This is a genomic window from Oryzomicrobium sp. (assembly GCF_021287045.1).
Taxonomy (GTDB): Bacteria; Pseudomonadota; Gammaproteobacteria; order Burkholderiales; family Rhodocyclaceae; genus Oryzomicrobium.
Window position 1 is genome coordinate 226983 of record NZ_JAJTBG010000004.1, and the last position, 55199, is coordinate 282181.

55 protein-coding genes and 2 riboswitches (2 of these 57 cut by a window edge) are annotated in these 55199 nt (G+C 67.3%); of the genes, 30 read left to right on the forward strand and 25 right to left on the reverse strand.

The window, feature by feature from the left end:
• On the forward strand, positions 1–1265 hold the 3' portion of the coding sequence (guaA, locus tag LWW89_RS06170) for a glutamine-hydrolyzing GMP synthase (protein ID WP_293262772.1). Its footprint begins 301 nt before the window's first position; only the last 1265 of its 1566 coding nucleotides appear in the window; its start codon lies off the left edge, out of view; it ends in the stop codon at positions 1263–1265.
• A gap of 94 nt (positions 1266–1359) precedes the next feature.
• On the opposite strand, the gene LWW89_RS06175 is transcribed toward guaA, so the two are convergent.
• The 8 genes from LWW89_RS06175 to LWW89_RS06210 form a co-directional block, all read right to left on the reverse strand.
• Positions 1360–2961: an ATP-binding protein gene (locus tag LWW89_RS06175; protein WP_293262775.1), complete on the reverse strand. Its 1602-nt coding sequence runs from the start codon at positions 2959–2961 to the stop codon at positions 1360–1362.
• Positions 2962–3008: 47 nt separating this feature from the next.
• Positions 3009–5087: an EAL domain-containing protein gene (locus tag LWW89_RS06180; protein ID WP_293262778.1), complete on the reverse strand. Its 2079-nt coding sequence runs from the start codon at positions 5085–5087 to the stop codon at positions 3009–3011.
• A gap of 298 nt (positions 5088–5385) precedes the next feature.
• Positions 5386–6039 (reverse strand): Clp protease ClpP, encoded by a 654-nt coding sequence (locus LWW89_RS06185; protein WP_293262781.1) that lies wholly within the window; start codon positions 6037–6039, stop codon positions 5386–5388.
• Positions 6040–6294: 255 nt separating this feature from the next.
• Positions 6295–6603, reverse strand: coding sequence for a hypothetical protein (locus LWW89_RS06190; protein ID WP_293262784.1), 309 nt, complete (start codon positions 6601–6603; stop codon positions 6295–6297).
• A 198-nt stretch (positions 6604–6801) separates the two neighbouring features.
• The gene (locus LWW89_RS06195; RefSeq protein WP_293262787.1) at positions 6802–7674 is read right to left on the reverse strand and encodes a CoA ester lyase; all 873 of its coding nucleotides are present in this window, start codon (positions 7672–7674) and stop codon (positions 6802–6804) included.
• A gap of 35 nt (positions 7675–7709) precedes the next feature.
• A complete protein-coding gene (locus LWW89_RS06200; protein ID WP_293262790.1) occupies positions 7710–8690 on the reverse strand; it encodes a CoA ester lyase in 981 nt (326 codons plus the stop codon).
• Between the two features lie 89 nt (positions 8691–8779).
• Positions 8780–9787 (reverse strand): TRAP transporter substrate-binding protein, encoded by a 1008-nt coding sequence (locus LWW89_RS06205; protein ID WP_293262793.1) that lies wholly within the window; start codon positions 9785–9787, stop codon positions 8780–8782.
• Between the two features lie 72 nt (positions 9788–9859).
• Positions 9860–11086: a CoA transferase gene (locus LWW89_RS06210; protein WP_293262796.1), complete on the reverse strand. Its 1227-nt coding sequence runs from the start codon at positions 11084–11086 to the stop codon at positions 9860–9862.
• A gap of 216 nt (positions 11087–11302) precedes the next feature.
• On the opposite strand from LWW89_RS06210, the gene LWW89_RS06215 reads away from it, so the two are divergent.
• The 5 genes from LWW89_RS06215 (at position 11303) to LWW89_RS06235 (ending at position 16716) form a co-directional block, all read left to right on the forward strand.
• Entirely contained in the window at positions 11303–12220 is a 918-nt protein-coding gene (locus LWW89_RS06215; protein ID WP_293262799.1) for a LysR family transcriptional regulator, read from the forward strand.
• Between the two features lie 158 nt (positions 12221–12378).
• On the forward strand, positions 12379–12900 hold the full coding sequence (locus tag LWW89_RS06220) for a rhodanese-like domain-containing protein (RefSeq protein ID WP_293262802.1): 522 nt from the start codon (positions 12379–12381) through the stop codon (positions 12898–12900).
• Positions 12901–12903: 3 nt separating this feature from the next.
• Positions 12904–13887 carry a serine O-acetyltransferase EpsC gene (gene epsC / locus LWW89_RS06225; protein WP_293262805.1) on the forward strand — a complete coding sequence of 328 codons (984 nt, stop codon included), beginning with the start codon at positions 12904–12906 and terminating at the stop codon, positions 13885–13887.
• Positions 13888–13967: 80 nt separating this feature from the next.
• Positions 13968–14900 carry a family 2A encapsulin nanocompartment shell protein gene (locus tag LWW89_RS06230; RefSeq protein ID WP_293262808.1) on the forward strand — a complete coding sequence of 311 codons (933 nt, stop codon included), beginning with the start codon at positions 13968–13970 and terminating at the stop codon, positions 14898–14900.
• On the forward strand, positions 14875–16716 hold the full coding sequence (locus LWW89_RS06235; RefSeq protein WP_293262811.1) for a family 2A encapsulin nanocompartment cargo protein cysteine desulfurase: 1842 nt from the start codon (positions 14875–14877) through the stop codon (positions 16714–16716). The genes LWW89_RS06230 and LWW89_RS06235 overlap by 26 nt, the downstream gene beginning before the upstream one ends.
• Before the next feature lie 97 nt (positions 16717–16813).
• Here the strand turns inward: LWW89_RS06235 and LWW89_RS06240 are convergent, their stop codons facing one another.
• From LWW89_RS06240 to mltG, 6 genes are all read right to left on the reverse strand, one after another.
• A complete protein-coding gene (locus LWW89_RS06240) occupies positions 16814–17464 on the reverse strand; it encodes an ankyrin repeat domain-containing protein (RefSeq protein WP_293262814.1) in 651 nt (216 codons plus the stop codon).
• 14 nt (positions 17465–17478) lie between these two features.
• Entirely contained in the window at positions 17479–18297 is an 819-nt protein-coding gene (locus LWW89_RS06245; RefSeq protein ID WP_293262817.1) for a TatD family hydrolase, read from the reverse strand.
• A gap of 74 nt (positions 18298–18371) precedes the next feature.
• Entirely contained in the window at positions 18372–18755 is a 384-nt protein-coding gene (locus LWW89_RS06250; protein WP_293262820.1) for a PilZ domain-containing protein, read from the reverse strand.
• Positions 18756–18787: 32 nt separating this feature from the next.
• The gene (gene holB, locus LWW89_RS06255; protein ID WP_293262823.1) at positions 18788–19903 is read right to left on the reverse strand and encodes a DNA polymerase III subunit delta'; all 1116 of its coding nucleotides are present in this window, start codon (positions 19901–19903) and stop codon (positions 18788–18790) included.
• Positions 19900–20529 carry a dTMP kinase gene (gene tmk, locus LWW89_RS06260; protein ID WP_293262826.1) on the reverse strand — a complete coding sequence of 210 codons (630 nt, stop codon included), beginning with the start codon at positions 20527–20529 and terminating at the stop codon, positions 19900–19902. Before tmk ends, holB begins: the two co-directional genes overlap by 4 nt.
• Positions 20526–21527, reverse strand: coding sequence for an endolytic transglycosylase MltG (gene mltG, locus LWW89_RS06265; RefSeq protein WP_293262966.1), 1002 nt, complete (start codon positions 21525–21527; stop codon positions 20526–20528). Before mltG ends, tmk begins: the two co-directional genes overlap by 4 nt.
• Before the next feature lie 286 nt (positions 21528–21813).
• On the opposite strand from mltG, the gene LWW89_RS06270 reads away from it, so the two are divergent.
• Genes LWW89_RS06270 through LWW89_RS06280 form a run of 3 tightly spaced genes read left to right on the forward strand, consistent with a single transcriptional unit; the run spans position 21814 to position 24843 of the window.
• The gene (locus LWW89_RS06270; protein ID WP_293262830.1) at positions 21814–22893 is read left to right on the forward strand and encodes a folate-binding protein; all 1080 of its coding nucleotides are present in this window, start codon (positions 21814–21816) and stop codon (positions 22891–22893) included.
• A gap of 4 nt (positions 22894–22897) precedes the next feature.
• Positions 22898–23698 (forward strand): NRDE family protein, encoded by an 801-nt coding sequence (locus LWW89_RS06275; RefSeq protein ID WP_293262833.1) that lies wholly within the window; start codon positions 22898–22900, stop codon positions 23696–23698.
• A 35-nt stretch (positions 23699–23733) separates the two neighbouring features.
• The gene (locus LWW89_RS06280) at positions 23734–24843 is read left to right on the forward strand and encodes a copper resistance protein NlpE N-terminal domain-containing protein (protein ID WP_293262836.1); all 1110 of its coding nucleotides are present in this window, start codon (positions 23734–23736) and stop codon (positions 24841–24843) included.
• Here LWW89_RS06280 and LWW89_RS06285 read toward each other — a convergent pair.
• The 3 genes from LWW89_RS06285 to LWW89_RS06295 are packed head-to-tail and all read right to left on the reverse strand — an operon-like array spanning position 24840 to position 26450.
• Positions 24840–25343 carry a L,D-transpeptidase gene (locus LWW89_RS06285; protein WP_293262839.1) on the reverse strand — a complete coding sequence of 168 codons (504 nt, stop codon included), beginning with the start codon at positions 25341–25343 and terminating at the stop codon, positions 24840–24842. The genes LWW89_RS06280 and LWW89_RS06285 overlap by 4 nt on opposite strands.
• Positions 25340–26002: a tRNA adenosine(34) deaminase TadA gene (gene tadA, locus LWW89_RS06290; protein WP_293262842.1), complete on the reverse strand. Its 663-nt coding sequence runs from the start codon at positions 26000–26002 to the stop codon at positions 25340–25342. The genes LWW89_RS06285 and tadA overlap by 4 nt, the downstream gene beginning before the upstream one ends.
• Before the next feature lie 25 nt (positions 26003–26027).
• On the reverse strand, positions 26028–26450 hold the full coding sequence (locus LWW89_RS06295) for a hypothetical protein (protein ID WP_293262845.1): 423 nt from the start codon (positions 26448–26450) through the stop codon (positions 26028–26030).
• 104 nt (positions 26451–26554) lie between these two features.
• On the opposite strand from LWW89_RS06295, the gene LWW89_RS06300 reads away from it, so the two are divergent.
• A complete protein-coding gene (locus LWW89_RS06300; protein WP_293262848.1) occupies positions 26555–27139 on the forward strand; it encodes a GNAT family N-acetyltransferase in 585 nt (194 codons plus the stop codon).
• Here the strand turns inward: LWW89_RS06300 and LWW89_RS06305 are convergent.
• The 3 genes from LWW89_RS06305 to LWW89_RS06315 form a co-directional block, all read right to left on the reverse strand.
• On the reverse strand, positions 27113–27502 hold the full coding sequence (locus LWW89_RS06305) for a hypothetical protein (protein ID WP_293262851.1): 390 nt from the start codon (positions 27500–27502) through the stop codon (positions 27113–27115). The genes LWW89_RS06300 and LWW89_RS06305 overlap by 27 nt on opposite strands.
• A 185-nt stretch (positions 27503–27687) precedes the next feature.
• Complete coding sequence (locus LWW89_RS06310; protein WP_293262854.1) at positions 27688–28071, reverse strand: cupredoxin domain-containing protein; 384 nt, start codon at positions 28069–28071, stop codon at positions 27688–27690.
• A 2-nt stretch (positions 28072–28073) separates the two neighbouring features.
• Positions 28074–28976, reverse strand: a complete 903-nt coding sequence (locus tag LWW89_RS06315; protein WP_293262857.1) for a metallophosphoesterase — start codon at positions 28974–28976, stop codon at positions 28074–28076.
• 160 nt (positions 28977–29136) lie between these two features.
• Between LWW89_RS06315 and LWW89_RS06320 the strand changes: the two genes are divergently transcribed.
• From LWW89_RS06320 to LWW89_RS06330, 3 genes are all read left to right on the forward strand, one after another.
• Entirely contained in the window at positions 29137–29685 is a 549-nt protein-coding gene (locus tag LWW89_RS06320; RefSeq protein ID WP_293262860.1) for a sigma-70 family RNA polymerase sigma factor, read from the forward strand.
• On the forward strand, positions 29676–30398 hold the full coding sequence (locus LWW89_RS06325) for a hypothetical protein (protein ID WP_293262863.1): 723 nt from the start codon (positions 29676–29678) through the stop codon (positions 30396–30398). Before LWW89_RS06320 ends, LWW89_RS06325 begins: the two co-directional genes overlap by 10 nt.
• Before the next feature lie 210 nt (positions 30399–30608).
• The gene (locus tag LWW89_RS06330; protein WP_293262866.1) at positions 30609–32777 is read left to right on the forward strand and encodes a TonB-dependent receptor plug domain-containing protein; all 2169 of its coding nucleotides are present in this window, start codon (positions 30609–30611) and stop codon (positions 32775–32777) included.
• A 97-nt stretch (positions 32778–32874) separates the two neighbouring features.
• On the opposite strand, the gene LWW89_RS06335 is transcribed toward LWW89_RS06330, so the two are convergent.
• Positions 32875–34839, reverse strand: coding sequence for a PhoX family phosphatase (locus LWW89_RS06335; protein ID WP_293262869.1), 1965 nt, complete (start codon positions 34837–34839; stop codon positions 32875–32877).
• A gap of 132 nt (positions 34840–34971) precedes the next feature.
• A riboswitch (cobalamin riboswitch) is annotated at positions 34972–35193 on the forward strand.
• 160 nt (positions 35194–35353) lie between these two features.
• Here LWW89_RS06335 and LWW89_RS06340 point away from each other — a divergent pair.
• The 16 genes from LWW89_RS06340 (at position 35354) to LWW89_RS06415 (ending at position 49412) form a co-directional block, all read left to right on the forward strand.
• Complete coding sequence (locus tag LWW89_RS06340; RefSeq protein WP_293262968.1) at positions 35354–36022, forward strand: energy-coupling factor ABC transporter permease; 669 nt, start codon at positions 35354–35356, stop codon at positions 36020–36022.
• Positions 36019–36393, forward strand: coding sequence for an energy-coupling factor ABC transporter substrate-binding protein (locus LWW89_RS06345; protein ID WP_293262872.1), 375 nt, complete (start codon positions 36019–36021; stop codon positions 36391–36393). The genes LWW89_RS06340 and LWW89_RS06345 overlap by 4 nt, the downstream gene beginning before the upstream one ends.
• Positions 36383–37144 (forward strand): cobalt ECF transporter T component CbiQ, encoded by a 762-nt coding sequence (gene cbiQ / locus LWW89_RS06350; protein ID WP_293262875.1) that lies wholly within the window; start codon positions 36383–36385, stop codon positions 37142–37144. Before LWW89_RS06345 ends, cbiQ begins: the two co-directional genes overlap by 11 nt.
• Positions 37141–37980 carry an ABC transporter ATP-binding protein gene (locus LWW89_RS06355; protein WP_293262878.1) on the forward strand — a complete coding sequence of 280 codons (840 nt, stop codon included), beginning with the start codon at positions 37141–37143 and terminating at the stop codon, positions 37978–37980. The genes cbiQ and LWW89_RS06355 overlap by 4 nt, the downstream gene beginning before the upstream one ends.
• Before the next feature lie 25 nt (positions 37981–38005).
• The gene (cobM, locus tag LWW89_RS06360; protein WP_293262881.1) at positions 38006–38809 is read left to right on the forward strand and encodes a precorrin-4 C(11)-methyltransferase; all 804 of its coding nucleotides are present in this window, start codon (positions 38006–38008) and stop codon (positions 38807–38809) included.
• A 9-nt stretch (positions 38810–38818) separates the two neighbouring features.
• Entirely contained in the window at positions 38819–39778 is a 960-nt protein-coding gene (locus tag LWW89_RS06365; RefSeq protein WP_293262884.1) for a sirohydrochlorin chelatase, read from the forward strand.
• A 3-nt stretch (positions 39779–39781) separates the two neighbouring features.
• Positions 39782–40462: a precorrin-8X methylmutase gene (locus LWW89_RS06370; protein WP_293262887.1), complete on the forward strand. Its 681-nt coding sequence runs from the start codon at positions 39782–39784 to the stop codon at positions 40460–40462.
• A 28-nt stretch (positions 40463–40490) separates the two neighbouring features.
• On the forward strand, positions 40491–41657 hold the full coding sequence (locus tag LWW89_RS06375; RefSeq protein ID WP_293262970.1) for a cobalt-precorrin-5B (C(1))-methyltransferase: 1167 nt from the start codon (positions 40491–40493) through the stop codon (positions 41655–41657).
• Positions 41650–42939, forward strand: coding sequence for a precorrin-6y C5,15-methyltransferase (decarboxylating) subunit CbiE (cbiE, locus tag LWW89_RS06380; protein WP_293262890.1), 1290 nt, complete (start codon positions 41650–41652; stop codon positions 42937–42939). The genes LWW89_RS06375 and cbiE overlap by 8 nt, the downstream gene beginning before the upstream one ends.
• Positions 42940–42942: 3 nt before the next feature.
• A complete protein-coding gene (gene cobI, locus LWW89_RS06385; protein ID WP_293262893.1) occupies positions 42943–43722 on the forward strand; it encodes a precorrin-2 C(20)-methyltransferase in 780 nt (259 codons plus the stop codon).
• Positions 43715–44206, forward strand: a complete 492-nt coding sequence (locus tag LWW89_RS06390) for a GNAT family N-acetyltransferase (RefSeq protein WP_293262896.1) — start codon at positions 43715–43717, stop codon at positions 44204–44206. Before cobI ends, LWW89_RS06390 begins: the two co-directional genes overlap by 8 nt.
• Before the next feature lie 2 nt (positions 44207–44208).
• Entirely contained in the window at positions 44209–44985 is a 777-nt protein-coding gene (locus LWW89_RS06395) for a cobalamin biosynthesis central domain-containing protein (protein WP_293262899.1), read from the forward strand.
• Positions 44982–45398, forward strand: coding sequence for a cobalamin biosynthesis protein (locus LWW89_RS06400; RefSeq protein ID WP_293262902.1), 417 nt, complete (start codon positions 44982–44984; stop codon positions 45396–45398). Before LWW89_RS06395 ends, LWW89_RS06400 begins: the two co-directional genes overlap by 4 nt.
• 41 nt (positions 45399–45439) lie before the next feature.
• Positions 45440–46447, forward strand: a complete 1008-nt coding sequence (cobJ, locus tag LWW89_RS06405) for a precorrin-3B C(17)-methyltransferase (protein ID WP_293262905.1) — start codon at positions 45440–45442, stop codon at positions 46445–46447.
• The gene (locus LWW89_RS06410; protein ID WP_293262908.1) at positions 46444–46797 is read left to right on the forward strand and encodes an NAD(P)H-dependent oxidoreductase subunit E; all 354 of its coding nucleotides are present in this window, start codon (positions 46444–46446) and stop codon (positions 46795–46797) included. The genes cobJ and LWW89_RS06410 overlap by 4 nt, the downstream gene beginning before the upstream one ends.
• An 88-nt stretch (positions 46798–46885) precedes the next feature.
• Positions 46886–47145, forward strand: a riboswitch (cobalamin riboswitch).
• A gap of 155 nt (positions 47146–47300) precedes the next feature.
• The gene (locus LWW89_RS06415) at positions 47301–49412 is read left to right on the forward strand and encodes a TonB-dependent receptor (protein ID WP_293262911.1); all 2112 of its coding nucleotides are present in this window, start codon (positions 47301–47303) and stop codon (positions 49410–49412) included.
• Positions 49413–49493: 81 nt separating this feature from the next.
• Here LWW89_RS06415 and LWW89_RS06420 read toward each other — a convergent pair whose 3' ends face one another.
• From LWW89_RS06420 to LWW89_RS06435, 4 genes are all read right to left on the reverse strand, one after another.
• Positions 49494–50270: an enoyl-CoA hydratase gene (locus LWW89_RS06420; protein ID WP_293262914.1), complete on the reverse strand. Its 777-nt coding sequence runs from the start codon at positions 50268–50270 to the stop codon at positions 49494–49496.
• A gap of 46 nt (positions 50271–50316) precedes the next feature.
• Positions 50317–51453 (reverse strand): acyl-CoA dehydrogenase, encoded by a 1137-nt coding sequence (locus LWW89_RS06425; RefSeq protein WP_293262917.1) that lies wholly within the window; start codon positions 51451–51453, stop codon positions 50317–50319.
• 19 nt (positions 51454–51472) lie between these two features.
• Positions 51473–52240, reverse strand: coding sequence for a 3-hydroxyacyl-CoA dehydrogenase (locus tag LWW89_RS06430; protein ID WP_293262972.1), 768 nt, complete (start codon positions 52238–52240; stop codon positions 51473–51475).
• A gap of 118 nt (positions 52241–52358) precedes the next feature.
• Positions 52359–54026 carry an AMP-binding protein gene (locus LWW89_RS06435; RefSeq protein ID WP_293262920.1) on the reverse strand — a complete coding sequence of 556 codons (1668 nt, stop codon included), beginning with the start codon at positions 54024–54026 and terminating at the stop codon, positions 52359–52361.
• A gap of 208 nt (positions 54027–54234) precedes the next feature.
• Here LWW89_RS06435 and LWW89_RS06440 point away from each other — a divergent pair, with 208 nt between their 5' ends.
• Positions 54235–55199, forward strand: the 5' portion of a protein-coding gene (locus LWW89_RS06440; protein WP_293262923.1) for an AraC family transcriptional regulator. Its footprint extends 91 nt past the window's final position; 965 of the gene's 1056 nt are visible here — the first part of the coding sequence; it begins with the start codon at positions 54235–54237; the stop codon falls past the right edge of the window.

A 55199-nucleotide genomic window follows, 5' to 3' on the forward strand; every position in this document is an offset into this window, starting at 1 on the left:
AGCGCGAATTCGGCTTTGCCGAAGTGCGCGCCCGGGGCCATTCCGCCCTGTTCAACGGCATCGAGGACCGCACCAACGCCGAAGGCCACGGCCTGCTCGAAGTGTGGATGAGCCACGGCGACAAAGTCACCGACCTGCCGGCCGGCTTCAAGGTCATCGGCAGCAGCGATTCTTGCCCGGTGGCGGCGATGGCCGACGAGGACCGCAAGTTCTATGCCGTACAGTTCCACCCCGAGGTCACCCACACGATCAAGGGCAAGGAAATGATCTCCCGCTTCGTGCACGAGATTTGCGGCTGCGGCCACGACTGGAACATGCCGGACTACGTGAACGAGGCCATCGAGAAGGTGCGCGCCCAGGTGGGCGACGAGGAAGTGATCCTCGGCCTGTCCGGCGGCGTCGATTCTTCCGTGGTGGCGGCGCTGCTGCACCGGGCCATCGGCGACAAGCTCACCTGCGTGTTCGTGGACAACGGCCTGCTGCGCCTCAACGAGGGCGAGATGGTCATGCAGATGTTCGCCCGCAACCTCGGCGTCAAGGTCATCCACGTCGATGCCACCGAGCAGTTCATGGGTCATCTGAAGGGCGTTTCCGACCCCGAGGCCAAGCGCAAGATCATCGGCCGCGAGTTCGTCGAGGTTTTCCAGGCCGAAGCCAAGAAGCTGCCCAACGCCAAGTGGCTGGCCCAAGGCACCATCTACCCGGACGTGATCGAATCCGCCGGCTCCAAGACCGGCAAGGCCCACACCATCAAGAGCCACCACAACGTGGGCGGCCTGCCGGAAACCCTCAACCTCAAGCTGCTCGAACCGTTGCGCGAGCTGTTCAAGGACGAGGTGCGCGAGCTGGGCATCGCCCTGGGCCTGCCCCACGAGATGGTCTACCGTCACCCCTTCCCCGGCCCCGGCCTGGGGGTGCGCATTCTGGGCGAGGTGAAGAAGGAATTCGCCGACCTGCTGCGCCGCGCCGACGCCATCTTCATCGACGAACTGCGCGCTGCCGACTGGTACGACAAGACCAGCCAGGCGTTTGCCGTGTTCCTGCCAGTGAAGAGCGTGGGCGTGATGGGCGACGGCCGCACCTACGAATACGTGGTGGCCCTGCGCGCCGTGCAGACCCAGGACTTCATGACCGCCCACTGGGCTGAACTACCTCATAGCCTGCTCGGCAAGGTGTCCAACCGCATCATCAACGAGGTGCGCGGTATCAACCGGGTGGTCTACGACATCTCCGGCAAGCCGCCGGCGACCATCGAGTGGGAGTGAGCGCGGATACGCTCGCACTCTGCGCATGAAAAGAAAGGCCCTTGATCATTCAAGGGCCTTTTTATTTGGCGCAGTCGCCAGCGCGGGCGGCTCTTCAGGACGGACCGCTGCCTAAGGTGAAGCGGAATGTGGCACCCTTGCCGGGGGCTGCCTCGGCCCAGATATGGCCGCCGTGTTTGCGGACAATGCGCTGAACGATGGTGAGCCCGACGCCGGTGCCGGGGAATTCCGCTTCGGTGTGCAGGCGGCGGAAGGCTTGGAACAGTTCGCCGGCGTAGGCCATGTCGAAGCCGGCGCCGTTGTCCCGCACCACGTAGGTGGGAGGGCCGCCTCCCGGGGGCGTTTCGGCGAAGAATTCGATGTGGGGCGCGGCGGTCTTGCCGGTGTATTTCCAGGCGTTGGACAGCAGGTTTTCCAAGGCGATGCGCAGCAACCCTGGATCCCCCTGGGCTTGCAAGCTGGCATCCACGTCCAGTTGCAGGCCTTCCCTGGGGGGGGAGGTATTCTGCAGACTGGTCATGATTTCCTGGGCGATGCGCCCGATGGAGGTTTGGCCGTAGTGCAATTCGGCCCGGGACACCTTGGAGAGGTTGAGCAGGTCGTCGATCAACACCTGCATGCGCAACGCCGATTTGCGCAACCGCTCTGCATAGCTCTGGGCCTGCCCCTGGAGCGGAGGCTGAACCTGGCTGAGGAGCAGGTCCGAATAGCCTTGCAGGGCTCGTAGCGGCGCCCGCAGGTCGTGGGAGACCGAATAGGAAAAGGCCTCCAGCTCCTCGTTGGCGGCTTGCAGGCGCTGGGTGCGGTCTTGAACGCGTCGTTCCAGGTCCTTGTACAGTTCCAGGTTTTCCATGGCCAGGGAGGTGGAATCGGCAAGGGCCTGGATCAGGGCCACCTCGTCCTCGTTGGGTTGGCGGTTGTTGGCCCAGTAGTTGCCAATGGCCCCGATGGGGGCCTCGGTACGGATCGGCACCATCACCAGGCTTTTGACGAAGGTGGGGCGGTAGGCGTCGTGGGGGATGCGCGGGTCCTGGTAGATGTCCGGGATTACCGCAGCCTTGCGTTCGAGCATGGCCCAACCGCTGATGCAGGCGCGCAGGGGGAAGCGCCGCCCTTGCCACAGGGGGCCGATGGCGTCTTCCGCGACGTAGTAGCACTGGTCGCCGTCGCGCAGGATGAAGGTGGCTCCGTCGGCGCCGTTGAGCTGCCGGGCGCCGGTTTTGACGATATCCACGATGGCATCGAGGCTGCGGGCCAGGGACAATTGCTTGACGATTTCCACCAGCAACGCGCGGGACGTGGCCAATTGGTTGAGGCGCCGGTTCTGCCGGGTTGCCCGGACGTTCTTCAGCACCGGCGGAAGCCGCCACAACTGTTCCTTGGAAACGACGTCGAAGGCGCCCAGATGGTAGCTCTGCTGAACCCAGCGCGGATCGGCGCTGCCGCTGACGAAGATGAAGGGAGTGTCCGGCCTTTGCTCACGGACCAGGGTCAGGGCCTGCTGGCCGTCCAGGCCGGGGAGGCTGCTGTCGGAAAGCACGAGATCGAATTCACCTTTGCTCAAGGCGGCGGCAAACCCAGCCCGAGAGTCGACCCGGGTGAGGATTGGCGTGGTCTCGGGCAGGGCGAGAGCCTGTTGGACCAGACCGGCGTCGTCAGGATTGTCTTCCAGATGAAGAATGCGCAGGGTGTCCATGGATGCGCTCCGAAAAGGGGGGGGCAGGGCGGCAGGGGAGGGGAGGCTCAGATCAGGGAGAGCGGCTGGCCCAGCAGCAGGGCGCATTCGGCGGCCGGAATGGGGCGGCTCAGCAGAAAGCCTTGGGCGATGTCGCATCCCGCCGCTTTGAGGAAGTCGCGCTGCTCGGCGGTTTCGACGCCCTCGGCGATGACTTCCAGGCGCAGTTGATGCGCCATGGCGATGATGGCCCGGGAGATGGCCTGGTCGTCGGCATCGCTGACGATGTCGCGCACGAACGCCTGGTCCAGTTTCAGGCGGTTTACTGGAAAGCGTTTCAGGTAGCTCAGGTTGGAATAGCCGGTGCCGAAGTCGTCGATGGCGATCTTCAGGCCCCGTTCGCGGAACTGGGCCATGATGGCCACGCTGGCCTGGGGATCGCGCATGCTGGTGGATTCGGTCAGTTCGAGTTCAAGCCGCTCGGGCGCGATGCCGAACCGGGCCAGTGTCTGGTCGATATCGACGAACAGGCTGGGCGAGGTGAACTGGCTGGCGGACAGGTTGATGGCAACCGTGGGGGCCGCAATTTCGGCGTGGTCCCATTGCACCAGTTGGCGGCAGGCTTCCTGAAGCACCCAGGCGCCCAGCTCGTTCATCAAACCGCAGACTTCTGCCAGGGGAATGAAGCGCCCTGGCGGCAGCCATCCCAGTTGGGGGTGCTGCCAGCGGATCAGGGCTTCCAGGCCTTCGATGCGGCCGGTATCGAGATTCACCTGGGGCTGGTAGTGGAGGGCCAATTGATTTTCGGCGATCAGGGCGGCGCGCAGTTCGCTTTCCAGCTGCAACCGCTCCCGGGCCTGGTCCGAGAGCAGAGGCGTGTAAAACGAATAGCTGCGTTCGGCACTCGTCTCGGCATAGTGCAGGGCCGCTTCGGCGGCGCGCATCAGCTGGCGCGGATCGGCGGCATCGTCGGGCAGAAGGGCCACGCCGCTACGAACCGGGACCACCTGCTGGCGCCCTCCCACCGCCACGGGAGCTGACAGGGCCTCGATGATGTGCTGGGCGAAATCGTCCAGGTCGCATCCCCGGACGAGCTCGGTGGCAAGGGCGAATCCGTTTTCCGACACCCGTGCCAGCAGGGGCTCCTGTTCCTGGCTTTCCTTCAGTCGCTCGGTCATGGCCTGGCAAATGCGGTCGATGGCCTCCTCACCGTCGCTGTCGGTGATTTCTTCCAGCCGCTGCAAGGCGATAAGCATGACGGCGAGCACCGAGGGCGTGCCGATATTCCGTTTGCCGCACCGTTCTTCCAGGTTCTGGAGAAAGTGCTGGCGGTTCGGTAATCCAGTGGTCTGGTCGAAGTGGCCCAGGTAATGAACCCGGTGCTCCGCCTGGCGTTGCTCGGTGATGTCGATGCCGCTCAGCACCACCCGTTCGGCGCGTCCCGGGCTGGTTATGGTGCCGGAGGTCCAGGTGACGACCCGTCCGCCCACGGTGGTCATGGTCCAACTGTCCCGGGCGGGCAAGTGGGGCCATTCCAGGGCGAGGCGCACTTGCTCCCGGGCATTACCGGCGTTGGAAGGGGAGGGGAACACCTCCCAGAACGCCCACCCTGGCAGGCTTGCGGGGGTGGCACCCACCATGCTGGCCGCCCGGGGATTGGCGCTGACGATGGTGCCCAATCCGTCGAGGACGACAATGGCGGCCTGGGCCGAATCGAGGGTGGCGCGCATCACTTCCCGCTCGGCAGCCAGTTCGACGTCGAGGCGGCGGCGTTCGAGCCGTTGCTCGGATTCCTGACGGGCCCGCTGGATGGCATCCGGCAGCCGGGCCATGCGATCCTTGAGAACGAAATCGGTTGCGCCAAGGCGCAGGGTGGTTACCGCCAGATCGTCGCCGAGGGAACCGGTAACGAAGATGAGGGGGATGTCCGGGGCCTGCTCGTTGCGGATTTCCAGGCCTTCCAGGCCGCTGAATCCCGGTAGGTTGTAGTCCGCCAGGATGATGTCGGGTGTGAAGTCGTGCAGGCCCGCCACGTAATCCTGGCGGCTTGCCACCAGCCGGATGTCGGCATCGATCCCGGCCAGGGACAGGGTGATCCGGATGAGCTCGCTGTCATCCGAATTATCTTCGAGGTGCAGTATGCGCAAACCGCCCATTGCCTTGTCTCCGGCGGGGGCAGCGTGTCAGAGGGCTTCCCCGGTTCAGCAGATTGGATATGCGGGCCAATTGCATTGACCCTGTGAATATGACTTCACGACTTCACTATAGCCAATTCTGAACCGATTACGTTGGCATTGTCCACGTTGCAAAAAAATGACAGAAGCGACGAATTATCTCATTGATAAAAAGGCGAAATTTCGTCGAAAGGCAACTTGCCTGCGGGGCGTTTTGCTGCAGCTGTGCGGGCTGAAGAGGTAGGAAACCGACTGGGCGGAAGAAGAGGGCTCAACCTTGTCCATCTTCCGACGCGGGGTGTTCCTTTCTCTGCCGCACGACGGATTTGCCTTGGTTACGCTTGATACGCGCCAGCCGGCGGCGGATTTCGTCCGAGTCCAGCCAAACATCGCTGCCGTGTTGGATGCGGTCGATTTCCCCTTTGGTGAGGAACGGCGTGCAGATTCTTGTCATTACCTTCTCGAACCAACTGGCGATAGCCACCACCTGGGCCTGCTGTTCGTTGCCTTTGCCAACAAAATTGCCGGAATAGGTATGGAACATGAGCTGGCAGTTGTCATGGACGATCAATTCGTCCCCGGCCAGGAAAATCATGGCCGCCATCGAGTAGGCGCGGGCTTCGAGTACCGTGATGACCTGGGCTTCGGACGCCAGCATGTTGTTGATGATCTGCAGCCCGGTATCGAAATCCCCGCCAGGCGAGTTGAGGTGAAGGTAGATCAGGTCCGTAGGGCCGGCGCTACGCAGGGTGTAGAACAGCTCGGTGTAGTACTGGGGCTCCTGGATTTCGCCGCAGACGTAGTACGAAATCTGCCGCACCGGCGCCTGCCGCTCATAACGCAGCAGGTTGGCGAAGGTCGCATTACTGCCTCCGCCGTTATTGGGCTCATCATCCAGTCCGCAAAGCAATTCTTGTGGTCTCATGGCGTCTCCTGATCGTCATTGCCTATTCGTTTTTGGTTAAGTGTATCGGCTAAGTATCTGCCACGGCGAGGAGACCGTCGCCAAGCTTGTTGCTCTAAAAGGCCGCAGTTTATTTTACATAATACAAATTATAGAAAGTAGCTGCGGCGAAGAAAAAGGCCCAGCAGGGCCACCGTGGCGCATCCAGCCACGATCTGCTTGGCCTGCTGGTTGTGCCCAGTGAAAACGAATGGTTCAACCTTCGCCTCATTCGCATTACTTGCTTTTCGCTTCGGAGTCCGGCGCGGCTTCGCTCTTGGCGGCGGGAGTTGCCGATGAGTTGCCGCTGATGGCTTCACGGGTTGCGCGATAGCCCTTGCGTGCGCCGTTGGCCACTGCATGGCCTACCGACTTGGCGGTTTCGGCCGTGGCATGGCCGATTTCCTTGCTGACTTCCACGGTCTTGTCTACCGCTTCAACGGCCGATTCCTTGATCTCGTGGCCGGCCTTGCCCAGGTCGGCCATCGCCCAGGGGCTAATGAGCGCGAGGGTCAGGCCGATGAGTGCGCTGCGTTTCTTGATCATGGTGCTCTCCTTCCTGGATATAGGTTTGGAACCAATGTTTACATCCTAGTTCGACTGAAACAAAGGAGCTGTGCCGGTTTGTAGCGGTCTGGTGGCGTGCAAAAGACGTTGCGCAAAGAAATGACCTGCCCGTCGTTAAATGAAAAGGGCAAGGCGCGTGCAGCTACCCTGCCCTTTCTCATTCGCCAGCGAAAAAAGTCATTCGATGGCGGCAATGGCCTCGGCCAGGGCCAGGATGCGCTGGGCCTCTTCCACGTGCAGGTTTTCCACCAGCTTGCCATCCACCACCACCACGCCCTGGCCCGCTGCGCGGGCTTGTTGCCATGCGTCGATCAGCCGGCGGGCATCGGCCGTTTCCTGGGCGGTGGGGGCGAAGGCGGTATTGGCCGCGTCCAGTTGCTTGGGGTGGATCAGGGTCTTGCCGTCGAAGCCCATGTCGCGCCCCTGGGCACAGGCCTGGTGCAGGCCGGCATCGTCGTTCAAATCGAGATAGACCCCGTCCAGGATTACCAGGCCGTAGGCCCGGGCGGCCAGTACACCCAGCGACAGGGCGCCGATCATGCCCACCCGGTCCAGGGTATGGCGGGCGCGCAACTCCTTGGCCAGGTCCGAGGTACCGATGACGATGGCCTCAAGGCGCGGATGGGCGGCGGCAATGGCGTTGATTTCGAGAAAGGCCCGGGGCGTTTCCGCCATGATCCACACCGGCAGATCGGCCGGCGCCCCGGCTGCATCCAGGGCGGCAACGGCCTCATGGACCTGTTCCGCCCGCTCGATCTTGGGAAAAAGAATGGCGTTGGCGCCGCAGTCGGCCACGGCCGCCACGTCGTCACGGCCCCAGTGCGTGGTCAGGCCGTTGACCCGGACCACCACCTCCCGGTGCCCGTAGCCACCGGCACGAACGGCGGCGGCCACCTGTTCCCGGGCGAGGAATTTGGCATCGGGGGCCACCGCGTCTTCCAGGTCCAGGATCAGGCAGTCCGCCGGCAGGGTGCGGGCCTTCTCCAGGGCCCGGGCGTTGGCTCCGGGCATGTAGAGGGCCGAACGGCGGGGACGGGACTTGCTGCTCATGGAATGCTCCTTATCTTTTTCAACGCTTTAATTTTCTAGGCGGATGCCGGGTCGATGGCGTCGGCCTTGCGCAACAGGTTCTCGGCCAGTTTGATGCTGGCGATGTCGATCAGGCGGCCGTCGAGGCTGACGGCTCCCCTGCCCTCGCGCTGGGCGCTTTCCATGGCGTCCACGATGCGCCGGGCGTTGGCCAGCTCGTCCTCGGTGGGGCTGAAGGCATCGTTGGCCAGGGCGATCTGGCTGGGGTGGATGGCCCATTTGCCTTCGAAGCCCAGCGCCGCCGCGCGCCGCGCCGCCGCACTATAACCGGCCGGATCGGAAAAGTCGCCGAATGGGCCGTCCACCGGGCGCAGGCCGTAGGCCCGGCAGGCGACCAGGACCCGGCTCTGGGCGTAATGCCAGGGGTCGCCGGGGGTGAAGCTGCGCGCCCGGTCTGCCTTGCCGCCGCCCAACATGCCGTAGTCGGGGTGGCCGGCGCCGATGATAGTCGATCGGGCCCGGGTCGAGGCGGCGTAATCCCCCACCCCGAAGCTGAGGGCTTCGAGTCGGGGCGAGCTCTGGGCGATGGCCTCCACGTTGGCCATGCCCAGGGCGGTCTCGATCAGCACGTCGAACCCCAGGCGCTTGCTGCGTTTCTTGGCGGCCTCGATCTGGCTGACCAGCATGTCCACGGCGTAGACGTCGGCCGGCACGCCCACCTTGGGGATTAGCAGCATGTCCAGGCGCGGGCAGTTCTCGACGATGTCCACCACGTCCCGGTACATGTATTCGGTGTCCAGGCCGTTGATGCGCACTTGCAGGGTCTTGTCGCCCCAGTCGATGTCGTTCAGGGCCTCGATGGCGTTGCGCCGGGCCCGGGCCTTTTCGTCCGGGGCCACCGCGTCCTCGCAGTCGAGAAAGATCACGTCGGAGCCGGATCGGGCGGCCTTTTCGAAGAAGGCCGGATTGGATGCGGGCACGGCCAGCTGGGAGCGTTGCAGGCGGGGTGTGGCGGGGGGGAAGAAGGTGGCGCTCATGGTTTTTCCTGTCGATGCGGTGGGAGCGTGGGAGAGCCGAAGAGCGGCAGCCTGCTTCCCACCGGCGGTATCGGGATGGGTGGTAGCGATCAGAGCTTGTTGGGATCGAAGCCGGTTTCGCGGTAGATGGACTGGATCAGCTCCTTGCCGACCCGGGCCTCCATCTCCTTGTGCACCTTGAGCATGGCCTTCTTCCACTCGGCCCGTTCCTGGGGCGTCAGGGTAATCACCTGGGTCTTGCCGCTCTTGCGGATCGCTTCCAGGGCGTCGTCGTTTTCCTTCTTGGCGATCTCCGACACGTACTGGGTTGCCTCCTGGAGCGCGCCATCCACCGTGGTGCGCAGGTCCGGCGGCAGGCCTTCCCAGAACCGCTTGTTCACGATCACCGCGTAGCCGATGTAGCCGTGGTCCGACACCGTCAGGTATTTCTGCACCTCGTGCATCTTCTGGGTGTAGATGTTCGAGGCGGTGTTCTCGGTGCCGTCCACCACCCCGGTCTGGAGCGCCGGATAGACCTCCGAGAACGCCAGGATCTGGGGAATCGCCCCGATGGCCCGCATCTGCGAATCCAGCACCTTGGACGACTGAATGCGCATCTTCAGGCCCTTGAAGTCGGTCACGGCCTTCAGGGGGCGGTTGGCGGTCATCTGCTTGAAGCCGTTGTCCCAGAAGGCCAGCCCCAGGGCGCCCTTGGGCTCCAGCTTGCGCAGCAGTTCCCGGCCCACGGGGCCCTGGGTGATCTTATGCAACTCGGCGTAGTCGTCGAAGATGAACGGCAGGTCGAACACCTCGAATTCCTTCACCCCCAGGGGGCCGAACTTGGCGGGGGACGGGGCCAGCATCTGCACCGCCCCCAGTTGCAGCGCCTCCATTTCCTCTTTGTCCTTGTACAGGGTGCTGTTCGGGTACAGCTCCACCCGGACGCGCCCCTTGGTGCGCTCTTCCACCAGTTTCTTGAAATACTCGCCGCCCTTGCCCTTGGGGGTGTCCGGGGTGGTGGTGTGGCTGAACTTGATGACGATCGGCTGCTGGGCCGCGGCGCCGCCGGCGGCCAGCAGGACCAGGGCGGTGCAACAGGTGCGGATGAAATGGTTCATGGTCTCCTCGCTTTTATGGTCAGGGTCATGGGTGATGCGGGTGGTGCGAAACCGTTGGAATGAAGCCGGCTGCTAGATCACCCCGGCATTGGCCAAGGCGGCCAGTTCGCCGTCGTCCAGGCCCAGCAGGCCGCCGAGCACGTCCCGGTTGTCGGCCCCCAGGGCACGGCCGGCGTGCTTGAAGGTGGCCGGCGTGGCCGACAGGTGCGGCACGGCGGCCGGCAACACCAGATGGCCGACCCGGGGGTCGTCGACTTCCATCAGGTTGCCCCGGGCGGCGTACTGGGGATCGGCAAAGATGTCGGCGATCGAATAGACCTGGGCGCAGGGCACCCCGCCTTCCCGGGTCAGGGCCAGCACCTGGGCCAGGGGGTGGCGGCCGATCCATTCCCCCACCAGCCCGTTGATGCGCTCCCGGCCGGCCACCCGGGCAGTGCTGCTCGGGTATTCGGTGGCCAGTTCGGGGCGTCCCATCACCTCGGCCAAGCGGGCGAACATGCGGTCGTTGGTGCAGGCCAGGGCCACCCATTCGCCACTGGCGGTCTGGTAATGGCTGTGGGGCACCACGTTGATGGTGTCGGCCCCCATGCGACGCCGCACCACGCCGAACTTGGCGTAGGCCGGGGCGATCTCGTCCAGGAGCCGGAACACCGATTCGTACAGGCCGATGTCGATGTACTGGCCCTCCCCGGTCTTTTCCAGGGCCCGCAGGGCGGTCAGGATGCCAATGGCGCCCCACATGCCGGACACGTAGTCGGCCATGGAGGTCGAGCCGGGCACCACCGGCGGCCCATCGGCCTCACCGGCCAGGTCGGAAAGCCCGGAGAAAGCGTGGGCAATGCGGGCAAAACCCGGTTCGTTCCGCTTCGGGCCGGTCTGGCCGTAGGCGGTGATGCGCAGCATGATCAGGCGCGGATTGAGGGCCTTCAGGTCTTCGTAGCCCAGGCCCCACTTCTCCAGGGTGCCGGGGCGGAAGTTCTCCAGAACCACGTCGGCCTGGGTTGCCAGGCGGCGAAAGATGGCCGCGCCCTCGGGCGTGCGCAGGTCCAGGGTGACGGTCTTCTTGTTGCGCGACTCGCTCATCCACACCAGGCTGTCGCCGCATTCGGTGGGGGTGCCGAACTGGCGCAGGGAGTCCCCCGCGCCGGGCTGCTCGATCTTGATCACCTCGGCGCCGAAGTCGGCCAGGATAGTTCCGCAGAACGGCGCCGCCACGAAGGTGGCGATATCCAGGACACGCAGTCCCGCCAGGGCTTCCAGGGGCTGGGCGCCCTCTTCTCTCGTTTCGTTCGCTTGCACAGCCGGCTCCTCGGTTGGGTCGTGGCGCGCCGGACAGAAGTGCCCGGACGCGGCGGAGCCCACTCTACGGACGGCCGAATCAAGCAACAAACGGAAATATGAGAACGATTATTCTGTTTTTTCGCATAAATGCGTAAGCTCGTTGCCGAGCGGAGGGGCGGCATCAGGTGACGAGCCGTCCTTCCCCAACGCTAGCCCCCATTGCGGAGAACGCCTGTGAAAACGCCCCTGGCCGCCATGGCCAACGTCAATCTCAAGCTGCTGCACACCTTCATGCTGGTGGGCGAGCACGGTAGCTTCCGCGAAGCGGCCGAACGGGCCCATCGTTCCCAGTCGGCGGTGAGCACCCAGATTCGCCAGCTCGAAGAACAGCTCGGCGTGGCCCTCTTCCACCGCACCACCCGGCGCGTCAGCCTCACCGTCGAAGGCGCCCAGTTGCTCGAATGCGCCCGGCGCGCCGTGCAGGAGATGGAGCTGGGGCTGCGCAAGATCCAGGAATCCGCCGACATCCAGCGCGGGCGCATCGCCCTGGCCTGTTCGCCGACCATCGCCGGCACCCGCCTGGCCCGGGTGCTGGCCGCCTTCGAGCGGGACTACCCGGGGGTGCAGGTGTTCGTCCGGGAGCTGTCGTCCGAGGCCATGTTCGAGTGCGTGCGCCAGCGGGAGGTGGATTTCGCCTTCGGCCCGGTGGTCGAGACTGGCGAGTTCCACTTCGAGACGATTCTCGAAGATCCGCTCTACGCCTTGGTTCCCAAGCGTTTCGCTGGTTCGGCGACCAAGGCCATCGCCCTGCCCACCCTGGCGCGCATGCCCCTGCTGCTGCTCGACAAGGCCAGCGCCCTGCGCCGGCTGTTCGAGGGCGCCCTGCGCAGCCACGACCTGGATTTTTCGTCCCGCTACCAGTTCACCCAGGTGCAGAGCCTGATCTCCATGGCCCGGGCGGGCCTGGGCGCCGCCATCCTGCCCCGGGTGGCCCTGCCCGAGGGGGAGGACGACGCCGCGCTCCCCTTGCGCATCGTCAATCCGCCCCTGGTGCGGGAACTGGCGGTGATCACCCTGCGCGGCCAGGCCCTGTCGCCGGCGGCGGCGCGCATGGTGCAGCTGCTGCGCCAGTTGATGGGCGACCGGGGATGAACCGGCGCGGAATGCGGAGAGGGGCCTTTCTGCGCATTCCGGCATAAGCAACAAAGATTTCCTTCGTTCGTGGCGAAAAGGGCCGGCCGTAGATTGTCGCTGGCCCCGGGCGAAACCTTGCTAACGCGGGGCATTCGACCCGTTTCAAGGACATCGCCATGACCGCCGCCACGCTCGCCTCCCCTGCCCCCGACACCGACGCCGCCGAGACAACCGTCCTGGCCGCTCGGGAAACCGATCCCCAACGCATTCTCGACGAGGCCCGGGAGCGGGCGCGCCGGGACGGGCTGGCCTACGCCGGCGGGGTCTATCCGCCCGAGGCCTGGCAACTGGTGTCGAGCGGCGCCGCCGTGCTGGTGGACGTGCGCACCGCCGAAGAGCTGAAGTACGTCGGCCGGGTGCCCGGCGCCCTCCACGCGGCCTGGCAGACCGGGCCGGCCATGATCAAGAACCCGCGCTTCCTGCGCGAGTTGGAATCCAAGGTCGGCAAGGACGACGTGGTGCTGTTCCTGTGCCGCAGCGGCAAGCGTTCCGCCGCCGCCGCCGAGGCTGCCGCCGCTAAGGGCTTCACCCAGGTCTTCAACATCCTCGAAGGCTTCGAGGGAGACCTGGACGGCCAGCAGCGGCGCGGCGATTCCGGTGGCTGGCGGCACTGGGGCCTGCCCTGGGTGCAGGACTGAGCCATGAGCGATCTTCATCATCCCCTCCCGGTGCCGGCCGCCGACCAGCACTGGAATCTGGACGCCATCGTCGCCGAGCTGCGCCAGGCCCGCCTGCGCTGGCGCGGCGCCCACGGCCGGCTGCGGGAATTGCGTGCCCGGGAGCTCCCCTCCCGGGAGGCCCTGGCCCAGATCGTCCAGGCCCTGTGCGGCACCCTCTTTCCCATGCGCCTGGGCCCCCCCGACTTGCGCGACGAGAGCGAGGACTACTACGTGGGCCACACCCTGGACGCGGCCCTCAACGCCCTGCTCGCCCAGGTGCGCCTGGAGCTGGCCTACCAGGCCCGCCAGCAGGGGCGGGACAGCGCCCGGGCCGAGGCCGACGCGGTGGACATCGTGCGCCGCTTCGCCGCTGGCCTGCCCGGCATCCGCGGCCTGCTCGACAGCGACGTGGTGGCCGCTTTCCAGGGCGACCCGGCGGCCCGCAGCGTGGACGAAGTTCTGCTCTGCTACCCGGGCGTGGTGGCGGTGACCCACCACCGGCTGGCCCACAGCCTGTATGCCCTGGGCGTGCCCCTGCTGGCGCGCATGGTGGCCGAGATCGCCCACGGCGAAACCGGCATCGACATCCATCCCGGCGCCCGGATCGGCCCCGGCTTCTTCATCGACCACGGCACCGGTGTGGTGATCGGCGAAACGGCGGTGATCGGCGCCCGGGTGCGTCTTTACCAGGCCGTCACCCTCGGGGCCAAGCGCTTCGAGGTGGACGCCGAGAGCGACAGCGGCGCTTTGGCCAAGGGGCAGCCCCGCCACCCGATCGTCGAGGACGACGTGGTGATCTACGCCGGCGCCACCATCCTCGGGCGCATCACCATCGGCCGGGGCTCGGTGATCGGCGGCAACGTCTGGCTGACCCGCAGCGTGCCCCTGGGCAGCAACGTCACCCAGGCCAACCTGCTGCGCGAGCCCCTGGCTCCCTCTCCTTCTCCCACCACCGCCGCGGCCTAGCGGCCGTCCCTCCGCCCATGACCCACCCGCTGCTGCTCTACGGCTGTTGCATCCCCCATTAACCTGCTCAGGAGCACGACATGGCTGAAAACCAGGACGTACGCCAGGCCCTCGGCGACCACGCCGCGCGGCAGTTGGCCAACGCCACCAAAACCGTTCCCCAGTATTCGATCATCACCCCCCGCTGGCTGGTGCATCTGCTGCAATGGCAACCCGTGGAGGCTGGCATCTTCCGCCTCAACAAGGTCAAGAACGCCGCCCAGATCCGGGTGGCCTGCTCCCGCCGCGACGAGGCCGAACTGCCCCAGACCTTTGTCGATTACGAGGACCAGCCCCGGGAATACTTCCTCAACGCCGTCACCACCATCCTGGACGTGCACACCCGGGTCTCGGACCTCTACAGCAGCCCCCACGACCAGATCAAGGAGCAGCTGCGCCTCACCATCGAGACCATCAAGGAGCGCCAGGAAAGCGAGTTGATCAACAACCCGGAATACGGGCTGCTCGCCAACGTGGACCCGACCCAGCGCATTTCCACCCTCACCGGCGCCCCGACCCCGGACGACCTGGACGAGCTGATCGCCAAGGTGTGGAAGGAGCCGGGTTTCTTCCTCGCCCACCCCCTGGCGATCGCCGCCTTCGGCCGGGAATGCACCCGCCGCGGCGTGCCCCCGCCGACGGTGAGCCTGTTCGGCTCCCAGTTCCTCACCTGGCGCGGCCTGCCCCTGATCCCCTCGGACAAGGTGCCCATCGACGAGGACGGCAAGACCAAGATCCTGCTGCTGCGCGTCGGCGACAAGCGTCAGGGCGTGGTCGGCCTGTATCAGCCCGGCCTGGCCGGCGAGCAGAGCCCGGGCCTGTCGGTGCGCTTCATGGGCATCAACCGCAACGCCATCGCCTCCTACCTGATTTCGCTGTATTGCTCGCTGGCGGTGCTGACCGAAGATGCCCTGGCGGTTCTCGATGACGTGGAGATCGGCAAGTACCATGACTACCCCGACACCTACAAGTAATGGCGTGGCCGGGCTCGCCGCACCGCCGGGCTTGCCCGACGTGGCGACCCTGAGCCGGCTGGCGGGCGAGTTCTTCGCCGCGCTGCCAGGGGGCGGGGCCTCCCCCGCCTTCGCCCCGGCCGCCCCTTCGGCTGCGGCCCCGGTGGTGGAGGCTTCTCCCGGCGTGGCCCTCGACCAGCCCTCGCCCGAACCGGTGGTTGCCGGTGCCCCGCCCCGGGGCGGCAGCGCGGCGCCGGCCGTTCCCGCCGCCTACGCGGCGGCCCTGCCCACGGTGCCCCTTTCCGGGGCGCCGGGGCCGGCCAGCCCCTACTACTTCGTTGGCGAATCGAGCGCTCACCGGAACGCTCCCTTCGGCTTGTCCGAGGCGGCCCTGCTGCCCGGCGGCTCCGCCGCGCCCGAATCCTTCGGCCTGCCTGGGGATGCGGCGCTCAAGGCCCTGTTGGCAGAGGCCGGAGCCGGTTCCAGCCGGGGCGAGGCAGTGCGCCAGGAGGCCACGGCTCCCGGGTTCTACTTCCTCGACGCCGGCGGACCCCAGGGGCAGCGCTACGCTGCGCCGCCGGAGGCTCCCGCCCAGATCCAGCCGGTGCGGCCGCCCTTCGACATCAACGCGGTGCGGCGGGATTTTCCGATACTGGCCGAGCGGGTGAACGGCCGGCCCCTGATCTGGTTCGACAACGCCGCCACCACCCACAAGCCCCAGGTGGTGATCGACCGGCTGGCCTGGTTCTACGCCCACGAGAACTCCAACATCCACCGGGCCGCCCACGAACTGGCCGCCCGGGCCACGGACGCCTACGAGGCGGCGCGGCACAAGGTGGCCCGCTTCATCGGCGCCGGCTCGCCGGAAGAGATCGTTTTCGTGCGCGGCGCCACCGAGGCCATCAATCTGGTGGCCAAGACCTGGGGTATCCAGAACGTGGGGGCCGGGGACGAGATCCTGGTGTCGCTGCTGGAGCACCACGCCAACATCGTTCCCTGGCAGCAGTTGGCGGCGGAAAAAGGCGCCACCCTGCGGGTGATCCCGGTGGACGACGACGGCCAGGTCCTGCTCGACGAGTACCGGAAGCTGCTCAACGGGCGGACCAGGCTGGTGGCCATCACCCAGGTATCCAACGCCCTGGGCACGGTCACCCCGGTCCGGCAGATCGTGGAGCTAGCCCACCGGGCGGGCGCCAAGGTGCTGGTGGACGGGGCCCAGTCCGTCTCCCACCTGCGCACTGACGTGGTGGCCCTGGATGCGGACTTCTTCGTCTTCTCAGGGCACAAGGTGTTCGCCCCCACCGGCATTGGCGTGGTCTACGCCAAGAAGGCGCTGCTGGAGTCGATGCCTCCCTGGCAGGGCGGCGGCAATATGATCGCCGATGTGACCTTCGAGCGGACCCTGTACCAGCCCCCGCCCAACAAGTTCGAGGCCGGCACCGGCAACATCGCCGACGCGGTGGGCCTGGGGGCCGCCCTGGACTACGTGGAGCGGATCGGCCTGGAGGCCATCGCCCAGTACGAGCACCTGCTGCTCGACTACGCCACCCAGGGGCTGAAGACCGTCCCCGGGCTGCGCCTGGTGGGCACCGCCCGGGACAAGACCAGCGTGCTGTCCTTCGTGCTCGAAGGCTATCGCACCGAGGAGGTGGGCACGGCCCTCAACCGGGAGGGCATCGCGGTGCGCTCCGGCCACCACTGCGCCCAGCCGATCCTGCGTCGCTTCGGACTGGAAGCGACGGTGCGCCCGTCCCTGGCCTTCTACAACACCTGCGAGGAGGTCGATACCCTGGTGGCCGTGCTGCACCGGCTGGCCCGAGGCAAGGGCAACCGTTGATGGCAGCCTGCCAAAGCAAAGCCCCCCATCCTTGCGGGTGGGGGGCTTTTTTCATTTGGCAGTGCGGTTGTGCCCGGGAGAATGGGCGTTATTGACGTCAGTGCCCCTGCCGCTTCGCCGCCTGGTCGATCAGGTCGGCAATGTCGGTGTTTTTGGCCTTGAGCGCCCAGTCCTTGGCCGAAAGGCCGGCGTCGTTGCGCAGGGTGGTGTCGGCTTTGTATTCGAGCAGTAGCTTGACCAATCCTAGGTGGCCGTTACGGGCGGCCAGCATCAGAGGGGTGGTGCCGTTGTGCAGCGCCACGTCCACGTCGGCCCCCTGGTCGAGCAGGTAGTCGGCTACTTCTTCATGCCCCTGGTAGGTCGCGTAGCCCAGGGGCGTCCAGCCCTTGCTGCGGTTGATGTCGACGCCGGCGCGGACCAGCAGCTTCACCACGTCCAGGCGGCCGTTGTAGGCGGCCTGAAGCAGGGGGTCTTCGCCGAAGCGGTTGGCCTGACTGGGATTGGCGTGGGCCTTGAGCAGCAGCGCCACCAGTTCGGCGTGGCCGTTCTTGGCCGCCAGGGCCAGCAGGGTGTTGCCGTTGGCGTCGGAGGTGTCAGGCTCGACGCCGCGGCGCAGCCAGGAAACCACTTCGGACGTATCGCCCATGGTGGCGGCCTTGAGGACGTCGTCCAGGGCTTCGGCCCGGACCGGGAGCGGCAGGGTGGCCGCGAGGGTTAGGGCAATGGCGGCAAAGGTGCGGCGGACCATGAGGGGGCTCCGGGTCAGGCCGCCAGGGCGGCGCGGGTCTGGGGAAACAGGGCGATGAAGTTCGCGGTGGTGGCCTGGGCCACCTCCTCCACCGTCAGGCCGCGCAGGGCGGCGATTTCCTCGGCCACGTAGCGCACGTAGGCGGGCTGGTTGAGCTTGCCCCGGTAAGGCACGGGCGCCAGATAGGGGGAATCGGTCTCCACCAGGATGCGCTCCAGGGGAGCCTTGGCGGCGACTTCCTTGACGGTCTGGGCGTTTTTGAAGGTGACGATGCCTGAAAACGACAGGTGGAAGCCCAGTTCCAGGGCCTGGTCGGCCACCTCCCAGTTCTCGGTGAAGCAGTGCATGATCCCGCCGACCCGGTCGGCGCCCTCTTCCCGCAGCACCCGCAGGGTGTCCTCGGCAGAGTCCCGGGTGTGGATCACCAGGGGCTTGCCCACGGCCACGGCGGCCCGGATGTGCCGGCGAAAGCGTTCCCGCTGCCACTCGGGCTTTTCCTTCTGCCAGTAGTAATCAAGGCCGGTCTCGCCGATGGCGATCACTTTCGGGTGGCTGGCCAGCCGGACCAGGGTGGCCTCGTCGGGCTCCTGGCAGTCGTTGTATTCGGGATGCACGCCGATGCTGGCGAAGATGTGAGGGTGCGCCTCGGCGAGGGCCAGAACCCGGGGGAAATCCTCCAGGTTCACGCCGATGGCCATGGCGCCGACCACGCCGTTGTCCCTCATGGCCTGGAGCACCTGGGGCAATTGGACGGCCAGGTCGTCGAAGTCCAGGTGGCAGTGGGAATCGATCAGGCGCAGGGGGGATTGGGGCGTGGATGTTTCGGCGGACATGGGGCGGTGCGGGCGCCCCAGGGGGCGCCGGTTACGGTTGGAACGGGAAGAACTGGAAGGATGCCGGCGGCAGGTTACAGGGTGTGGGTCGGGCGGCTCGACTGAAGCACGCCGCCCAGCAGGCCCTCGATCTTGCGGCGCGCTTCCTTGCCGCTCTCGTCGTCCTTGAAATGGACGCCGATGCCCTGGGCCTTGCCGTTCTGGGCGCCGGCGGGGGTGAGCCACACCACGCTGCCGGCGATCGGCAGCTTGGTCGGGTCTTCCATCAGGGACAGCAGCATGAACACTTCGTCCCCCAGGTGGTAGCCCCGGTTGGTGGGAATGAAGATTCCCCCGTTCTTGAGGTGGGGCATGTAGGCGGCGTAGAGGGCCGACTTGGAGTTGATGTTGAGGGACAGTACGCTCGGCCGCGGCGCGATGGCGCTCGCGCTGCCGTGGTTTTTGCCGGTATCGGACATTCCGCGACCTCGTAGGTGCAAGGTGGAAGGGGTCAGGACCTGCGGCCCCGCCCTTGCTGGAAGACGCCAGCATAGCCGGAAAACAGCTCTTCGAGGAACAGCCGGGTGTTCAGCGGATGCTCAGAAAGTGCTTTGTATTTCGTCAGCAGCCTGTTGAATCGGAAGAGTTCTTCCGTGTCGGCCTGTTCGCCCAACTGGCGCAGGGCCCCGCCTTCGGCGAGGAAGTAGCGGGCCGGATTGCCGGCCCGGGCCAGGGTCAGGTCCACCAGCCACTTCTGCCACCAGATCACCAGCTGCTTGAGGCCGCCGGCCCCGCCCTCCTCCTTGTCGGCCTTGAGGGTCTTGTCCAGGGCCGCCGCCGCAGCCAGGGGACTCAGGCGTGCCCCCTGGGCAAGCTGGGCGTTGAGTTCGGTGAGCAGAGCCAGGTTGCGGTTTTCACCGCCCTTGCTGCCCTTGCGCCCACCTTCCGGCGGGGCTGCCAGCTCGGCCGCCAGCAAGGGGGCGCCTCCGGCCAGGGCCAGCCAGCGCTGGGCCTCGTCGTGGCCCAGGCCGGCAACCGCCGCTTCGAGCCAAGCGCTGCCGGCGGAAAGGTCCGGGGTGGCCACGGCCACCGTCTGGCAGCGGCTGCGGATGGTGGGCAGCAGTCGGTCCGGCTCGTGGCTGACGAGCAGGAAGTGGGTGGCGGCCAGGGGCTCTTCCAGGGTCTTCAGCAAGGCATTGGCCGTGTTGCGGTTCATCGCCTCGGCCGGGCACACGATCACCACCCGCAAGCCCTGGCGATGGGTGCCGACGTGGAGGAAGTCGTCCAGCCCGCGCACCTGGTCGATGGTGATCTGCTGGCTGGGCTTCTTGCTGCCGCTGGCGGCGGCAGGGCTTTCCCCGTCCCCATCGTCCTCGGCCAGGGCGGCAGGCTGGAGCAGGCGGAAATCCGGGTGGTTACCCTGGGCCAGCCAGTGGCAGGCCGGGCAGTCGCCGCAGGCCTGGCCGTCGCTCCGGGGGGCGTCGCACAGCAGCGAGGCGGCAAAGGCCCGGGCCAGGGCCAGCTTGCCCAGCCCCTGCTGGCCGTGCAGCAGCAAGGCATGGGGAAGCTGGGCTCGGCGTGCCTGGAGCTTTTCCCAGAGGGGCTGATGAAGGGAAAGTACGTTCATTTACAGAACGCTACGACAATTTCTTCGAGCGATTTGCGAATTTCTTCCGGCGTCCGGTCCGATTGCAGGACGCGGATTCGGCCGTGGGATTTGGCGGCCCGGTCCAGGTAGGCCAGGCGCACCCGCTCATGGAATTCGGCCTGCTCCCGCTCGAAGCGATCCAGGTTGCGCTCGGCGATGATGCGCTGGCGGGCTACTTCCAGGGGTAGGTCGAAGAGCAGGGTCAGGTCGGGCTGGAGATGGCCGTGGGTCCAGGTTTCCAAGGTTTGCAGCTTGTCCCGGGAAATGCCCCGGCCGCCGCCCTGGTAGGCGAAGGTGGCGTCGGTGAAACGGTCCGAAACCACCCAGGCCCCCCGGGCCAGGGCCGGCTCGATCACCTCGGCCAGGTGCTCGCGGCGGGCGGCGAACACCAACAGGGCTTCGGTTTCCAGGTGCATCGGCTCGTTGAGGATCAGGGTGCGCAGCTTTTCGCCCAGCGGCGTGCCGCCGGGTTCCCGGGTGGACACCACCTCTCTGCCCTGGCCGCGCAGCCAGTGGCACAGCCAGTCGATGTGGGTGCTCTTGCCGGCGCCGTCGATCCCTTCGAAGGTGATGAACTTGCCGCGGGTGGGGGACGGTGGGGTCATGGCGTTTGCGGGGCCCGTTTGAGGATGTAGCGGTTCACGGCCTGGTTGTGCTCGTCCAGGGTGGCGGAAAATTGGCTGGAGCCGTCGCCCCGGGCCACGAAGTACAGCGCCTCGCTGGCCGCTGGATGCAGGGCGGCGCGCAGGGCGGCCACGCCCGGCAGGGCGATCGGGGTCGGCGTCAGGCCGGGGCGGGTGTAGGTATTGTAGGGGGTGTCGGCCAGCAGGTCGCGGCGGCGGATGTTGCCGGCGTAGCTCTCGCCCATGCCGTAGATCACGCTGGGATCGGTCTGCAGCAACATGCCGCGGCGCAGCCGGTTGACGAACACGGCGGCCACCATGGGCCGGTCTTCGGCCCGGCCCGTTTCCTTCTCGACGATGGAGGCCATGATCAGGGCCTCGTAGGGCGACTTGTAGGGCAGCCCCGGCGCCCGCACCGCCCATTCCTCGGCCAGGCGCGCCTGCATCGCCCGGTGGGCGCGCTTGAGCAGGTCCAGGTCGCTGGAGCGCTTGTCGAACAGATAGGTGTCGGGCAGGAACAGGCCCTCGGGATGGGCGTCGGGAATTTCAAGACGGCGCAACAGTTCCGCATTGCTCAGGCCGGCGGTGTCGTGGCGCAGATCCGGGTTGGCGTCGAGCTTTTCGCGCAGTTGGCGGAAGGTCCAGCCCTCGATCACCGCCAGTTCGCCCTGACTGGTGTCGCCCCGGGTCAGCTTGGCGAGCAGGGCCCACAGGGTCACGCCCTTGTGCACCTCGTAGCTGCCGGCCTTGATCATGGCGGCAGAACCGGTCAGGCGGCCGAGCAGTTCCAGGGCCAGGGGCGGAGCGCCGACGCCGGCCTCGTTCACCTGCCGGGCCACGCTCTTCAGGCTGCTGCCCCGCTCGATGTGAAAATCCAGGGGCGAATTGGCCAGGGGCAGGGGCAGCCAGGCTACTGCCGCCGCGGCCAGGCCACCGAGCAGGAGCACCAGGGCCAGCAGCTTGAACAGGAAGCGCGGCAGGGAAAAGCCGGAATTGCCCCCCCGGCGCCGGGAAGCGGCTTTGCGGGGCTTTGCGGGCTTGGAAGACTTGGGCTCGCGGGCAGCGGGCGTCTTGCGCGACGATGCGGAGGAAGGCGGACGGGGTGGCATAGGACGGTCGGAATCCCGCACCAACGAAGGGCATGGCGCAACGGCGCCGGGCGGGGTGCCTATAATACCGCGTCTTGGCGGCGATCCTTACCGCCAGCCGGGCAGCGACAGCCGGTCCGGCCCAACACTACAAGCAACTCCCCCCGGAGATTCCCCAATGAGCGCAGAACAACCCCTCCCCTCCCCTCTGGCTTCCCTGTTCGCCCGGCTCGACGCCGCCGGCGCCTGCCGCCCTGAGGCTGGCCGCGCGGTGAGCGATTTCGGCGACGCCCGGGCCGAGGCCGCTGCCGTCGCGGACGCCGCCGGCACCGTGGTCGCGCCCCTGACCCACCTGGCGGTGCTCGATGCCAGCGGCGCCGATGCCGCAAGCTTCCTGCACAACCAGATGACCAACGACATCAACCACCTGGCGCCGGACCAGTGGCTGCGGGCGGCCTGGTGCTCGGCCAAGGGGCGCATGTACACCACCTTCGCCATCTGGCGCGGCGCCGACGCGGGCACCTACCGGCTGCGCTTTTCTGCCGACCAGATGGCCTTCATCAAGAAACGCCTGACCATGTTCGTGCTGCGCGCCAAGGTGATCCTGGCCGACCGCAGCGACGACGTGGCCGTGTTCGGCCTGGCCGGTGCCCGTGCCGCCGAGCTGGTGGCCGGCCTGGGCCTGGCCGTGCCCGAGCTGGGCAAGACCGCCGCCGGCGCCGTCGGCGAGGTACTGCGCATCGACGCTGCCCGCTTCGAGCTGGCAGTGCCGGCCGACCAGGCCGCCGCCACCTGGGACCGGCTTGCCGCCGTGGCCCGTCCGGTGGGTGCCCGGGCCTGGCACCTGCTCGACGTGCGCGCCGGGGTGCCCCACCTGTCCGCCGCCACCCAGGAGGCTTTCGTGCCCCAGATGGCCAACTTCGAGCGCATCGGCGGCGTGTCCTTCCACAAGGGCTGCTACCCGGGCCAGGAAATCGTCGCCCGCACCCAATACCTGGGCAAGGTCAAGCGCCACATGTACCAAGCCACCGCCGCCGCGGACCTGGCCCCCGGGGCCGAGCTGTTCTCGTCCGCCCTGCCCGACCAGTCCTGCGGCCAGGTGGTGATTTCCGCCCCGTCGCCGGCGGGGGGCTTCGAAGTGCTGGCGGTGATCCAGGAAAACGCCCTGGACGCCTCGATTCACAGCAGCGGCGAGGCGCCGGTCGAACTGGCGGCACCCCGCCTGCCCGCCTACATGAGCGAAGCTCCGGCGGCCTGAACCCATGTGCCTGATCGTCGTCGCCTGGCAGGTGCATCCGGACTACCCCCTGGCGGTGGCCGCCAACCGGGACGAGTGGTACGCCCGGCCCACGGCCCCGGCGGCCCCCTGGAGCGATGCGCCCGACATCCTGGCGGGCCGGGACCTGGAAGCCGGCGGCACCTGGCTGGGGCTGACCCGGGGCGGGCGCTTCGCCGCCGTGACGAACGTGCGGGAAGGCCGCGACGCGCCCAAGGGAACCCATTCCCGGGGGAGCCTCACCAGCGCCTTTCTCGCCGGCGACGCGACGCCGGAGGATTACCTGGCGGAACTGGCCGACGCTCCGTTTGAACGCTATTCGGGCTACAACCTGCTGGTGGCGGACGGCGACACCCTGGGCTATCTGTCCAATCGCGACCCTGCCGGCAAGGATGGCGGGCAAGGCTCCGCAAGCCGGGTGCGCCTGCTGCCACCAGGCATCTACGGTGTGTCCAACCACCTGCTGGACACCCCCTGGCCCAAGCTGACCAGCGCCAAGGCCGCCTTTGCCCAGGCCCTTTCCCGCTTGCCGGACCTGGCGCCCTGCCTGGCCCTGCTGGCCGACGACGAGATCGTGCCCGATGCCTGCCTGCCGGACACCGGTGTGGGGCTGGAGTGGGAGCGGCGCCTGTCCTCGGTGTTCGTGCGCGGCACGGCCGGGGTGGCCTACGGCACCCGGGCTTCCACCGTGGCCCTGTGCCGGCGCGACGGGGCGGTGCTGCTCCACGAGCAGGCTTTCGGCCCTGGCGGGGCCGAGGGGCCGCCGGTTATCCTGGGCACCTTTTAGGCACCGCCCGCCTGTTCCGATTGCCCCATGACGACATGAGCCTTTCCGTTCGCGCTCCGACCCTGCTCCTGTGGGCCGCCCTGGCCCTGGCGCCTGCCGCGCACGCTGCGCCGGCGACGCCCCTGCCCAAGTCCCAGGAAGCGGTGAGCACCCTGCTCACCCGCTATGCCGGCACCCTGCCCTGCGCCGACTGCGCCGGCATCCGCATGGACCTGACCCTGGTGCACGAGGCGGAAAGCGGCCAGCCCCGGGAATTCCGCCTGCGGGAAACCTACCTGGCCACCCGGGACGGCGACCAGAGCTTCGATTCCCGCGGCGAGTACGCCCTGACCCGGGCCGGCAACGGCCGCACCCAGCTATGGCTCGATCCCCAGAACAAGGAAAACCGGCGCGGCTTTCTGTTCGACGACAGCGGCGAGCGTTCCGCCCTGGTCATGCTCGACCGCAACGGCCGGCGGATCAAATCCGCCTTCAGCTACCGGCTGGACCGGGTTCCCACCTCCCGGCTGGTCCTGCCCGGGCGTGGCGAGATCATGCTGCCGGCCCGCTTCGACGGCGACGATGCCGACGGCACCGGCGGCAACGACCTGGCCCTGGACCTGCGCGAGGACGGCACCTACGTCTTTCGCGTCGCCATCGGTGGCGGCGTGGCGCCCTACACCGATTTCGGCACCTTCCGCTTCAACGCCGAAGGCACCCGCCTGACCCTCTTCAGCGGGTCCGAGGTGCCCCACCGCTTCGGCCTGGTGGATGCCCGCACCCTGCTGCGCCTGGACAACGACGACCGCCTGCAACGTCCTGCCCGGGAACTGCGCATGGTGGAATACGCCGAGGTCGAGGACCCCTTGCAGCTGGTGGGGCAGCTCTCCTACCAGGCCGATGCGCCCTTCTTCCGCGAGTGCGCCACGGGGCGGACCTGGCCTGTGGCCGCGAGCGGTGATTATCCGACCCTGGAACGGGCCTACGGCGCCCTGCGCGGCCGGCTCAAGCTCAAGCCCGGCGCTCCCCTGCGCGCTGCGGTGGAGGCCCGCCTGGTACGGCAGACCGGCACGGAGGAAAGCCAGCCCCCTCAGCCGACCTTGGTAGTGGAACGCTTCGAGCGCCTGGACGGCGTCCAGGCCTGCCCGGCCAGGCCGGGACGCTAGGCGTCGTCTTCGGCGATCAGCACCCGGGTGCCGACCGGCACCTGCTCGAACAGGTCGATCACGTCGGCATTGGCCATGCGAATGCAGCCATGGGAGGCCGGCTGGCCGAGCAGGTGCTCGTCGGCGGTGCCGTGGATGTAGATGTAGCGGCGCATCGAGTCGCACTGGCCCAGGCGGTTGTGCCCGGGCTCCCTGCCGCACAGCCAGAGGATGCGGCTCAGTATCCAGTCCCGCTCGGGCGCCTGTTCGCCCAGGGCCGGGGTCCACACCTCGCCGGTGGGGCGCCGCGCCACGAACACGGTATTGGCCGGTTGGCCCTGGCCGATGCGGGCCCTCACGTAATGCTCGCCCCGGGGGGTCTGGTAGCTGCCGCTCTGCTCCCCGGCGCCCCGGGCCGCGGTCGAAATCGGGTAGGTGGCCAGCACCCGGTCGTCACCGTTGCGCAGTTCCAGCACCTGGCGAGCCAGGGATATCCGGATGTAAGGCCGATCCGCGCTCATTCCCGCTCCGCTCCCGTGCCCGGCAAGGGCACCAGTTCGATCACTTCCACCGTCTCCACGCTGGCTTCCACCGTGACGTCCGCCACGACGCCACCGGGTGGATTCGCTACCGCCGCGTAGCGTGCCTTGGTGGCCTTGCGCGCCGCCCGGCCCGCCTTGCGCCGCTCGGCGAAGAAGGCGGACACCACGCCGCCGCATTCCTCGGCCAGCACGCCGCCGACGATTTCCGCGTGGTGGTTGAGCTTTTCCTCGGCGTACAGGTCGGCCACGCTGCCCGCCACGCCGGTCTTGGCGTCCCGGGCGCCATAGACCACCCGGCGGATGCGGGCGTGGAAGATGGCGCCGGTGCACATCAGGCAGGGTTCGATGGTCACGTACAGGTCGCAGCCGGTGAGCCGGTAGTTGCCCAGGTTGCGCGCCGCGTCGCGCAGCGCCACCACCTCGGCGTGGGCCGTCGGGTCGTGCTCGCCGATGGGCGCATTGAAGCCCCGGCCGACGATCACTCCGTCCTTGACCACCACGGCGCCCACCGGCACTTCCCCCAGGCAGCCGGCGGCCTGCGCCAGGGACAGGGCTTCGCGCATGAAGAATTCGTCGGAAAGGGCTTCGGCGGACACGGGACGGGGCGATAAATGGACTGGGGCGGAAGTGTACTGCATGGCGGGGGCGCCTGCGGGCGATCCTTTACGCTGGATCGGAGGCTCCAATTGCGCCATCGGCGAGGCGCTTGGCTTTTGTTTTGATAACGTTATCTTTAAGTATGCTGTTGCTCCATACGCCGACCACGGCGGCGGCGGCCGCGTAGGTCTGGCGCGGATCGCCGCTGGCCACGGCCTGGGACAGGACTTCAAGTTCCCTCCCTAGGGCGGCCAGTTCGGCGGTACGGCGGGCCCGGTAGAGGCGCATGTTCTGGCGCACCTGCTCGGCCCGGTCGGACGCCCGGGTCCGGGGACGCCCGCGAGGCCTGGCGGGATTGAGTTCAGTTTCTTCGCTGTTTCCTTCCGCCGGGCTGGTGGCTGGCGCTGCCGAATCCGTAACTTCACTCAGAGTGGCAGCCTCGGAGGCATCGGCAACGGCAGTGTCCGGGGGCGTGTCGGTGGGGGGCATGGCGGCACATGGTAGAATAGCGATAACGTTATCTTAAATCGTACCCACAGGGAGCGCCAGGGAGGGCATCGAGCCCGCGCCTTGCCCCGCTCCCGGACGTCCCCATGACCTCTCCCCTGCCCCATTCCGGCCGCGAGGTCGTCATTCGCCCGATGACGGCCGACGACCTGCCGGCGGTGCTGGCCATCCAGGCCCGTTGTTACCACGCCGACCTGCTCGAATCCGCCGCCACCTTCGCCGCCAAGCTGCGCCACAGCGGCAACACCTGCTGGGTGGCCTGCGACGGTGCCAACCGCCAGCTCGCCTATCTGTTCGCCCAGCCAGCGGCCTACCTGCACCCGCCGCGCCTGGACAGCGCCCCCGACGGCGATCCCGCCGCTGCCCGGAAAGCCAATACTGGCGCGGACCTTGTCCTGCACCTGCACGATCTGGCCGTGGACCGCACCGCCCGGGGCCTGGCCCTGGGCGACCGGCTGGTGGCCCAGGCCTTCGCCGCGGCGCGCGAGGCGGGCCTGGCCCGGCTCACCCTGGTGGCAGTGCAACAGTCCGGGGCGTTCTGGGAGCGCTTTGGCTTTACGGCGCCGGATCACCCCTTGCCACCGGCCTTGACCGAGGAATTGGCAAGCTACGGGGCGGATGCTTGCTATCGGGTCGCGCCGGCCCTACAAGCCATAGATGGGTTGTTTTGAGTCAATCGTATTGGCAGTTACAACCTCGGTTATGGAGTAACCCGACTCGACATAGCTGTTCCGGCTGACCATACGTTGCCCATCTGAGAAAACGACTTCAAGCGCATAGCCCCCCTCGCCGCAGACTGAGAAATAGATTCTCTTGGATTGGCCGGCTGACGGTCCTTCGCTGGTGATGGAAGCCTTGTTGCCACAGGTGTCGTAGCGAACTACGAAAGACTGAATTGAGCGGCCTGATTGGTTGGCAAGCTCAAGGGTAACGACTGGCGAACCCCAGCCCCGTACCACGGCAGTAATTGCGCCGATACCAAAACCACTAAGCACCAACACACACCAAGCAATGATCCGAAGTAATGTACTCATCCGTTGAAACCGTTAAGTTCGTGTTTATGAACTAATTATGCTTAAGGTATTCAGCGCTCAACAAGAAATACGCGTCAATTGTGTCCATATAAATGTGCCGCCATGCCTTGTCCGATAGCTTTGGGCTGGGCGTACGCGTAAAGAATGCGCCTGGCCTGGTAGTCGTTGGGCGCCCAGTTTCCCTCTCAATTTTTCACGATGATCTTGCCGTTCATCTGTTCATGCCCCGCACCGCAGAAGTTGTCGCAGAGAAAGTCGTAGACGCCGGGCTTCAGGGGCGTCAGGTGGACCCGGATGATCTGGCCGGGCGGAAGGTCCGCGCGAATCTTGAGGTCCGGGATGTTGAAGCCATGGGTGAAATCCAGGGACTGGAATTCCAGCACGGTGGGTTGCCCGGTGCGCAGCACGATCTCGGTGGGCGTGAAGACGAAGCGCTGCACCACGACCTTGACCACTGTTTCCTGGCTGGCTGCCGGCGTGGAATTCCTGGCCGCCACGTTCGCTCCAAGCAGGAGTCCCAGTGCGGCCAGGATGCCGGCGCCAACGGCGATTATTTTTCGGCGAGCCATGGTCAGCGCCTTACCACCGGGTATTCGGCGATCTTGTATTCGCTCGCCTTGTTTTCGGCCTCCACTTCACGGAACCCCAAGCCTTTGTAGGGCATGGTGGGGTCCCACGGCAGCGCCTCGCGCTTGTCCTGGGAGCCCGGTGCCGGCAGTGGGAAGATCAGGGACTTGGCGGAGTGGTGGGCGATATGCCCGGTCATGTGGTGGTTTTCCTGGTGGATGTGGCCGTAGAACACCGTGACGTTGGTGTAGGGCATCAGCAGGGCGATGGCCTTGTCGCCGTCGCGGGTCGCCCAATCCCACTTGGGCACCAGGTCGAACAGGGGGCGGTGGGTGATGACCACGATGGGCTGGTCCTTGGCTTGGCGGCTCAGGTCGGCCTTGAGCCATGCCAGCTGCGGGTCGCCGATGGTGGAACCCGGCTGGGAAACGTTGTCTATGGCGATGAAGTGCACGCCTTTGTGGTCGAAGGAGTAGTGCGTCGGACCGATGATCTCCTTGAAGGCCGCGCCGCCGTCCAGGCCGGCGTCGTGCTCGCCGGGAATGAAATGGATGTCGCGCACCTTGAGCGGGCGCACGATCTCCTGAAATTCCCGCAGGCGCTGGCGCCGCTCCACCGGGTCGTCGGTGGTATGGGTCAGGTCGCCGGTGTAAATGATGAAATCGGGCTGGATTTCCAGGTTGTTGACCGTCGCCACGGCCTCTTTCAGCGTGATCTCGGCATTGGGGTTGTCGGGACCGGTGTAGCCCCAGTGGGAGTCCGACATTTGGACGAAGTAGAAATCGCTGTAACCGGAGAGGCGTGCGGCCTTGCCCGCGGCCGCCTGCGCCCGCCCGATCAGGCCGCTCGCAAAAACGGCGCCACCGCCCAGGGCGGCCAGCTTCATGAAACTTCTGCGATCGATCATTTCAGCCTCCTGAAACCAGAAAGGAATGACAGGCCCGCCGGAATCGGCCGGCCTCGCAATGCACTACCGGCCGTGGGGCGGCTTTATTCCCGCCCCCGCCCTCCCCGCCCGGACGGGAATAAAACCGGGCGGCCGGCGGTATTCCATGCAGGAGGCTCGTTTGACTGACAGAACCCGACGCTTTGAAGCGGCCGTGCTGCCTCATCTCGACGCCGCGTTCAACCTGGCGCGCTGGCTGCTGCGGGACGACCAGGGGGCCCGGGACGTGGTGCAGGAGGCGTACCTGCGGGCCTTCCGGTTTTTCGACGGCTTTTACGGCGGCGATGCGCGCCCGTGGCTCCTGGCGATCGTCCGCAACGCCTGCTACACCTGGCTGCGGGATCGCGGGCACGAGCCGGAGCAGGTGGAATTCGACGAGGAGCGGGACAGCGAGTCGGCCCTGTCCGGCTTTCCCGGTGCGTCGGGAAACCCGGGCAACCCGGAGCAATTGCTGTTGCAAAAAGTCGAGCGCGAACGGATCGACGCGGCCATCGAAAAGCTGCCGCCGGCGTTTCGCGAGGTGCTGATTTTGAGAGAGATCGAGGAAATGTCGTACGAGGAAATTGCCCAGGTCGCCGCGATACCGGCCGGTACCGTCATGTCGCGCCTGGCCCGGGCCCGCCGCATGCTGCGCAACCTGCTCGGCCGCCCGGACGGGGAATGGGAATGACCCGCGAGCGGAAAGACGACGACCTGAGCGCCGCGATCAAGGCCGGCGCCACCCGCCACCCGGCGCCCGACGAATTGCGCGCAGCCATCCGCAGCGACGTCGCCCAGGCGGCGGCAGCGATCGGGCAGGCGCCCACAGCGAACCGGCGACCGATGCCGATAGGGGCATGGCTCAAACTGGGCGCGGCCTTCGCCTGCGGCGTGGTGTTGAGCTTTTTGCTGATGCAGCAGGGGGTTCTGCTGCGTACTGCGAACCCGCTGGCCGAGCAGGTGGTGGCCGCCCACGTCCGGTCGATGATGGTGGCCCACCTTGAGGACGTGGAATCCACCGATCAACACACCGTCAAGCCTTGGTTCGGGGGCAAGCTGGACTATTCGCCGCCTGTCAGCGACTTCGCCGGCCAGGGGTTCATGTTGTCGGGCGGGCGCCTGGACTATATCGGCCAACGGCCGGTGGCGGCCCTGGTCTATCGCCGCCGGGGCCACGTCATCAACGTGTTCGTCTGGCCGCTCCGTGGCGAGGCCCAGTCCCTGACGACCGAGCGGGACGGTTACAACCTGATCGCCTTGAGCGGCGCCGGCATGCAGTACTGGATCGTTTCCGACCTGAATGGCGACGAACTGCGGCAGTTCTCGGCCCTGCTGCACGATGAAGGTGGGAAAAAGGTGGAGCCGGGGCCGGCGGAACGGAGGCGGCCTTCCGGCGAGAACTGAACCGGGTGGCCGCCCCGTCGACGCCGGTTGCGGCGTCAGTCACGACAGAGGTTTCCCCATCCAGCCTGACGGAGTGCGGCAAATTGCCGCATTCCCCCGGAATGGCCTGGAGCCGACAATGCGCGCACTAAAAAACTCAGGGAGTATTTCATGCGCGCACGGGAATTTCAGCCCAAAGCATTGGTTCTGGCACTGGCAGCGGTCTTCCCCTTGGCCGCAGCCTCCAACGGTTTCGCTGCCGACAATCCGGGCGAGTTGTCCGAGGTCGTCGTCACGGCACGGAAAATCCAGGCGGCACCGGCAGCCACCGAGCTGGGTAAGGGCGATGTCGCGGCCAAGCGCGCGGCCACCAGCGATACGGCGGAACTGTTGCGCGACGTGCCCGGCGTGGCCCTGTCGAGTGCCGGCGGCGTCTCCAGCCTGCCGGTGATCCACGGCCTGGCGGACGACCGCAACCGGATCAAGGTGGATGGCATGGACCTGATCTCGGCCTGCGGCAACCACATGAATCCCCCGCTCTCCTATATCGACCCGACCAACGTGGAGAGCATCAAGGTCTATGCCGGGATCACGCCGGTCAGCCTCGGCGGCGACAGCATCGGCGGGACCATCGTGGTCAATTCCAAGGGGCCGCGCTTCGCCAACCCGGGCGAAGGGTTGCTGACCACCGGCGAACTGGGCACCTTCTACCGCTCCAACGGCGATGCCAAGGGCGCCAACGCCTCGGCCACCTTCGCCAACGAGAACCTGAGCGTCACCTACAGCGGCTCCACCGCGGAATCCAAGAATTACCGGGCCGCCCGCGACTTCAAGCCGGGCACCAACGCCACCTTCACCACGGCCGGCACCCACTGGATCGCCGGCGACGAAGTCGGCTCCTCCGCCTACAAGACGGAGAACCAGTCCCTCGGCGTGGCGCTGCGCAACGAAAACCACCTGATCGATTTCAAGGTGGGGTTCCAGCACATCCCTTACCAGGGCTTCCCCAACCAGCACATGGACATGACCGACAACAAGAGCACCCAGGTCAATCTCGGCTACACGGGGAAATTCGGCTGGGGCACCTTGCAGGCCCGGGTTTATAACGAGGAAACCCGGCACAAGATGAACTTCGCCGAGGACAAGGTGTACTGGTACGGCATGGGCATGAACCGCAACGTCGCCGGCATGCCCATGGACACCAAGGGGCGCAACACCGGCGCCCTGGTCAAGGCCGATATCGCCCTGAGCGAACGCGATACCCTCAGGGTCGGCAGCGAGTACCAGCGCTACCGCCTGAGCGACTGGTGGGCGCCGGTCGCCAATTCCATGATGATGTCGCCGAACACCTTCCAGAACATCAACGACGGGCAGCGGAACCGCTTCGACGTCTTCGCCGAATGGGAGGCGCTCTGGTCACCCAAGTGGTTGACCCTGGCGGGCCTGCGCAGCAGCACGGTGAAGATGGATACCGGCGCCGTCCAGGGCTACAACGCGATGTACGGTGCCGATGCGGCCCGCTTCAATGCCACCGACCGGGCGAAAACCGACAACAACATCGACGCGACGGCCCTGGTCCGCTTCACCCCGGACGCGCTCCAGACCTACGAGGGCGGCTTCTCGCGCAAGACCCGTTCGCCGAGCCTGTACGAGCGCTACACCTGGTCCACCAACGGCATGGCCATGACCATGAACAACTGGGTCAACGACGGCAACGGCTATGTGGGCGACGTGAACCTCAAGCCCGAGGTGGCCAATACCCTGAGTTTCAGCGCCGACCTGCACGATGCCAGCCAGAAGGAATGGGGCGTCAAGGCCACGCCGTACTACAGCAAGGTCGATAACTACATCGACGCCAAGTGCCTGACGACCTGCGCGCCCAACAAGTTCAACTACCTGAAGTTGGTCAATGCCGAGGCGCGCCTGTTCGGCATCGACCTGTCCGGCTTCGCCAAGCTGGGCCGGATCGACGGCGTGGGTGAATTCACCGGCAAGGGCGTGATCGGTTACGTGAACGGCAAGAACACCAGTACCGGCGACCGCCTGTACAACATCATGCCGTTCAATGCCCGCCTGTCCATCGAGCATCGCCTGGGCAACTGGACCAATACGGTCGAAGAGGTCCTGGTCAGCGCCAAGAACGACGTCTCCCAGGTGCGCAACGAGATGAAGACCGCCGGCTACGGGCTCCTGAACCTGCGCAGCAGCTACGACGCCAAGCACTACCGGATCGACATCGGTATCGAGAACGTCCTGAACAAGCAGTACGCCCTGCCCCTGGGCGGCGCCTACATCGGCCAGGGCACCACCATGTCGCTGAATGGCGCTGATGCCCGCTATGGCATTCCGGTGCCCGGGATGGGGCGCTCGCTTTACGCCGGGCTGAACCTGAAGTTCTGACCCATCGGGGCTGACTGCCCCGCCTGCAAAAAACAGAGGCCGCCGGATCGATCCGGCGGCCTCTGTTTTTTCTACCTGGCGAATCGTTGCTGCCGCTTTAAATCCCCACCACCTTGCCGTCCTTGCGCGAGATGGCGATGGTGGCCGAGCGGGGCCGCCCCCCGGCGACGCTGCTGAACTGGTTGCCCGGCCAGGCGGAAATGGCCGTGGGGTTGGCCGGGTCGCTGCGCTCCTGGGGATTCTCCCCCGGGTGCTGGATGTTGATGAACAGGGTGGTGCCGTCCGGGGTGCGGGTGATGCCGGTGATCTCGCAACCCTTGGGGCCGGTGAGGAAGCGCTTGATCTGGCCGGTTTCCACGTCGGCGCAGAGCATCTGGTTGTTGCCCAGGTTGGCGTAATCGCCCTGGTTGAGCACCGAGGTGGACACGTCGGTCTGAATCCACAGCCGGCCTTCCGGATCGAACCACAGGCCGTCCGGACTGCCGAAGGCGTCACCCTTGACGTTGCCGCGCTTGGCCGGGTCCGGGTTGGCCGGGTCGCCGGCCAGGGCGAAGATGTCCCAGCCGAAGGCATCCCCGGCCGCGCCGCCTTCGTCGCGCCAGCGGATGATGTGGCCGAACACGTTGTCGACGCGGGGGTTGGCCTTGTCCGTGGCGGCCGCGTCGGCCGCGCCGCGCTTGGTGTTGTTGGTCAGGGAGCAATACACCTCGCCGGTGACCGGATGGACGGCTATCCACTCGGGCCGGTCCATCTTGGTGGCGCCCACGGCGTCGGCGGCCAGGCGGGTCTTGACCAGCACGTCGGCCTGGTCGGCGAAACCGTTGTCGCTGGTCAGGCCCGGGCGGCCGTGCACCAGGGGCAGCCAGCGGCCCTTGCCGTCATCGCCGAAGCGGGCCACGTACAGGGTGCCCCGGTCGAGCAGGTCGGCGTTGGCGCCGGGCCGGGCCGGGTCGTAGCGGTCCTTGGAAACGAACTTGTAGAGGTACTCGAAGCGCTCGTCGTCGCCCATGTACACCACCACCCGGCCGTCCTTGGCCAGGGTCACGGTGGCGCCTTCGTGCTTGATGCGGCCCAGGGCGGTGCGCTTGACCGGGGGCTTCATCGGGTTCCACGGATCGATCTCCACCACCCAGCCGAAGCGGTTGGCTTCGTTGGGGTGCCGGTTCAGGTCGAAGCGGGCGTCGAATTCGTTCCAGCGGTAGATGCTGCCGCCCTTATTGATGCCGTAGCGCTTTTCCAGGGCGCTGGAAGCGGCGCTGGCAGGCTTGGCCGAGCCTTCGAAGTAGTTGTTGAAGTTCTCTTCGCAGGTCAGGTAGGTGCCCCAGGGGGTGACGCCCATGGCGCAGTTGTTGAAGGTGCCGAAGGCCAGGTGGCCCTTGGGATCGGCGGCGGTCTTGACCCAGTCGGAGCCGGCCACCGGGCCGGACAGCCAGATCGGCGTGGCGGCGGTGACGCGGCGGGCGTACTTGGAGGGGCGCACCACCTCCCAGCGGTTGCCCTGTTTGCGCACTTCCACCACCGAGACGCCATGGGCGGCCTGGGACTTGGCCACCTTGTCGGCGCTCCAACCGTTCATGCCGCCCGGGTGGAGCAGACCATCGTCCACGTACTCGTGGTTGACCACCAGCAGCCCCCGGTCGGAAACGGGCTTGCCGTCCTTGACGAAGGGGAAGAAGTGCATGCCGTCGTGGTGCATGCCGGCCTGAAGGGCTTGTTCCGCGGCGGTGTTGGAGGCGTCGGGCTTGAACGCCGGGCCGTCGGAGATGGGGTCGCCCCAGGCATAGACCACCTCCACCTGGTAGTCGTCGGGCACCCGCACCAGGTCGTCCTGGGAAACCGAAACGGGCAGGAAGCCGATGGCCGGGCCGGCCTTGCCGCGCATTACCCGGCCGGCGCTGGCCGCTGCCTGGGCCGCCAGGGTGGGCATGGACACGCCCATGCCGGCCAGGGCCGCGGCGGAAATACCGCCCAACAGGAAGTGGCGGCGGGAGTTCTGCACGAACTTGTCGAGAATCGGGTTGGCGCTGTCGTTGCTGATGCAATCGTCGTCGAAGTATTTCATGGCAGGCAATGCTTTTCGCTGGAGACGCGGCATTCTCCCAACCGCGCATGACCACTTCATTACAACCGGCCGCAATGCCGCTTCACCCCGTGGTTCCTGGCTTTCCGGTTGTTCGCCGGCGGCTTCTCGGTTAGCATGCGCGCTGATTCGGGTGCCAGCCGCGTGTCCTATGCCGCTGGTGAAACGGGAAGACCGGTGACGTCGATATCCTCCATATCTTCGACCATTCCGGCGCAGCCCCCGCTGCTGTAAGCCTGACGACTCCGCCCTACGCCACTGTGCTTCGCGCATGGGAAGGCCGGCGGACGAGAACGAAGGCGAGCCAGAAGACCGGCCTGAGTCATTAGCTGCACCATTCCCCGGGGTGACGGGAAGGTTTCGATGATTCGCCGCATACGGCCCGCTTTCCGCTCCCGCGGTCTGCCCGCGCCGCCTCTGTAGTCCGATCCCGATCCGCCTTTATCCCCTTGGTGCGTCCATTCGAGTTCGCCGAGGGAGAACCCGCTTGCACATCATGGAAGGCTTCCTGCCCGTGGCGCACGCCGTGGGCTGGAGCATCGCGTCCGCCCCCTTCGTCGCCTGGGGCATCCGCTCGGTCAACCGGCGCATCCGCGCCAACCCTGAGCAGCGCATGCTGCTGGGAGTGGCCGCCGCGTTCACCTTCGTCCTGTCGGCCCTCAAGCTGCCCTCGGTCACCGGCAGCTGTTCCCACCCCACCGGCACCGGCCTGGGCGCCATATTGTTCGGCCCGGCGGCCATGGCCCCCATCGGCGCCGTGGTGCTGCTCTTCCAGGCCCTGCTGCTGGCCCACGGCGGCCTCACCACCCTGGGGGCGAACATCTTCTCCATGGCCGTGGTCGGCCCCTTCGCCGCCTGGGGCGTGTTCCGCCTGGCCCAGGCGCTGAAGCTGCCCTTCGCCCTGGGCATCTTCCTGGCCGCCAGCCTGGCCGACCTGCTCACCTACGTCACCACCTCGGTCCAATTGGCCCTGGCCTTTCCCGACCCGGTGGGCGGCTTTACCGCTTCATTCCTCAAGTTCGCCGGCATCTTCGCCGTCGCCCAGGTTCCCCTGGCCATCAGCGAAGGGCTGCTCACCGTGGTCATTTTCAACGCCCTGGCCCGCTTCAATCCCCAGGAGCTGCGCGACATGCGGGTGCTGGGCACGCCGGAGGCCAAGGCATGAAGAAGCGCCAGAACCTCCTTCTGCTCGCCGCCGTGGCCCTGCTGGCGGTGCTGCCCCTGTGGCTGGTGGACAAGCCGGCCCCGGACGCCGTGGATGCGGACGGCAAGCCGGTGGAGCTTTTCGGCGGCGCCGACAACCAGGCCCGGGACCTGATCGGCCGCATCGCCCCGGACTACAAACCCTGGTTCGAGCCCCTGCTGGAACCCGCCAGCGAGGAGATCGCCTCCCTGCTGTTCGCCTTGCAGGCCGCCCTGGGCGCCGGCTTCATCGGCTATTACCTGGGGGTATCGGTCACTCGGGAACGGCTCAAGCGTGAGTTCGAGCGGCACAACCAGCCCGCGGACGGCGGAACGGGCGTCCATGCTGATTGAGCAGTCGGCCTACGCCAACCGCTGGCGCACCGTAGCCCCCGACGCCAAGGGGCTGTTCGCCCTGGGCGGCCTGGTGGCCGCCTTCGCCGCCGCCGGACGGCTGGAAGCGGCCCTGGCAGTGACGGCCGCAGTGGTCGCGGCGACCGTCCTGGGCGCCCGGGTACCCCTGGGGCTCTACCTGCGGGTGGCCTTCCCCGCCCTGCTCTTCCTCGCGGTCAGCGCCCTCTCCCTGGCCCTGTCGGTGGATCGCGCCCCCGGCGATGGTCTGGGCGTCCACGTCACCGGCGCCGGGCTAGATCAGGTGAGCCGGGTGACGGGCCGCTCCCTCGCCGGGCTGGCCGCCCTGCTCTTCCTGGTGCTGACCACGCCCCTGACCGACCTGATCGTGCTGGCCCGCCGCCTGCGGACGCCCGAGGTGCTGCTCGACATCATGGTGCTGTGCTACCGCACCCTGTTCGTCTTCTCCGGGGCCCTGCACGACATGCGTACCGCCCAGGCCGCCCGCCTCGGCTATGCCAATTCCCGCCTGACCTTCCGCGCCCTGGGCGATCTGACGGCCAACCTGACCTTGCAGATCTGGCAGCGCGCCCACGCCTTGCACCAGGCCGCTCTGGCCCGCAACAGCGATGGCCCCCTGCGCTTTCTGCCCACGCCCCATCCCCATGCTCGGCGCCATACGCTCCTGGGGGGGCTGGCCGGCGCCCTGCTGGCGGCCCTGGGCGGGCTGCTGGCCCATGGAGGCGCGGTGTGAGCGACCTGATCCTGGAACTGGACGGCGTGGACTTCCGCTACCCGGACGGCAGCATGGGACTCGACGGCTGCTCCCTGGCCATCCGCCGGGGTAGCCGCAACGTATTGATCGGCGCCAACGGCGCCGGCAAGACCACCCTCTTCCAGCACTGCAATGGTCTGCTGCGCCCCACCGACGGCGTGGTGCGCTATGCCGGCGCCCCGGTGGACTACGGCCGGGCCGGCCTGCGTGCCCTGCGCAGCAAGGTGGGCATGGTCTTCCAGAACCCGGACCGGCAGCTCTTTTCCGCCAGCGTGCGGGAGGATGTGTCCTTCGGTCCCATCAACCTGGGGCTGGATGAAGCCGCCGTGACCGCCCGGGTGGACGCCGCCCTGGCCGCCGTGGGCATGGACGACCTGGCCCGCAAGCCGGTGCACAACCTGAGCTTCGGCCAGAAGAAGCGGGTGTGCATCGCCGGCGTATTGGCCATGGAGCCGGAGCTGCTGGTGCTCGACGAACCCATGGCCGGCCTCGACCAGGCCATGCAGGAAGAGCTGCTGGCGGTGCTGGAGCGCCTGCACGGCCGGGGCATGACCATCCTGCTGGCCACCCACGACATCCACTTCGCCTACCGCTGGGCCGACCGCATCCACCTCATGGCCGCCGGCCGCTGCACCGCCAGCCTCGATGCACCGGCCCTGGCCGACCACGAGGCCGAACTGGCCGCCATCGGTCTGCGCCTGCCCGCCGTGATCGGCCTGCAACGGCTCCTGCGCCAGCAGGGACTGCTTGCCGAAGGCGCCCCCCTCCACAGCTGCACCGCGCTGCTGGCGCGCTTGCAGGAGATCCAACGCTAGACCTAAGACCCACGAAAGAATGCCCATGCCCCCTACCCTCCCGGGCACCGTCTGGTTCGTCGGCGCCGGCCCCGGCGATCCCGATCTGATCACCGTCAAGGGCCGCCGCCTGCTGGAACAGGCCGGCGCCATCCTCTTCGCCGGCTCCCTGGTGGACCAGGCCGCCACCCTCTACGCTCCCGAGGGCTGCGACATCCGCGACTCCAAGGACATGACCCTGGAGGAAATGACCGCCTGGCTGCTCGACGCCGCCAGCCGCCATGCAATCGTGATCCGCCTCCAGACCGGCGACCCGGGCCTCTACGGCGCCCTGGTGGAAATGACCCGGCCCCTGGATGCCGCTGGCGTCGCCTGGGCCGTGGTGCCGGGCGTGTCGTCGGCCCTGGCTTCCGCCGCCGCCGCCGGCGAGACCCTGACCCTGCCGGAAGTGACCCAGACGGTGATCCTCACCCGGGTCGCCGGCCGCACCCCCATGCCCCCGGGCGAGGAACTGGAGGCCCTGGCGGCCCACCGCTCGACCCTGTGCATCTTCCTTTCCATCACCCTGCTGCACGAGGTGCAGCGCGCCCTGCTGGCCGCCGGCTGGCCCGAGGACGCGCCCATCCTGGTGGTGCAGAAGGCCTCCTGGCCGGGCGAGGAAAAGATCGTGCGCGGCACCATCGCCGACATCAAGAAAAAGTGCCAGGCGGAGAAGATCGCCGCCCAAGCCATGATCATCGCCAGCCCGGCCCTTGGCGCCCGGGATTGGGAAGACATCGCCCGCTCCAAGCTCTACGACCCCAGCTTCACCCACCGCTTCCGCAAAGCCAGCGTGGGCGAGGCCTCCTGAGGAATTCCCATGACCTTCAGTGCCCAAGACACCACCCTGCTCCTGGTCGGCCACGGTTCCCGCAATCGGGACGGCAACAAGGAAATCCTCCATTTCGCCGCCCAGTGGCGTGACCGCCACCCCGACTGGCGCATCGAGGTGTGCTTCATCGAGCACGCCGAGGTGCTGCTGGACGAGGGCCTGGACCGGGCCGCCCGTAACGGTTCCAAGCGCGTGGTGGTCATTCCCTTCATCCTCAATGCCGCCGGCCACGTGAAGATGGAACTGCCCCACGCCGTGGAAGAGGCCCGGGCGCGCCACCCTGGTGTGGATTTCCAGGTGGTGCGCCACCTGGGCATGGGCCGGGAGATTTTCGAGGTGCTGCAAGGCCAGCTGGATAGGCTGATGAAGCAGCTGGACATGCCCGACCCCTGCACCACCGGCGTCATCCTGCTCGGCCGGGGTTCGTCGGATGCCGGCGCCAACGGCGAGCTGGCCAAAATGGCCCGCTGGATCTTCGAGGAAAACGACCACGAACTGGTGGACATCGCCTTCACCGGCGTCACCTGGCCCCGCCTGGAAACCGCCGTGCAGCGCCAGGTCAAGCTGGGCATGACCCAGGTAGCCATCGTCCCCGTCTATCTCTTCACCGGCGTGCTCATGGAGCGCATCAAGGCCCAGGCCGAGCGCCTGCAACGCCAGTACCCCCAGGTGGCCTTCGCCCTGGGCACCCACTTCGGCTTCGACAAGGGCGTCTTCGACCTGCTCGACGCCAAGGTGGGCGGGACCGAGCTGCCGGAGGGGGCCCTGCTCGAATGCGACGGCTGCAAATACCGCCTGGCCGCCGAGGACGAGCACCTGCACGACCACAGCCACACCGCCACCCACGATCACGGCCATGGCGGCTGCGGCCACAAACATGATGCCGATCATGGCCACGGCCATTGCCATGGGCACACTCACAGCCACGATCATCACGCTCACGCCTAAGCCATGAACCAGAACAGCAACGTCGTCACCGAACAGCTCACCGCCGCTGGCCGCGCCATCGAGCACGATTCCTTCGCCATCATCGACGCCGAAGCCGGTCCTCATGGTTACGCCGAGGACCAGTGGCCGGTAGTGCGGCGCATGATCCACGCCAACGCCGACTTCGAATTCAACGGCCTCACCGACTTCCATCCCGGCGCGGTGGAAGCGGGCCTGGCCGCCATCCTCAAGGGCGGCACGCCCATCGTGGCGGACGTGGAGATGATCTGCGTCGGCCTTTCCGCCACCCGCCTCAAGCACTTCGGCCTGACCACCCACCAGTTCATCTCCGACGCCGACGTGATCGACGCCGCCAAGGCCGAGGACACCACCCGGGCCGTGCAGGCGATGCGCAAGGCTCACCGCCGGGGGCTGCTGAACGGCGCCATCATCGGCATCGGCAACGCGCCCACAGCGCTGATTGAAGTGGTGCGCCTGATCAAGGAAGAAGGCGCCCGCCCCGCCCTGGTGGTGGGTATGCCCGTGGGCTTCGTCTCCGCCGCCGAATCCAAGGACCTGATGGCCGAGGTGAAGGACGTGCCCTGGATCGTCATCCGTGGCCGCAAGGGCGGCTCCACCCTGGTGGTGGCCGCCATCCACGCCCTCCTCGGCATTGCCGAAGCCCGCCAGCGCAATGCCGCCTGAAGCCAGCAACAGCGCTCCTCCGGAAGCGATGGAAAAAGCAGCGGACAAGCCAGCCGAAAAGGTCCGCAAGGGCACGGCCAGGCGGGACCGGGGCAACCGCAGCGGCTTCACCACCGGCGCCAATTCGGCGGCGGCGGCGGTGGCCGCCACCCTGGGCCTGGTCCAGGGCCAGGTGCCGGCCCAGATTTTTTGCCGCCTGCCCAACGGCCAGGAAACTCCCTTCAACATCAACGACGGCCGGGTCGAAGGCGAAGGCGTGCCCCTGCGCGCCCACGCCGTGAGCATCAAGGATGCCGGCGACGACCCGGACGCCACCCACGGCGCCCACATGACCGCCGACGTGGTGCGCATTCCCGGCGGTGGCGGCCAGGTCATCCTCAAGGGCGGCGCCGGCGTCGGCATCGTCACCAAGGAAGGGCTGGGCCTGGAAGTGGGCGGGCCGGCCATCAACCCGGTGCCCCGGCGCAACATCAGCGACAACGTGGCCCGGGCCGGCGCGCCGATCCTGGATGCCGGCGATAGCCTGGAGGTGACTATCTCGGTGCCCGGCGGCGAGGAGATGGCGAAGAAGACCCTCAATGCCCGCCTGGGCATCCTGGGCGGCATCTCCATCCTCGGCACCACCGGCATCGTCCGGCCCTACTCCACCGCCGCCTTCCGCGCCTCGGTGGTCCAGGCCATCGACGTGGCGGCGCGCCAGGGCCAGACCAGCGTGGTGTTCACCACCGGTGGCCGTACCGAGAAATTCGCCATGCGCCAGCTGCCCCAACTGGAGGAATCTTGCTTCGTGCAGATGGGGGACTTCGTCAAGGCCGCCTTCCAGACCGCCATCAAGCGCCAGATGCAGCACGTCTACATCGGCGCCATGGTGGGCAAGCTGACCAAGATGGGCCAGGGCCTGGCCGTGACCCACGCCTGGAAGGAAGCGGTGGACCGGGATCTGCTGGCGGATTGCGCCACCGAGGTGGGGGCGCCCCCCGACCTGGTGGAGGAAATCCGCAATGCCGAGACCGCCCGCTTCGCCGCCGAGCGCCTGGCCGGCCTGGGCCTGACCGCGGCCTTCCACCGGGCCTTGGCGATCCGCGCCATGAAGAGCCTGCGTTCCTGCCACCCTGGCCCCTACCAACTCACCGTGCTGGTCTGCGATTTCGACGGCCAGCTGATCGTCCGCGTCGAAGAGAGCGAAATTGAGTAAGCCAATCTGCACCGTCCTTGGCATCCTGGACGACGGCTGGGCCGGCCTGAACGACGCCGCCCGCCACGGCCTGCAATCCGCCGGCCTGATCGTCGGCGCCGGCCGCACCCTGGCCCTGGTCCAGCCCCACCTGCCGCAAAGCGCCGCATTGCGCGACATGGACGGGGCCCTGGGCCAGGTTCCGGGCTGGATTCAGGCCGCGGCGGCCGACGGCTTGCACACCGTGGTCCTGGCCACCGGCGACCCTCTCTGCCACGGCATGGCCAGCTACCTGGTGGGCAAGCTGGGGGCCGAGGCGGTTGCCGTGCAGCCGGCACTGTCCACCCTGCAACTGGCCTTCGCCCGCTTCCAGCGGCCCTGGCAGGACTACCGCATCGCCTCCTGCCACAATGCCGACGCCGGGGAATGGCAGGCCGGCGCAACGCCGGATAACGGCTTGTACAAGCTGATCCGGGCCATTGCCGAGTATCCGAAAGTGGCTGCCTTCACCAGCCCGGACAACAACCCGGCCCGCCTGGCCCGGGCGCTTTGGACTGCTGGCTACGATGACGAAGTGCGCCTTTCCGTGGCCGCCAAGCTGGCCCTGCCCGACGAGCAGCTGTTCCCCGATCTGACCCTGGAGCAGGCAGCGGCCATGACCTTCCCCGACCCCAACGTGGTGCTGGTGGAACGCAGGGTTGCCGACCCCCGCGCCATCTTCGGCTTCGATGATCTGGACTTCGTGCAGCGCCAGCCGGAGAAAGGCCTCATCACCAAGCTGGAAGCCCGGGCCCTATCCCTGGCCAAGCTGGGCTTGAAACCTGACAGCGTGGTCTGGGACATCGGCGCCGGTTCCGGCTCCGTGGGCCTGGAAGCCAGCCGCCTGTGCCGCCACGGCCACGTGTACGCCATCGAAAAGAACGAGGGCGACGCCGCCAATGCCTGGGAAAACGCCCTGCGTTTCCAGGCCACCAACTACACCCTGCGCCACGGCAAGGCCCCGGAAGGGCTGGACGCCTGGCCGGACCCGGATGCGGTGTTCGTCGGCGGTTCCGGCGGCGAACTGGCCGGCCTCATCGACCTGATCCTCACCCGCCTCAAGCCCAATGGCCGCCTGGTGATGAACTTCGTCACCCTGGAGAACCTGGCCACTGCCACCACGGCTCTCAACGCCGCCGTGGAGAAATTCGGCGTCGCCTGGGACGTGACCCAGCTCCAGGCCAGCCGCAGCCAGCCCATCCTCGACATGCACCGCATGGCGGCGCAAAACCCGATCTGGATTGTTTCCGCAAAGAAGAATTAAGCGATGACTGAGAAAAAATACGGCCGCCTCATCGGCGCCTCCCTTGGTCCCGGCGACCCCGAATTGATCACCCGCCGCGCTTGGGCCGTGCTCAACTCCGGCGCCCGCTGGCTGTACCCGGTGAAGAAGGCCGAGGAAAGCTCCTACGCCCTGTCCATCGTCACCCGGGGCGGGCTGGCAACGCCCGACGACGCGGTGGAACTGGTGTTCCCCATGACCCGGGATGCGGAAATCCTGGCCAAGGCCTGGGCCCGGGCCGCTGCCCGCACCGTGGAGCTTCTCGGCGAAGGCCGGGACTTGGTGTTCCTGGTGGAAGGCGACGCCTCCACCTTCGCCACCTTCGGCCACCTGGCCCGGGTGGTGCGGGAGCTGGTGCCGGAAGTTGAAGTGGAAACCATCCCCGGCGTGTCCTCCTTTGCTGCTGCGGCTGCCACCACCGGCACTACCCTGGCCGAGGAAGACGAAACCCTGGCGGTAATCCCCGCCGCCTACGGCGTGGAGGTCATCGACCACCTGCTGGACGAATTCGACACCCTGGTGCTGCTCAAGGTGAAGCCCCTGGTGGATGAGGTGCTGGACCTCTTGGAGCGGCGCGAGCTGCTCACCACCAGCTGCTTCATCGAAAAGGTGGGTTCCCCCGACGAGCGCATCGTGCGTGACGTGGCTTCCTTGAAGGGCGAGAAGGTGAACTACCTCTCCCTCATGCTGGTGCAGAACCCCAAGCGCCAACGCGGCGAACTGCGCCGGGGCTGCCGCAAGCGCAAGGAAGCGGCCAGTGCTTGAGTCGATCCGCCCGGCTACCGCAGCGGATGCCGGGGCCATCGCTGCCCTCATCGGCAGCCTGACCCATTATTTCGTCGCCGACGGCAGTGCCCCGGCTGCCCAACCTTTTCTCGCCACCTTCAGCCCGGCCGCCATTGCCGGCCTGCTGGCCGATGGGGACTACCTCTGCCTGTGCGCCGAGGAACAGGGGCAAAAGGGTGGCCAGTTGCTCGGCGTGCTGACCCTGCACCGGCCGGCCCACCTGCACCACCTGTTCGTTGCCCCCGCCGCCCATCGCCGGGGCATTGCCCGCCAGCTATGGCAGGCCCTGGAACCCCACCTCGATCCGGCCATGCCGGTGACGGTCAATTCCTCTGAATACGCAGTACCGGTCTATCAACGCCTGGGCTTTGCCGCTACCGCCGAGGTACAGCAGCGCAACGGCGTGCGTTATGTGCCGATGCAGCGCCCGCCTTTCCTCAACCCGGCCGCAACCCCAAAATAAAAATGACCCAACACCTCCCCTTCCCCAACGAGAGAATCGCCGTCGTCTCCATCACCCGCCACGGCATCGCCCTGGCGGGCAAGGTGGTAGCGGCCCTGCCCGGCGCCCACCTGTTTGCCCCGGAAAAATTCCGGGCCGAGGCGGAAGCCGCTGCTCCCGGTGTCGCCTCCTGCTACAGCGGCAAGACCGGCGACCAGATTCCCGCCCTTTTCGCCAACTTCGACGGTATCGTCGCCATCGTCTCCCTGGGCGCCCTGGTGCGTCTCATCGCCCCCCTCCTCAAGGACAAGGAACAGGACCCGGGCGTGGTGGTGGTGGACGAGGCCGGCCGCTTTGCCATCCCCATGCTCTCCGGCCACCTGGGCGGCGCCAATGCCCTGGCCGGCATCCTGGCTCAGGCCCTGGGCGCCACGCCGGTGCTCACTACCGCCTCCGATTCCCGCCAGACCCTGGGCGTGGACCTGCTGGGGCGGGAGCTGGGCTGGACCTTCGAGGCCAGCCATGACGAGGTGGTGAAGGCCAGCGCCGCCGTGGTGAACGACGAACCCGTGGCCCTGGTGCAGGAAGCCGGCAGCCCCGACTGGTGGCCCCGCCACGCCAACGGCCGCAACGGTCCCCTGCCCGCCAACATCAAGCTGTTCAGTTGCCTGGAAGACGTGGACCTCGACGCCGTCGCCGCCGTGCTGTGGATCAGCCACCGCACCCTGCCGCTGGAACTGGCGCCCCGACTGGCGGGCCGTCTGGTCACCTACCGGCCCCCCGTGGAGCAAGGCGCTTGAGCCACGAATACCAGGCCAGCCGGAAAGTGGCCCTGGGCCTGGGCTGTGACCGGGGCACCCCGGAAGCCACCATTGCCCAGGCAGTGCAGGAAGCCCTGGCCGCCGCCGGCCTCGCCCCTGAACAGGTGGCGGCGGTTGCCAGCATCACCCTGAAGGCGGACGAAGTGGGCCTGCTGAGTTTCGCCGAACGCTTCGGCCTCAGCCTCGCCTTCTATCCGCCGGAAGTGCTGGCCACCGTACCCGTACCCAACCCATCGGAGACGGTACGCAAATACACCGGCACCCCTTCCGTCTCGGAGGCTGCCGCCCTGCTGGCCGCCGGCACCGACATGAGCCGGCTGCTGATCGAAAAACACAAGCTGCGGGGCCCGGACGGGCGCAATGCCACCGTCTCCATCGCCCTGCTGCCCTGAGCCCGACAACTGCATTCACTGAAATTCCGAGGAGCGACTTCATGAGCGAAATTCAAACAAGCGGTAACACCGACGCCCCGGTCAAGACCGGCAAGATCATGCTGGTGGGCCTGGGCCCCGGCGCCGTGGACCACATGACCGGCCGCGCCCGGGCCGCCATCGCCGAAGCCGACACCATCATCGGCTACGTCACCTACGTGCGCCTGGTGGCCGACCTGATCGACGGCAAGGAAGTGATCAAGAAGTCCATGACCGAGGAGCTGGACCGGGCCATCGAAGCCCTGGACCGGGCCAAGCAAGGCAAGAAGGTGGCGTTGATCTCCTCCGGCGACGCCGGCGTGTACGGTATGGCCGGCCCCACCTTCGAGGTGCTGTTCCAGGCCGGCTGGACGCCCGATTCCGACATCGAGGTGGAAATCGTCCCCGGCGCTTCGGCGCTCAACACCTGCGCCGCCCTCGTTGGCGCCCCCCTGACCCACGATTTCTGCGCCATTTCCCTCTCGGACCTGCTCACCCCCTGGCCCACCATCGCCCGCCGCCTGGACGCCGTGGCCTACGCCGACTTCGTGGTGGCCCTCTACAACCCCAAGAGCGGCCGCCGCACCCGCCAGATTCAGGAAGCCCAGCGCATCTTCCTGCGCCACCGCGACCCGAACACCCCGGTGGCCATCGTCAAAAGCGCCTTCCGTCCCAAGCAGCGCCTGGAATTCACCACCCTGGAAAAGATGGCCGAGGCCGACATCGGCATGCTGTCCACCGTGCTCATCGGCAACTCCAACACCTTCTTCCGCGGCGGCCTGATGGTCACGCCCCGGGGCTACGCCAACAAGTACGCGGTGGAAGACGGCGAGCGCGCCACCAAGGACGGCGAGAAGGCTGGCCGGTCCCTGTCCACCGGCCTCAACGGCTGGCTGGAAGCCATTCGCGAGAGCGGCAAGAGCGCCGCCGAGCTGGCCCGCGAGTACCGTCTGCCCGAGGACTACATTGCGTCCGCCCTGGCTGCCGGCCCGGAAGAGGACGTCGCCGAAAGCGCCGAGGCCGAGGCATGAGCGAGGCGGTCAAACCCAAGATCGGGGCCTACCGGCGCCACCTGCTGGTGTGCACCGGCCCCCGCTGCACCGAGAATGGCGAGGGCCAGGCCCTTTTCGACAGCCTGGGCGACAAGCTCAAGGCCGCCGGCCTGACCGAGGGCGACCTGCGGGTGAAGCGCTCCCGGGTCAATTGCTTCGCCGCCTGCAAGGGTGGCCCGGTGATGTGCGTGCAGCCCGACGGCACCTGGTACTACAACGTTACCGCCGCAAACATGGACCGCATCGTCGCCGAGCATCTGCGGGATGGCCGGCCTGTGGCCGATCTGGTGTTCCATCAGGGGCCCGGCGACTGTGCCGACGCGGAGTGATCGGTCTCAATAAACGTTGAAAAACGGCGCGGCGGCCCGGCCCGAGGCCGCCGATTGCCGCCGCAGTGCGCAGCAAATACCCCATCGGGCAAACAACAAACCAGCAGGTGCCCGCGGCAACGCGGGTGAAACGGGAACAGGGTGCGCGGCGAGCTCCTCGCCGCCAAGCCCTGGCTGCCCCCGCAACGGTAAGCGAGTGCGGAACGGTCATGCCCCTTCCTCCCCGGAAGGCGCAGCCACTGTGGTCATCGGGTTTGTCGGAGCAATGCTCCGCCAGGCTCGCCCCATGGGAAGGCGATCGTTCAAGACCCGCAAGCCCGGAGACCGGCCTGCTGCAATCCAGAGCGCCTTGGGAAGGGCGCCGAACCATGCGACCGGCTGCGGGGATGCAGACGAAAGCGCGACGACGCAGGGATATGTCGAGGTGCAGCAGGTGGGTCGAGGCCCGCCACTCGCCTCCGCGCGCTTCCGTCATCGGCCGGGTCGCCGAACGGGAGTCTTTCATGAAGCATCGCCATACCGCCGGGCGCATCCGCCTCCGGCTCAACCGCTGGTCATGGCTGCTGGCCGCCCTGCCCCTCCAGGCCGTGGGCGCCGAAACCTTGGGCGAGGTCACCGTCCAGGCCAGCAAGCAGGCCCTGGTCGGCATCGCCGACACCGCCAGCGAAGGCAGCGTCAGCGCCGAACAATTGGCCAACCGGCCCCTGCTGCGCCCCGCCGAGGTGCTCGAAGCCGTGCCGGGGCTGATCGTCACCCAGCATTCCGGCGACGGCAAGGCCAACCAGTACTTCCTGCGCGGCTTCAACCTGGACCACGGCAGCGACTTTGCCACCAGCGTCCTGGGCATGCCGGTGAACATGGTCAGCCACGCCCACGGCCAGGGCTACATGGACCTCAACTTCCTGATTCCCGAGCTGGTCAGCGGCATCCAGTACCGCAAGGGGGTCTATGCGGTGGAGGACGGCGATTTTTCCGCCACCGGCTCGGCGCGCATCGACTACCAGCGCGCCCTGCCGGCCAATTTCGTCGAACTGGGCGCCGGTCAGAACGGTTACCGGCGCGCCCTGGGTGCCGCCAGCATGCCCCTGGGCGGGCTGACCTTCCTCGGTGCCGTGGAGGCATCGAGCAACAACGGCCCCTGGGAGCAGCCCGAGCACCTGGGCCGCACCAACGCCGTGCTGCGTCTGTCGTCCGGCACCGCCCGGGACGGCTACTCGATCTCGGCCCTGGCCTACGAGGCGCGCTGGACCGCCACCGAACACGTGCCGGAACGGGCCATCGCCAGCGGCGAGATCGGCCGCTACGGCGCCCTGTCGCCCAAGGACGGCGGCAGCACCCACCGCTACAGCCTATCCGGCGAATGGGCCGCCAGCGGCAGCCAGTTCGGCGCGGACACCGCCACCCAGGCCAGCGTGTACGTCGTCGATTACGGCCTCAACCTGTTCAGCAGCCCTTCCGGCTTCATCAACGGCCCCCAGGGCGACCAGCACGAGCAGGCCGACCGGCGCACCGTGTGGGGCGGCCAGGCCAGCCGCAGCTGGTTCCTCGGCCCCCGGCTGCTGGGTTCGGAACTGGTGCTGGGCGGCCAACTGCGCCGCGACGAGATCGGCAGCGTCGGCCTCTACGACACCGTGCTGCGCCAGCGCACCGATACTGTCCGGGAAGACCGCATCCGCCAGACCGCCACGGCGCTCTACACGGCGCTGAAGACTCCCTGGCTGCCCTGGCTGCGTACCACCCTGGGCCTGCGCCACGACCAGATCCGCGCCGAGGTGACGCCCCTGGCCGGCGCCTTCAACATGGACAACGGCGGCAGCGCCACGGGCCGCCAGACCAGCCCCAAGCTCGGCGTGGCCTTCGGCCCCTTCTCCGGCACCGAGTACTACGCCAACTGGGGCCGGGGCTTTCACAGCAACGACGCCCGGGGCGCCACGGCCCGGGTCAATCCCAAGGACGGCACGCCGGTGGACGCGGTGCCCCTGATGGTGCGCACCCAGGGCAGCGAGATCGGGGTGCGCACCACCCTGTTGCCGGGCTGGCAATCCACCCTGGCCGTGTGGCGCATGGACCTGGATTCGGAGCTGGTGTTCGTCGGCGACGAGGGCGTCACCGAGCCCCGGGGCGCCTCGCGCCGCCATGGGCTGGAATGGTCGAACAGCGTCGCCCTGGGCCGGGGTTTCCTGCTCGACGCCGATCTGGCCCTGTCCCAGGCCCGCTTCAAGACGCCGGTCAACGGCGGCGACCGGGTACCCAACGCCATCCCGCGCACCGCATCCGTGGCCCTGAGCTACGACCAGGGCGGCCCCTGGTCCGGCGGCCTGCGCCTGCGCTACCTGGGGGCCTACGATCTGGAGGAAACGGGTCAGGAGAAATCGTCCCCGTTCTGGATGGCCAACCTGCGGCTCGGCTACCGCTTCGACCGGCGGGTCCAGCTGACCCTGGACGTGCTCAACCTGTTCGACCGCAAGGCCAACGACATCGAGTACTGGGGCGGGGCCTGCACCCGCAACGAACTGAACGCCGGGGCCTGCGGCGGCGGCACCGGCATCGACGGCCGGCTGATCCACCCTCTGGAGCCGCGCACGGTGCGGCTGGGGCTGCGCATCGGCTTCTGATCCCCGAAACACTAAGTACGAAGCACAAAACGAAAACCCCCGGCCTGGACCGGGGGTTTTCGTTGCGGCGGAGAACGGCGTTCAGCTGTTTTTGAAGCTGGGCTTGCGCTTTTCGACGAAGGCGGCCATGCCTTCCTTCTGGTCGTCCAGGGCGAAGCAGCTGTGGAAGGCGCGGCGCTCGAACAGCAGGCCTTCGGCCAGGCCGGATTCGAAGGCGCGGTTGACGCTTTCCTTGATCATCATCACCACCGGCAGGGAGTACTCGGCGATCTGGGCGGCCGCGGTCAGGGCCTCGTCGAGCAGCTTGTCGGCGGGGACCACGCGGGACACCAGTCCGGCGCGCTCGGCTTCCTCGGCGCCCATCATGCGGGCGGTCAGGCACAGGTCCATGGCCTTGGCCTTGGACACGGCGCGGGGCAGGCGCTGGGTGCCGCCGGCGCCGGGCAGAATGCCCAGCTTGACTTCGGGCTGGCCGAACTTGGCGGTGTCGGCGGCGATGATGATGTCGCAGGTCATCGCCAGTTCGCAGCCGCCGCCCAGGGCGAAGCCGGCCACCGCGGCGATGATCGGCTTGCGGCAGGTCTTCACCTTTTCCCAGTTGCGGGTGATGTAGTCGCCCTTGTAGGCGTCCATGTAGCTGAACTGGGCCATCATGCCGATGTCGGCGCCGGCGGCGAAGGCCTTCTCGGAGCCGGTGATGACCACCGCACCGATGCCTTCGTCGGCTTCGAACACGGCCAGGGCGGCACCCACTTCGTCCATCAGGGCGTCGTTGAGGGCGTTCAGCTGCTTGGGCCGATTGAGGGTGATGAGGCCCACCTTGCCGCGGGTCTCGACCAGAATGTTTTCGTAACTCATGTCTCGTTGATCCTGTTGTGGTTGCCGATCGGTCTCGGCCCCAGCCTTATTCGCTGGCGATGGAGCGGCCGATCACCAGGCGCTGGATGTCGTTGGCACCCTCGTAGATCTGGCAGATGCGCACGTCCCGATAGATGCGCTCCACCGGGAAGTCGGCAGTATAGCCAACCCCGCCGTGAATCTGGATGGCGTCGGAGGCGATCTTCTCGGCGGCTTCCGAGGCGAACATCTTGGCCATGGAAGCTTCCTTCAGGCAGGGCTGGCCGGCGTCCTTGAGCTGGGCGGCACGCCACACCATCAGGCGGGCGGCGTCGAGCAGGGTGGCCATGTCGGCCAGGCGGAAGTTCACCGCCTGGTGCTCGATGATCGGCACGCCGAAGGTGACCCGCTCCTTGGCGTAGCGCACGGCAGCCTCATAGGCGGCCCGGGCCATGCCGATGGACTGGGCGGCGATGCCGATGCGGCCGGCTTCCAGGTTGGACAGGGCGATCTTGTAGCCCTCCCCTTCCTTGCCCAGCAGGGCGGAGGCGGGAACGCGGCAATCCTCGAAGATGATCTGCACGGTGTCGGAAGCATGCTGACCCATCTTCTCTTCGGTGCGGCCGACGACGAAGCCCTTGGTGTCGGTGGGCACCAGGAAGCAGGAGATGCCCTTCTTGCCCGCGGCCTTGTCGGTGACGGCGAAGACGATGGCCATGTGGGCGTGCTTGCCGGTGGTGATGAATTGCTTGACGCCGTTGAGCACGAAATGGTCACCGTCCCGGTCGGCCCGGGTGGTGATGGCGGCGGCGTCGGAGCCGGTGTGGGGTTCGGTCAGGCAGAAGCAACCGAGCTTTTCACCCCGGGCCAGAGGCTTGAGCCACTCTTCCTTCTGGGCATCGCTGCCGTACTTCATGGTGATGCCGCAGGCCAGGGAGTTCTGCACCGAGACGATGGTGGAGGTGGCGCCGTCGCCGGCGGCGATCTCTTCCAGGGTCAGCACCAGGCTCATGTAGTCCATGCCGGCGCCGTCCCACTCCTCGGGCACCACCATGCCCAGGGCACCCAGCTCGCCCAACTCCTTGAGGGCCTGGGCGGGGAAGGTGTGGTTCTTGTCCCACTCGGCGGCGAAGGGGGCCAGGCGCTCCTGCGCGAAGGCGCGCATGGTGTCCCGGATCATCTGATGTTCTTGATTAAGAATCATCGCTAATTCCTTGTTTAAATTACTTTGCCGCCATGCGGATGGAACCGTCGAGGCGAATCACTTCGCCGTTCAGGTAGCTGTTTTCTGCGATGTGCTTGACCAGGGAGGCGTACTCCGCCGGCTTGCCCAGGCGCGAGGGGAAGGGAACCATCTTGCCCAGAGCGTCCTGCACTTCGGCAGGCATGCCGAGCAGCATCGGGGTTTCCATGATGCCCGGGGCGATGGTCATGACGCGGATGCCGGAGCGGGCCAGTTCCCGGGCGATAGGCAGGGTCAGGGCGACGATGCCGCCCTTGGAGGCGGCGTAGGCGGCCTGGCCGATCTGGCCGTCGAAGGCGGCCACCGAGGCGGTGCTGACGATCACGCCGCGCTCGCCCTGAGCGTTGGGTTCGTTCTTGGCCATGGCTTCGGCGGCCAGGCGGATCATGTTGAAGCTGCCCACCAGGTTGATGTTGATGACCTTGGCGAAACTGGCCAGACGGTGGGGGCCTTCCTTGCCCAGCACCTTCTCGGCGGGGGCCACGCCGGCACAGTTGACCAGGCCGTCGACCTTGCCGAAGGCGGCCACGGCCGCATCCACGGCGCCCTTGGCGCTGGCTTCGTCGGCCACGTCGGTCTGCACGAAGCGGACGTTGGCGCCCAGCTCGGCAGCCAGGGCCTGGCCGGCCTCGGCGTTCATGTCGGCGAGCACGGCGCGGCCGCCGGCTTGCACCACCATGCGGGCGGTGGCGGCACCCAGGCCGGAAGCACCGCCGGTGACGATGAAGACGCTGTTTTCGAGTTGCATGGAGTCGTCCTTCTTAGTGGAGTGTTGGGAGTTGTGCATGGTGCCGCGCCCGCATGGGGCGGGCGCGGCGGAACAGGGCCCCGGGGACCACCTTAGGCCGTCCCCGGGGATTCGGCAATCAGGAGTGCTGGGCCGGCGGATTGACCTTTTCGGCCTCCTGCTTGCGCAGCAGGAAGCGCTGGATCTTGCCGCTGGGGGTCTTGGGCAGTTCGGCGACGAATTCGATTTCCCGCGGATAGGCGTGGGCGGCCAGGCGGTGCTTGACGTACATCTGTAGTTCCTCGGCCAGTTCCGGGCTGGCCTTGTAGCCGTCGCGCAGGATGACGAAGGCCTTGACCAGCTCGGTGCGCTCCGGATCGGGCTTGCCCACCACGGCGGTTTCCATCACCGCCTCGTGCTCGATCAGGCAGCTTTCCACATCGAAAGGCCCGATGCGGTAGCCCGACGAGGTGATGATGTCGTCGCTGCGGCCGACGAAGCTGATGCTGCCGTCGTCGTTGAGCTCCACGGTGTCGCCGGTCAGGTAGTAGGGGCCGACGAAGGACTTGGTGTCCTGCTGCCAGTAGCCGGGGAACCAGAACAGGGGCGATTGGGAGCGGTCCACCGCCAGGATGCCGGGCTTGCCCGGGGGCAGTTCCACCGCCTCGCCGCCCTCTTCCGCCACAACCGCCACCCGGTAGCCGGGCAGGGCAAAGCCGGCGGAACCGGGCTGGACGTGGTGCTTCAGGGCATGGTGGTTGCACACCACCATGGCGATTTCGGTCTGGCCGTAGTGGTCATAGATCGGGCAGGCCAGGTGCTCTTCGAACCAGCGGATCACTTCCGGGTTGAGGGGTTCGCCGGCGCTGCTCACCACCCGCAGCTTGCCCTTCACCGGCAGGGCCGCCTGTTCGCCGGCGGCGATCAGCAGGCGGTAGGCGGTGGGGGCGCCGGCCAGGTTGGTGATCTTGTACTTCTCGATCATCCGGTAGGTGGATTCCACCGTGAACGGGCCGTCGTAGAAGGTGGTGGCGTGGCCTTGCAGCAAGGGGCCGGTGACGCCGAAGTACAGGCCGTAGGCCCAGCCCGGGTCGGCGATGTTCCAGTAGACGTCGCCGTCGCGCAGATCCACCGCCTGGCGCATGTACTGGCCCAGGCCCATCAGGGCCTTGATCGGCACCGGCACACCCTTGGCGAGGCCGGTGGTGCCGGAGGTGAACAGCATCATGCACAGGTCGTCGCCGCGCAGCATGACCGGGGCGAATTCGGTGGATTGCTTGTCCACCTCGGCCCAGAAGTCGGCGTCGCCGGCGGCCAGGGTGGCGTTGCTGCGCACCACGGTGAGCACCGGCGGGCAGCCGTGCACGTCGTCGAGCTTGCTGCGGTTGACGCTGTCGGTCACCACCAGCTTGGCTTCGCTGCGGTCGAGGCGGTATTCGATGGCCTTGGGGCCGAAGGCGGTGAACAGAGGTTGATAGACCGCTCCGGCACGCCAGGTGCCGAGAATGACCACCAGCAGTTCCGGCACCCGGGGCATCAGCCCGGCCACTCGGTCGCCCGGTTTCACGCCCCGGCTCACCAGGTAGTTGGCGAACTTGGCGGAGAGCTCCTTGAGCTGGGCGAAGGTGTAGGTAGCGGAATCGCCGTCCTTGCCTTCCCATTGCAGCGCAACCTTGCCCGGGGTCGCGTGGCGGTCACAGCATTCGTAACAGGCGTTGATGCCCTTTTCCAGGTCGCCGTCGAACAGGGCGGCCACGTCCTCGACGCGGAAATTGGCAATGGCGTCGGCGTAATTGGGAATGCTCATGGTGTCTCTCTCGCTCCTTCGGGCAATTCTGGAAATTCTGGCAACACGTCCGGATGCCCACGGACGCCCGGAAAACGCAGAGTCTAGAAAGCCCCCGGCCCCCTCTCCATGCCAAAATCGGTCAAAATGACTGAGCGTTTTTGCCATACTGCAAAGCAGCATCCCGCCCTGCCCCGCTCCCACCTGTCTCCCACCGTCGTTTCCGTCCATGCCCGCCGCCGCTTCCACCGCCCTCACCGCTTCCGAAAAGGGCACCATCGCCGTCAATTTCGTCAATGAAGCCCTGCTCGTGGCCCGGCAGCGGGGGATCGGCGTGGACGCCCTGCTGGCCGAGGCCGGCATTGCCCCGCGCCTGCTCGACGTGCCCCAGGCCCGGGTCTCCGCCGGCCAGTACGCCATCCTCTGGCACGGCCTGACCCGGGTGCTTGACGACGAATTCTTCGCCATGGACTCCCACGGCATGAAGCCCGGCTGCTTCACCCTGCTCGGCCACGCCACCCTGGACGCTCCCAACCTGGGCCGGGCCCTGACCCGGGCCCTGCGCTTCTTCGGCCTGGTGCTCGACGACCTGGGCGGTTCCCTGGAGGTGCGCGACGGCCGGGCCGAATTGACCCTGCACCAGCACCGGGGGCCGCAGCGCTTCTTCGCCCACGCCACCTTCCTGCTGCTGCTGTTCGGCCTGGCCTGCTGGCTGGTGGGCCGGCGCATCCCCTACCAGTCGGTGGTGTTCCGCGATGCCCTGCCGCCGGGCACCGAGGATGAATACCGGGTGTTCTTCGGCCCCAGTTTGAGCGACGGCGGGCCGGCCACGGTGGTGGCCTTCGACGCCCGCTACCTGACCCTGCCGGTGGTGCAGAACGAACGCACCCTCAAGGAATTCCTGCGCGAAGCCCCGGCCAACCTGCTGGTGAAGTACCGCAACCCGCGCAGCCTCACCGCCCGCCTGCGCCACCGCCTGCGCCAGACCGCGCCGGCCGATTGGCCCGACCTGGAACGCATGGCCCGGCATCTGAACATGGCCGCCTCGACTCTGCGCCGCCATCTGGAGGACGAAGGCCAGTCCTACCAGTCGATCAAGGACGAACTGCGCCGCGACCTGGCCCTGGACCTGCTCGGCCACACCTCGCGCAGCGTGCTCGACGTGGCCATGGAACTGGGCTTCGCCGAGGCCAG

Excerpts from the sequence above, each read along its gene's own strand:
- LWW89_RS06340 (WP_293262968.1), top strand. The coding sequence starts at position 35,354 with ATGGAAGGCTTCCTGCCCGTGGCGCACGCCGTGGGCTGGAGCATCGCG.
- epsC (WP_293262805.1), top strand. The coding sequence starts at position 12,904 with ATGAGCGATCTTCATCATCCCCTCCCGGTGCCGGCCGCCGACCAGCAC.
- LWW89_RS06315 (WP_293262857.1), bottom strand. The coding sequence starts at position 28,976 with ATGATCGATCGCAGAAGTTTCATGAAGCTGGCCGCCCTGGGCGGTGGC.
- LWW89_RS06240 (WP_293262814.1), bottom strand. The coding sequence starts at position 17,464 with ATGGTCCGCCGCACCTTTGCCGCCATTGCCCTAACCCTCGCGGCCACC.
- LWW89_RS06185 (WP_293262781.1), bottom strand. The coding sequence starts at position 6,039 with ATGAGACCACAAGAATTGCTTTGCGGACTGGATGATGAGCCCAATAAC.
- LWW89_RS06270 (WP_293262830.1), top strand. The coding sequence starts at position 21,814 with ATGAGCGCAGAACAACCCCTCCCCTCCCCTCTGGCTTCCCTGTTCGCC.
- LWW89_RS06195 (WP_293262787.1), bottom strand. The coding sequence starts at position 7,674 with ATGAGCAGCAAGTCCCGTCCCCGCCGTTCGGCCCTCTACATGCCCGGA.
- LWW89_RS06285 (WP_293262839.1), bottom strand. The coding sequence starts at position 25,343 with ATGAGCGCGGATCGGCCTTACATCCGGATATCCCTGGCTCGCCAGGTG.
- LWW89_RS06275 (WP_293262833.1), top strand. The coding sequence starts at position 22,898 with ATGTGCCTGATCGTCGTCGCCTGGCAGGTGCATCCGGACTACCCCCTG.
- LWW89_RS06430 (WP_293262972.1), bottom strand. The coding sequence starts at position 52,240 with ATGCAACTCGAAAACAGCGTCTTCATCGTCACCGGCGGTGCTTCCGGC.
- LWW89_RS06370 (WP_293262887.1), top strand. The coding sequence starts at position 39,782 with ATGAACCAGAACAGCAACGTCGTCACCGAACAGCTCACCGCCGCTGGC.
- LWW89_RS06305 (WP_293262851.1), bottom strand. The coding sequence starts at position 27,502 with ATGAGTACATTACTTCGGATCATTGCTTGGTGTGTGTTGGTGCTTAGT.
- LWW89_RS06175 (WP_293262775.1), bottom strand. The coding sequence starts at position 2,961 with ATGGACACCCTGCGCATTCTTCATCTGGAAGACAATCCTGACGACGCC.
- LWW89_RS06205 (WP_293262793.1), bottom strand. The coding sequence starts at position 9,787 with ATGAACCATTTCATCCGCACCTGTTGCACCGCCCTGGTCCTGCTGGCC.
- LWW89_RS06280 (WP_293262836.1), top strand. The coding sequence starts at position 23,734 with ATGAGCCTTTCCGTTCGCGCTCCGACCCTGCTCCTGTGGGCCGCCCTG.
- LWW89_RS06365 (WP_293262884.1), top strand. The coding sequence starts at position 38,819 with ATGACCTTCAGTGCCCAAGACACCACCCTGCTCCTGGTCGGCCACGGT.
- LWW89_RS06425 (WP_293262917.1), bottom strand. The coding sequence starts at position 51,453 with ATGATTCTTAATCAAGAACATCAGATGATCCGGGACACCATGCGCGCC.
- LWW89_RS06420 (WP_293262914.1), bottom strand. The coding sequence starts at position 50,270 with ATGAGTTACGAAAACATTCTGGTCGAGACCCGCGGCAAGGTGGGCCTC.
- cobM (WP_293262881.1), top strand. The coding sequence starts at position 38,006 with ATGCCCCCTACCCTCCCGGGCACCGTCTGGTTCGTCGGCGCCGGCCCC.
- tadA (WP_293262842.1), bottom strand. The coding sequence starts at position 26,002 with ATGCAGTACACTTCCGCCCCAGTCCATTTATCGCCCCGTCCCGTGTCC.
- cbiQ (WP_293262875.1), top strand. The coding sequence starts at position 36,383 with ATGCTGATTGAGCAGTCGGCCTACGCCAACCGCTGGCGCACCGTAGCC.
- LWW89_RS06395 (WP_293262899.1), top strand. The coding sequence starts at position 44,209 with ATGACCCAACACCTCCCCTTCCCCAACGAGAGAATCGCCGTCGTCTCC.
- tmk (WP_293262826.1), bottom strand. The coding sequence starts at position 20,529 with ATGACCCCACCGTCCCCCACCCGCGGCAAGTTCATCACCTTCGAAGGG.
- LWW89_RS06375 (WP_293262970.1), top strand. The coding sequence starts at position 40,491 with ATGGAAAAAGCAGCGGACAAGCCAGCCGAAAAGGTCCGCAAGGGCACG.
- LWW89_RS06245 (WP_293262817.1), bottom strand. The coding sequence starts at position 18,297 with ATGTCCGCCGAAACATCCACGCCCCAATCCCCCCTGCGCCTGATCGAT.
- LWW89_RS06295 (WP_293262845.1), bottom strand. The coding sequence starts at position 26,450 with ATGCCCCCCACCGACACGCCCCCGGACACTGCCGTTGCCGATGCCTCC.
- LWW89_RS06235 (WP_293262811.1), top strand. The coding sequence starts at position 14,875 with ATGACTACCCCGACACCTACAAGTAATGGCGTGGCCGGGCTCGCCGCA.
- LWW89_RS06325 (WP_293262863.1), top strand. The coding sequence starts at position 29,676 with ATGGGAATGACCCGCGAGCGGAAAGACGACGACCTGAGCGCCGCGATC.
- LWW89_RS06250 (WP_293262820.1), bottom strand. The coding sequence starts at position 18,755 with ATGTCCGATACCGGCAAAAACCACGGCAGCGCGAGCGCCATCGCGCCG.
- cobI (WP_293262893.1), top strand. The coding sequence starts at position 42,943 with ATGACTGAGAAAAAATACGGCCGCCTCATCGGCGCCTCCCTTGGTCCC.
- LWW89_RS06415 (WP_293262911.1), top strand. The coding sequence starts at position 47,301 with ATGAAGCATCGCCATACCGCCGGGCGCATCCGCCTCCGGCTCAACCGC.
- LWW89_RS06435 (WP_293262920.1), bottom strand. The coding sequence starts at position 54,026 with ATGAGCATTCCCAATTACGCCGACGCCATTGCCAATTTCCGCGTCGAG.
- LWW89_RS06410 (WP_293262908.1), top strand. The coding sequence starts at position 46,444 with ATGAGCGAGGCGGTCAAACCCAAGATCGGGGCCTACCGGCGCCACCTG.
- LWW89_RS06190 (WP_293262784.1), bottom strand. The coding sequence starts at position 6,603 with ATGATCAAGAAACGCAGCGCACTCATCGGCCTGACCCTCGCGCTCATT.
- LWW89_RS06345 (WP_293262872.1), top strand. The coding sequence starts at position 36,019 with ATGAAGAAGCGCCAGAACCTCCTTCTGCTCGCCGCCGTGGCCCTGCTG.
- LWW89_RS06230 (WP_293262808.1), top strand. The coding sequence starts at position 13,968 with ATGGCTGAAAACCAGGACGTACGCCAGGCCCTCGGCGACCACGCCGCG.
- LWW89_RS06300 (WP_293262848.1), top strand. The coding sequence starts at position 26,555 with ATGACCTCTCCCCTGCCCCATTCCGGCCGCGAGGTCGTCATTCGCCCG.
- LWW89_RS06310 (WP_293262854.1), bottom strand. The coding sequence starts at position 28,071 with ATGGCTCGCCGAAAAATAATCGCCGTTGGCGCCGGCATCCTGGCCGCA.
- cobJ (WP_293262905.1), top strand. The coding sequence starts at position 45,440 with ATGAGCGAAATTCAAACAAGCGGTAACACCGACGCCCCGGTCAAGACC.
- LWW89_RS06335 (WP_293262869.1), bottom strand. The coding sequence starts at position 34,839 with ATGAAATACTTCGACGACGATTGCATCAGCAACGACAGCGCCAACCCG.
- holB (WP_293262823.1), bottom strand. The coding sequence starts at position 19,903 with ATGAACGTACTTTCCCTTCATCAGCCCCTCTGGGAAAAGCTCCAGGCA.
- LWW89_RS06200 (WP_293262790.1), bottom strand. The coding sequence starts at position 8,690 with ATGAGCGCCACCTTCTTCCCCCCCGCCACACCCCGCCTGCAACGCTCC.
- LWW89_RS06220 (WP_293262802.1), top strand. The coding sequence starts at position 12,379 with ATGACCGCCGCCACGCTCGCCTCCCCTGCCCCCGACACCGACGCCGCC.